Origin of the sequence: Duganella guangzhouensis (assembly GCF_009674535.1) — a bacterium.
Taxonomy (GTDB): Bacteria; Pseudomonadota; Gammaproteobacteria; order Burkholderiales; family Burkholderiaceae_D; genus Rugamonas; species Rugamonas guangzhouensis.
Map to the genome: position 1 here is coordinate 57672 of NZ_WKJK01000017.1, position 55745 is coordinate 113416.

At 64.1% G+C, this 55745-nt stretch carries 51 protein-coding genes and 3 pseudogenes (2 of these 54 cut by a window edge); 32 read left to right on the plus strand and 22 right to left on the minus strand.

Translation table 11 applies throughout. The features are described from left to right. From GJ699_RS26190 to GJ699_RS26205, 4 genes are all read left to right on the plus strand, one after another. Nucleotides 1-1370, plus strand: partial view of an efflux transporter outer membrane subunit gene (locus GJ699_RS26190; protein ID WP_154381938.1) — the 3' portion only. 55 nt of this gene lie to the left of the window's left edge; 1370 of the gene's 1425 nt are visible here — the last part of the coding sequence; its start codon lies beyond the left edge, outside the window; the stop codon is at nucleotides 1368-1370. Nucleotides 1371-1402: 32 nt separating this feature from the next. Continuing rightward, nucleotides 1403-2071 carry a TetR/AcrR family transcriptional regulator gene (locus GJ699_RS26195; RefSeq protein WP_154381940.1) on the plus strand — a complete coding sequence of 223 codons (669 nt, stop codon included), beginning with the start codon at nucleotides 1403-1405 and terminating at the stop codon, nucleotides 2069-2071. A 159-nt stretch (nucleotides 2072-2230) separates the two neighbouring features. Then, a complete protein-coding gene (locus tag GJ699_RS26200) occupies nucleotides 2231-2458 on the plus strand; it encodes a hypothetical protein (protein WP_154381942.1) in 228 nt (75 codons plus the stop codon). Nucleotides 2459-2523: 65 nt separating this feature from the next. Further along, a complete protein-coding gene (locus GJ699_RS26205; protein WP_154381944.1) occupies nucleotides 2524-3471 on the plus strand; it encodes an AEC family transporter in 948 nt (315 codons plus the stop codon). Here GJ699_RS26205 and GJ699_RS26210 read toward each other — a convergent pair. Further along, nucleotides 3442-4356, minus strand: coding sequence for a LysR family transcriptional regulator (locus tag GJ699_RS26210; protein ID WP_154381946.1), 915 nt, complete (start codon nucleotides 4354-4356; stop codon nucleotides 3442-3444). The two genes, GJ699_RS26205 and GJ699_RS26210, sit on opposite strands and share 30 nt — an antisense overlap. 90 nt (nucleotides 4357-4446) lie before the next feature. Between GJ699_RS26210 and GJ699_RS26215 the strand changes: the two genes are divergently transcribed. From GJ699_RS26215 to GJ699_RS26225, 3 genes are all read left to right on the plus strand, one after another. Then, nucleotides 4447-5385, plus strand: coding sequence for a 2-hydroxyacid dehydrogenase (locus GJ699_RS26215; RefSeq protein ID WP_154381948.1), 939 nt, complete (start codon nucleotides 4447-4449; stop codon nucleotides 5383-5385). 68 nt (nucleotides 5386-5453) lie between these two features. After that, on the plus strand, nucleotides 5454-6827 hold the full coding sequence (locus GJ699_RS26220; protein ID WP_154381950.1) for an MFS transporter: 1374 nt from the start codon (nucleotides 5454-5456) through the stop codon (nucleotides 6825-6827). After that, nucleotides 6824-7891 (plus strand): porin, encoded by a 1068-nt coding sequence (locus tag GJ699_RS26225; protein ID WP_154381952.1) that lies wholly within the window; start codon nucleotides 6824-6826, stop codon nucleotides 7889-7891. The genes GJ699_RS26220 and GJ699_RS26225 overlap by 4 nt, the downstream gene beginning before the upstream one ends. On the opposite strand, the gene GJ699_RS26230 is transcribed toward GJ699_RS26225, so the two are convergent. Continuing rightward, nucleotides 7879-8298: a DoxX family protein gene (locus GJ699_RS26230; protein ID WP_154381954.1), complete on the minus strand. Its 420-nt coding sequence runs from the start codon at nucleotides 8296-8298 to the stop codon at nucleotides 7879-7881. The two genes, GJ699_RS26225 and GJ699_RS26230, sit on opposite strands and share 13 nt — an antisense overlap. Before the next feature lie 115 nt (nucleotides 8299-8413). Between GJ699_RS26230 and GJ699_RS26235 the strand changes: the two genes are divergently transcribed. Beyond that, nucleotides 8414-9349: a LysR family transcriptional regulator gene (locus GJ699_RS26235; protein ID WP_154381956.1), complete on the plus strand. Its 936-nt coding sequence runs from the start codon at nucleotides 8414-8416 to the stop codon at nucleotides 9347-9349. Here GJ699_RS26235 and GJ699_RS26240 read toward each other — a convergent pair. After that, a complete protein-coding gene (locus tag GJ699_RS26240; RefSeq protein WP_154381958.1) occupies nucleotides 9316-12105 on the minus strand; it encodes a TonB-dependent receptor domain-containing protein in 2790 nt (929 codons plus the stop codon). The two genes, GJ699_RS26235 and GJ699_RS26240, sit on opposite strands and share 34 nt — an antisense overlap. A gap of 217 nt (nucleotides 12106-12322) precedes the next feature. Here GJ699_RS26240 and GJ699_RS34740 point away from each other — a divergent pair. Both GJ699_RS34740 and GJ699_RS26245 read left to right on the plus strand, forming a co-directional pair. After that, nucleotides 12323-12649 (plus strand): annotated as a pseudogene (locus GJ699_RS34740) (PAS domain-containing protein); the annotation flags it as partial. Nucleotides 12650-12799: 150 nt separating this feature from the next. Continuing rightward, nucleotides 12800-13897 (plus strand): methyl-accepting chemotaxis protein, encoded by a 1098-nt coding sequence (locus GJ699_RS26245; protein WP_229262310.1) that lies wholly within the window; start codon nucleotides 12800-12802, stop codon nucleotides 13895-13897. Here the strand turns inward: GJ699_RS26245 and GJ699_RS26250 are convergent. The 5 genes from GJ699_RS26250 to GJ699_RS26270 are packed head-to-tail and all read right to left on the minus strand — an operon-like array spanning nucleotide 13878 to nucleotide 17053. Then, nucleotides 13878-14102: a hypothetical protein gene (locus tag GJ699_RS26250; protein ID WP_154381961.1), complete on the minus strand. Its 225-nt coding sequence runs from the start codon at nucleotides 14100-14102 to the stop codon at nucleotides 13878-13880. The two genes, GJ699_RS26245 and GJ699_RS26250, sit on opposite strands and share 20 nt — an antisense overlap. Before the next feature lie 27 nt (nucleotides 14103-14129). Continuing rightward, a complete protein-coding gene (locus GJ699_RS26255; protein ID WP_154381963.1) occupies nucleotides 14130-15047 on the minus strand; it encodes a PaaX family transcriptional regulator C-terminal domain-containing protein in 918 nt (305 codons plus the stop codon). Next, on the minus strand, nucleotides 15040-16347 hold the full coding sequence (locus GJ699_RS26260; RefSeq protein ID WP_154381965.1) for a heme-copper oxidase family protein: 1308 nt from the start codon (nucleotides 16345-16347) through the stop codon (nucleotides 15040-15042). Before GJ699_RS26260 ends, GJ699_RS26255 begins: the two co-directional genes overlap by 8 nt. After that, complete coding sequence (locus tag GJ699_RS26265) at nucleotides 16344-16595, minus strand: DUF2249 domain-containing protein (RefSeq protein WP_154381967.1); 252 nt, start codon at nucleotides 16593-16595, stop codon at nucleotides 16344-16346. The genes GJ699_RS26260 and GJ699_RS26265 overlap by 4 nt, the downstream gene beginning before the upstream one ends. Next, nucleotides 16592-17053 (minus strand): hemerythrin domain-containing protein, encoded by a 462-nt coding sequence (locus GJ699_RS26270; protein ID WP_154381969.1) that lies wholly within the window; start codon nucleotides 17051-17053, stop codon nucleotides 16592-16594. Before GJ699_RS26270 ends, GJ699_RS26265 begins: the two co-directional genes overlap by 4 nt. Nucleotides 17054-17162: 109 nt before the next feature. Here GJ699_RS26270 and ubiU point away from each other — a divergent pair, with 109 nt between their 5' ends. From ubiU to ubiT, 3 genes are read left to right on the plus strand one after another with little or no spacing between them, the layout of a single operon-like run. Further along, the gene (gene ubiU / locus GJ699_RS26275; protein WP_154381971.1) at nucleotides 17163-18173 is read left to right on the plus strand and encodes a ubiquinone anaerobic biosynthesis protein UbiU; all 1011 of its coding nucleotides are present in this window, start codon (nucleotides 17163-17165) and stop codon (nucleotides 18171-18173) included. A 13-nt stretch (nucleotides 18174-18186) separates the two neighbouring features. Continuing rightward, nucleotides 18187-19089 (plus strand): ubiquinone anaerobic biosynthesis protein UbiV, encoded by a 903-nt coding sequence (gene ubiV / locus GJ699_RS26280; protein ID WP_154381973.1) that lies wholly within the window; start codon nucleotides 18187-18189, stop codon nucleotides 19087-19089. After that, on the plus strand, nucleotides 19086-19580 hold the full coding sequence (gene ubiT, locus GJ699_RS26285) for a ubiquinone anaerobic biosynthesis accessory factor UbiT (RefSeq protein WP_154381975.1): 495 nt from the start codon (nucleotides 19086-19088) through the stop codon (nucleotides 19578-19580). The genes ubiV and ubiT overlap by 4 nt, the downstream gene beginning before the upstream one ends. On the opposite strand, the gene GJ699_RS26290 is transcribed toward ubiT, so the two are convergent. The 7 genes from GJ699_RS26290 to GJ699_RS26320 all read right to left on the minus strand — a co-directional run bounded on the left by GJ699_RS26290 (nucleotide 19546) and on the right by GJ699_RS26320 (nucleotide 27709). Further along, entirely contained in the window at nucleotides 19546-20286 is a 741-nt protein-coding gene (locus GJ699_RS26290) for an anaerobic ribonucleoside-triphosphate reductase activating protein (protein ID WP_154381977.1), read from the minus strand. The genes ubiT and GJ699_RS26290 overlap by 35 nt on opposite strands. After that, a complete protein-coding gene (gene nrdD, locus GJ699_RS35025) occupies nucleotides 20267-20440 on the minus strand; it encodes an anaerobic ribonucleoside-triphosphate reductase (protein WP_154381979.1) in 174 nt (57 codons plus the stop codon). Before nrdD ends, GJ699_RS26290 begins: the two co-directional genes overlap by 20 nt. Continuing rightward, a complete protein-coding gene (locus tag GJ699_RS26300; RefSeq protein ID WP_154381981.1) occupies nucleotides 20428-22458 on the minus strand; it encodes a ribonucleoside triphosphate reductase in 2031 nt (676 codons plus the stop codon). Before GJ699_RS26300 ends, nrdD begins: the two co-directional genes overlap by 13 nt. 92 nt (nucleotides 22459-22550) lie before the next feature. Further along, a complete protein-coding gene (locus GJ699_RS26305; RefSeq protein ID WP_229262303.1) occupies nucleotides 22551-23147 on the minus strand; it encodes an SCO family protein in 597 nt (198 codons plus the stop codon). After that, on the minus strand, nucleotides 23144-23920 hold the full coding sequence (locus GJ699_RS26310; protein ID WP_154381983.1) for a formylglycine-generating enzyme family protein: 777 nt from the start codon (nucleotides 23918-23920) through the stop codon (nucleotides 23144-23146). The genes GJ699_RS26305 and GJ699_RS26310 overlap by 4 nt, the downstream gene beginning before the upstream one ends. Before the next feature lie 41 nt (nucleotides 23921-23961). After that, nucleotides 23962-25368 carry a copper-containing nitrite reductase gene (gene nirK, locus GJ699_RS26315; RefSeq protein WP_443093242.1) on the minus strand — a complete coding sequence of 469 codons (1407 nt, stop codon included), beginning with the start codon at nucleotides 25366-25368 and terminating at the stop codon, nucleotides 23962-23964. Nucleotides 25369-25444: 76 nt separating this feature from the next. After that, a complete protein-coding gene (locus GJ699_RS26320) occupies nucleotides 25445-27709 on the minus strand; it encodes a nitric-oxide reductase large subunit (protein ID WP_154381987.1) in 2265 nt (754 codons plus the stop codon). A gap of 195 nt (nucleotides 27710-27904) precedes the next feature. On the opposite strand from GJ699_RS26320, the gene GJ699_RS26325 reads away from it, so the two are divergent. The 5 genes and pseudogenes from GJ699_RS26325 (at nucleotide 27905) to GJ699_RS26345 (ending at nucleotide 33328) form a co-directional block, all read left to right on the plus strand. Continuing rightward, nucleotides 27905-29173, plus strand: coding sequence for an MFS transporter (locus GJ699_RS26325; RefSeq protein ID WP_154381989.1), 1269 nt, complete (start codon nucleotides 27905-27907; stop codon nucleotides 29171-29173). Nucleotides 29174-29201: 28 nt separating this feature from the next. Further along, nucleotides 29202-30587, plus strand: coding sequence for a NarK family nitrate/nitrite MFS transporter (locus GJ699_RS26330; protein ID WP_154382107.1), 1386 nt, complete (start codon nucleotides 29202-29204; stop codon nucleotides 30585-30587). Nucleotides 30588-30600: 13 nt separating this feature from the next. Beyond that, nucleotides 30601-32001, plus strand: coding sequence for an oxygen-independent coproporphyrinogen III oxidase (gene hemN / locus GJ699_RS26335; RefSeq protein WP_154381991.1), 1401 nt, complete (start codon nucleotides 30601-30603; stop codon nucleotides 31999-32001). Between the two features lie 7 nt (nucleotides 32002-32008). Next, nucleotides 32009-32692 (plus strand): Crp/Fnr family transcriptional regulator, encoded by a 684-nt coding sequence (locus tag GJ699_RS26340; protein WP_154381993.1) that lies wholly within the window; start codon nucleotides 32009-32011, stop codon nucleotides 32690-32692. Beyond that, nucleotides 32679-33328, plus strand: a pseudogene (locus tag GJ699_RS26345) (carbonic anhydrase). The gene GJ699_RS26340 and the pseudogene GJ699_RS26345 overlap by 14 nt, the downstream one beginning before the upstream one ends. A 31-nt stretch (nucleotides 33329-33359) precedes the next feature. Here GJ699_RS26345 and GJ699_RS34745 read toward each other — a convergent pair. Both GJ699_RS34745 and GJ699_RS26355 read right to left on the minus strand, forming a co-directional pair. Further along, a pseudogene (locus tag GJ699_RS34745) lies at nucleotides 33360-33497 on the minus strand (DUF3079 domain-containing protein); the annotation flags it as partial. A gap of 12 nt (nucleotides 33498-33509) precedes the next feature. Then, nucleotides 33510-33977 (minus strand): hypothetical protein, encoded by a 468-nt coding sequence (locus GJ699_RS26355; protein ID WP_229262304.1) that lies wholly within the window; start codon nucleotides 33975-33977, stop codon nucleotides 33510-33512. A gap of 89 nt (nucleotides 33978-34066) precedes the next feature. Here GJ699_RS26355 and GJ699_RS26360 point away from each other — a divergent pair, with 89 nt between their 5' ends. The 10 genes from GJ699_RS26360 to narL all read left to right on the plus strand — a co-directional run bounded on the left by GJ699_RS26360 (nucleotide 34067) and on the right by narL (nucleotide 46396). Then, nucleotides 34067-34450, plus strand: coding sequence for a hypothetical protein (locus GJ699_RS26360; protein ID WP_154381999.1), 384 nt, complete (start codon nucleotides 34067-34069; stop codon nucleotides 34448-34450). A 223-nt stretch (nucleotides 34451-34673) separates the two neighbouring features. Beyond that, complete coding sequence (locus tag GJ699_RS26365) at nucleotides 34674-35153, plus strand: hypothetical protein (protein WP_154382001.1); 480 nt, start codon at nucleotides 34674-34676, stop codon at nucleotides 35151-35153. A gap of 98 nt (nucleotides 35154-35251) precedes the next feature. Next, on the plus strand, nucleotides 35252-38950 hold the full coding sequence (locus tag GJ699_RS26370; protein WP_154382004.1) for a nitrate reductase subunit alpha: 3699 nt from the start codon (nucleotides 35252-35254) through the stop codon (nucleotides 38948-38950). After that, entirely contained in the window at nucleotides 38947-40503 is a 1557-nt protein-coding gene (narH, locus tag GJ699_RS26375) for a nitrate reductase subunit beta (RefSeq protein WP_154382006.1), read from the plus strand. The genes GJ699_RS26370 and narH overlap by 4 nt, the downstream gene beginning before the upstream one ends. After that, a complete protein-coding gene (gene narJ / locus GJ699_RS26380; protein WP_154382008.1) occupies nucleotides 40496-41179 on the plus strand; it encodes a nitrate reductase molybdenum cofactor assembly chaperone in 684 nt (227 codons plus the stop codon). The genes narH and narJ overlap by 8 nt, the downstream gene beginning before the upstream one ends. Before the next feature lie 10 nt (nucleotides 41180-41189). Then, nucleotides 41190-41873, plus strand: coding sequence for a respiratory nitrate reductase subunit gamma (narI, locus tag GJ699_RS26385; protein ID WP_154382010.1), 684 nt, complete (start codon nucleotides 41190-41192; stop codon nucleotides 41871-41873). Between the two features lie 10 nt (nucleotides 41874-41883). Then, the gene (locus GJ699_RS26390; RefSeq protein ID WP_154382012.1) at nucleotides 41884-42630 is read left to right on the plus strand and encodes a peptidylprolyl isomerase; all 747 of its coding nucleotides are present in this window, start codon (nucleotides 41884-41886) and stop codon (nucleotides 42628-42630) included. A 97-nt stretch (nucleotides 42631-42727) separates the two neighbouring features. Beyond that, the gene (gene moaA, locus GJ699_RS26395) at nucleotides 42728-43702 is read left to right on the plus strand and encodes a GTP 3',8-cyclase MoaA (protein WP_154382014.1); all 975 of its coding nucleotides are present in this window, start codon (nucleotides 42728-42730) and stop codon (nucleotides 43700-43702) included. Nucleotides 43703-43750: 48 nt separating this feature from the next. Continuing rightward, entirely contained in the window at nucleotides 43751-45727 is a 1977-nt protein-coding gene (locus GJ699_RS26400) for a type IV pili methyl-accepting chemotaxis transducer N-terminal domain-containing protein (protein ID WP_154382111.1), read from the plus strand. 12 nt (nucleotides 45728-45739) lie between these two features. Then, nucleotides 45740-46396, plus strand: a complete 657-nt coding sequence (narL, locus tag GJ699_RS26405) for a two-component system response regulator NarL (RefSeq protein ID WP_154382016.1) — start codon at nucleotides 45740-45742, stop codon at nucleotides 46394-46396. Here narL and GJ699_RS26410 read toward each other — a convergent pair whose 3' ends face one another. After that, nucleotides 46397-46660: a heavy-metal-associated domain-containing protein gene (locus GJ699_RS26410; protein WP_154382018.1), complete on the minus strand. Its 264-nt coding sequence runs from the start codon at nucleotides 46658-46660 to the stop codon at nucleotides 46397-46399. A 171-nt stretch (nucleotides 46661-46831) separates the two neighbouring features. On the opposite strand from GJ699_RS26410, the gene GJ699_RS26415 reads away from it, so the two are divergent. Next, the gene (locus tag GJ699_RS26415) at nucleotides 46832-48028 is read left to right on the plus strand and encodes an NnrS family protein (RefSeq protein WP_154382020.1); all 1197 of its coding nucleotides are present in this window, start codon (nucleotides 46832-46834) and stop codon (nucleotides 48026-48028) included. Nucleotides 48029-48053: 25 nt separating this feature from the next. Here GJ699_RS26415 and GJ699_RS26420 read toward each other — a convergent pair whose 3' ends face one another. After that, the gene (locus GJ699_RS26420) at nucleotides 48054-49226 is read right to left on the minus strand and encodes a GGDEF domain-containing protein (RefSeq protein WP_154382022.1); all 1173 of its coding nucleotides are present in this window, start codon (nucleotides 49224-49226) and stop codon (nucleotides 48054-48056) included. 94 nt (nucleotides 49227-49320) lie between these two features. Then, nucleotides 49321-50316, minus strand: coding sequence for an OmpA family protein (locus GJ699_RS26425; protein WP_229262305.1), 996 nt, complete (start codon nucleotides 50314-50316; stop codon nucleotides 49321-49323). A gap of 125 nt (nucleotides 50317-50441) precedes the next feature. Here GJ699_RS26425 and GJ699_RS26430 point away from each other — a divergent pair, with 125 nt between their 5' ends. After that, nucleotides 50442-50948, plus strand: a complete 507-nt coding sequence (locus GJ699_RS26430; RefSeq protein ID WP_154382024.1) for a hypothetical protein — start codon at nucleotides 50442-50444, stop codon at nucleotides 50946-50948. On the opposite strand, the gene GJ699_RS26435 is transcribed toward GJ699_RS26430, so the two are convergent. Further along, nucleotides 50945-52057, minus strand: a complete 1113-nt coding sequence (locus tag GJ699_RS26435) for a mechanosensitive ion channel family protein (RefSeq protein ID WP_154382026.1) — start codon at nucleotides 52055-52057, stop codon at nucleotides 50945-50947. The genes GJ699_RS26430 and GJ699_RS26435 overlap by 4 nt on opposite strands. 147 nt (nucleotides 52058-52204) lie before the next feature. Between GJ699_RS26435 and GJ699_RS26440 the strand changes: the two genes are divergently transcribed. Both GJ699_RS26440 and GJ699_RS26445 read left to right on the plus strand, forming a co-directional pair. Beyond that, on the plus strand, nucleotides 52205-52837 hold the full coding sequence (locus GJ699_RS26440) for a cation efflux transmembrane domain-containing protein (RefSeq protein WP_154382028.1): 633 nt from the start codon (nucleotides 52205-52207) through the stop codon (nucleotides 52835-52837). 105 nt (nucleotides 52838-52942) lie between these two features. Beyond that, nucleotides 52943-55261, plus strand: coding sequence for a glycoside hydrolase family 31 protein (locus GJ699_RS26445; protein WP_154382030.1), 2319 nt, complete (start codon nucleotides 52943-52945; stop codon nucleotides 55259-55261). Between the two features lies 1 nt (nucleotide 55262). Here the strand turns inward: GJ699_RS26445 and GJ699_RS26450 are convergent, their stop codons facing one another. Next, nucleotides 55263-55745 carry the 3' end of an acyltransferase family protein gene (locus tag GJ699_RS26450; protein ID WP_154382032.1) on the minus strand. 1812 nt of this gene lie beyond the right edge of the window, so 483 of the gene's 2295 nt are visible here — the last part of the coding sequence; its start codon lies off the right edge, out of view — the gene reads right to left on this strand; it ends in the stop codon at nucleotides 55263-55265.

A 55745-nucleotide genomic window follows, 5' to 3' on the forward strand; every position in this document is an offset into this window, starting at 1 on the left:
CCGTGGGCACCGACTATGCCGGTCCGCCGGCCACGCCGCAGGCAGATAAATTCGCACGCGCCGATGCGGCCAACACTCCCGCCGAGGGCAAGGCGTTGGCGCAGTGGTGGACCGCGTTCAACGATCCGCAACTGGACGCGCTGGTGCAGCGCGCGCTGGACGCCAATCCGAATCTGGCGTTGACGGCGGCGCGCTTGCGGCAGGCACGCGCTTCGTTGCACACCGAGCAGGCCAACGGCCGGCCTAAAGGTGGTGCCACCGCGCTGGCCGCGCATGCGCATCTGCCGAGTTCCGGCGGCGAGGACTCCGTGCTGCCGTCGTCGCTCAACCTGTATAGCGTGGGCTTTGACGCCACTTGGGAAGTCGATTTGTTCGGCGGCCAGCGACGTGCCACCGAAGCCGCCGGCGCGGCCGCTGAAGCGGCGGAGGCACGGCTGGCCGATGCTCAACTCAGTCTGGTGGCGGAAGTGGCGCAGGCTTACGTCAATCTGCGTTCGACGCAGGCGCAGCTGGCGTTGAGCCAAGCCGCCATTGAACGCCAGCAGCGCGCGCTGGAACTGGCACAGCGCCGCGCGCAGGCCGGCACCGCGTCCGAGCTGGATTTGGCGCGCCTGCAAGGGCAGCTGGAATCCACCCGTTCGCAGGCCGAGCCGCTGGAGGCGCAACTGGACGCGTATCGCGACGAGCTGGCGATGCTGGTCGGCCAAGCGCCGGGCGCGTTGGATGCGGAGCTGGCGCAGGCTACCAGCAGCGCCGCCACGGTGCCGTTGCCGCCGGCTGCGGTGACGGTGGGCGATCCGGCCGCGCTGCTGCGGCGCCGGCCCGACATCCGCGCCGCCGAGCGCACGCTGGCGCAGCGCCAGGCGCAAATCGGCCAGGCGCAGGCGGCACGCTTCCCCAAACTGTCGCTAATGGGCTTGATCGGCATTGGCGGCACCCGCGTCAGCGATCTGACCCACCTGGATGATTTTGCCGCCATCGCGGCACCGCAACTGAGCTGGAATTTCCTCGACTTTGGCCGCATCAGCGCCAACATCGAGCAGAGCGAGGGGGCGCGTGACGAGGCCGAGGCGCAGTACCGCGTCACCGTGCTGGGTGCGCTGCGCGATGCCGAGGATGCGCTGTCGCGCTTCCGCCAGCAGCGCACCACGGTGGCCACCATCGCCCGCGCCAAGGCTAGCGCCGACCGCGCCGCGTCGCTCACCACGGCACGCCAGCGGGCTGGTACCGCCAACATGATCGACGTGCTGGACGCCGAACGCCAGCAGCTAGGCGCCGAGCAGAATCTGGCGCAGGCGCAGGCCGCATTGACCGGCGATTTCATCGCGCTGCAGAAGGCACTGGGCCTGGGATGGAAGGGTTCTTTATAATAGCGGTTTTACTAACTGCAGATTGATGGACCATGAGTGAGGAACAAGCCGCTGCCGGCGCAGGCGCGCGCAAGCTGCGCACAGATGGCGCACAGGCGCGTGAACGGATACTGTTCGCCGCGCTGAAGCTGTTCGTCGCCAAGGGCTATCACACCACCTCGGTGCGCGACATCGCCGCCGAGGCGGGCGTTAACAGCGCCGCGATCCGCTACTACTTCGGCGACAAGGCCAGCTTGTATCGCGCCGCGTTGTATGAGCCGGTACAGGAATATCTGCTGCACGAAACCGAGCCGTTTGACGCGCCCGGCCTGCCGATCGAGGAGGCGCTACGGCGTTTCACCATCCGCCGGATGGTGCCGCTGAGCGGCGGCGAGGCGATCCGCCTCAGCGTGCGGCTGCGCATGCGCGAAAGCTTTGAGCCGACTGGCCTGCTGGAGGACGAGCGCTACAAGGCCGAGCAGGAGCAGCGACTGCTCGACGTGCTGGCGCGCGTGCTGCAGGTGCCGCACTCGGACCCGGAGCTGATCGCACTGGGCATCGCGATTCGCGCCTTGACCGCATCGCTGATCATCGGTCGCGAACATCTGTGCAAGAGCGATCCACTATTCGACACCCCGGCCGGGCTGGACGCCTGGATCGCCCGCCTGACCCGCTATGCCTGCGCCATGGTGGCGGTAGAACAGGCGCGCCGGCATGCTTGAAATCCGCCCGTTCTAATTGTTGTCGCATTTGGCCCGGATCAAACTTCTGGCATGCGCGATTGGAGCCCGATGGCACGCAACTATGGGCAGAAATTCGTGGTGAGCGGATAATTAATGGCGGGGTGAATATGCCACCGCGGATCTTTACGGAGGGCGATCATGGATGGGATAACTGAGGAACTGGCCTACAAGGCGATGTTCAGGTTTCTTGAAAAATACTATGAACTAACCGGATCCGATGATGTCGGTGCGCTGTTGGGAAGTATGGGCCATCTGTCAGATGGTCGCCCTGCGGACGCTGCCATGTTGGGTGAATGGCATGCCTGCATCCGTGAGACGGTGGCAGCAGAAAGGATGCGCTCCGCTGGTAGCCGTAGTGGTTTGTAGAATTGCAAGTAATCGCATAAGATGACGGCTCTTCACCAATTACTGCGGAGTTCAGAATCAACGGCATGCTTGAAATCTTGGCGATCACCGGCCCGATCTACCTGGTGGTGTTGGCCGGCTATGCCGCCACCCGCTTTGGCCTGTTTGCCCGCACCGATATGCAGGTGTTCGGCAAATTTGTGTTTAACCTGGCGTTGCCGGCGCTGATCTTCAATGCGCTGTCGCAGCGGCATATCAGCGACATTCTGCATCCGGCTTATCTGCTGTCCTATCTGGGCGGCTCGCTGCTGGTGCTGGCGCTGGCCTTTCAGGCCGGCCGTCGCGCGCTCGGTCTGGGCGTCACCCGCAGCACCTTCCTGGCGATGGGCATGTGCTGCTCCAACAGCAGCTTTATCGGCTTCCCGATCCTGATGTTGATGGTGGCGCCGGTGGCCGGTGTGGCGCTGGGCATGAATGTGCTGATCGAGAATCTGATCATGCTGCCGCTGCTGCTGGCGATGGCCGAACATGGCCGCGATGGCGGTGGCGGTACCTGGCCGCAGTTGCTGCGTCAATCGGCACAGCGGCTGATGCGCAATCCGCTGGTGCTGGCAGTGGTGGCCGGCATGGCGGTCAGCCTGAGCGAACTGGCGCTGCCGCAGCCGGTGCTGCGCACGGTGGACCTGTTCGCGCGTGCCAGTGGTGGCCTGTCGCTGTTTGCCATCGGCGGCATGCTGGTCGGGCTGTCTCTGAGCTCCGGCTGGCAGCGCGTGGTGCCACAGGTGGCGGGCAAGTTGATCGGCCATCCGCTGGCGGTGCTGCTGATCGCCGCGTTGCTGCCGCTGGTCGGCGTCGCGCCGATGGAACCGCAACTGCGCGCCGCCGCCTTGCTGATGGCGGCGATGCCGATGCTGAGCATCTATCCCATCATCGGCCAAGCCTACGGCGAGGCCGACCGCGCCGCCACCGCGCTGCTGATCTGCATGGTGACCTCCTTCTTCACGCTAAGCGGCTGGATGTGGTTGCTGCACTGAGCTGAAGTGACTGGACGCGAAGCCGAGCAGGGCGTCCAGCGCCGGGTTGCGGTGGTCGGGGCGCCAGGCCATGTATAACTCGGCGTAGGCGGTGGCGTCGGCCAGTTCGCGGAAGGCGACGCCTTGTACGTTGAAGTGCTGAGCGGAGGCGGGCACGATCGCGATTCCCATGCCGGCCCGCACCAGGCCGATGATGCTGTGGGTCTGGCTGATGTGCTGCACATAATTGGGTACCACGCGCGGCGCATGCAGCAGGGCGTGGATCAAATCATGGAAGTATTTGCCTTCGTCTGGCGAGTACATGATGAAGCGTTGCCGATGCAATTCGGTCAGCGCCACTTGGCTGTGCGCCAGCAGCGGATGCCGCTCCGGCATCGCCAACAGCAGCGGCTCGCGCGCGATCAACTGGAACGACAGTTCGCTGGCGGTGTTCAGCGGCCGTACGAAGCCAAGGTCGATGGTGCCCGCCTCCAGCGCGGCAAACTGGCCCACCGACACCATCTCCTTCAACAGCAGCGTAATCCCCGGCAGCTGCTCGCTGGCGCTGGCAATCAGCGACGGTATCAATTCATACCCCGAGACGGCGGTAAAGCCGATGGTGATCTTGCCGGCCGCGCCGGTGCCGAACTGGCGCGCCGATTGCGCGGCCTGCTCGGCAAACTGCAGCAGCCGGCGGGCGTCGGTCAGGAACACGCGGCCAGCGGTGGTCAGCCTCACGCTGCGGCTGGTGCGTTCGAACAGCGCCACGCCCAGCGCATGCTCCAGCAGCTGGATGTGGCGCGTCAACGGCGGTTGCGTCATGTGCAGGCGCGCGGCGGCGCGGCCGAAGTGTAATTCCTCGGCCACGGTGACGAAACAGCGCAGCTGGTTGAATTCGAGATTCATTCCGATTTTTGAATTAATCGATATTCATTATAGCTTAGAAATAAAACGATCCTCTCCCTATAATCGATTCATCGTTTTTGGAGAGATGACATGCCCCCAGCCGTATTATTGATTTCCCCCGTGCTGCCGGAGCTGGACCGCCAGCTTGCCGAGCGCTACACCGTCCATCGCCTGTATCAGCACGCCGACCAGAACGCGTATCTGAACCAGCACCAGCACAGCATCGTCGCCGTGGTCACCGGCGGCGCGCTCGGCATCAGCACCGCGCTGATGGAGCGTTTGCCGGCGCTGAAGATCGTCACCATCAACGGCATCGGCACCGATGCGGTGGATCTGGGCTATGCGCGCCGGCATGGCATCCACGTCACCACCACGCCGGACGTGCTGACCGCCGATGTGGCTGATCTGGGCATCGGCCTGGCCATCGCCACGCTGCGTGGCCTGTGCACCGGCGACCGTTACGTGCGCGCCGGTGACTGGGGCAGCAAGCCGCTGGCGCTGGCCAATAAATTCTCCGGCAAGCGGGTTGGCATCGTTGGCTTTGGCCGGGTTGGCCGGGCGATTGCGCAACGCGCCGCCGCCTTCGATTGTCCGATCTCTTATGTCGACCGGCGCGAGCATGCCGATGTGCCATACCGTTACGTGTCCGACCTGCTGCAACTGGCGCGCGACAGCGATGTGCTAGTGCTGGCCGCGTCGGCCAACGACGGCAAGGTGATCGTCACCAGCGAAGTGCTGGACGCGCTGGGACCGCAGGGGGTGTTGATCAACATCGCGCGCGGCAAGCTGGTGGACGAGCAGGCGCTGGTGCTGGCGTTGCAAGAGAAGCGTCTCGGCGGCGCCGGGCTCGATGTGTTTGTCGACGAGCCGCGCGTGCCGGCCGCGTTGTGGACGATGGAGAACGTGGTGCTGCAACCGCACCGCGCCAGCGCCACCGAGGAAACCCGGCGCGACATGGGCCAGATTGTGCTCGATAACCTGGCCGCGTACTTCGCCGGCCAGCGGCCGCCGACCAGCGTGACCATCTAAGCGTTTCAGAACGCCCGGCATAACAACATAACACCGGCCGGGCCTCATCATTCATTGGAGGAGACACCATGAGCAGATTCACCCCACCGGAAGCGGTCGCGGTCGAGCAGGCCGCCGCCGCAGCTGGAGCCGCGAGCGCCGGCCGCTTCCGCTATGTGATCCTGGCGCTGATCTTCGTCGCCACGGTAATTAACTACGCCGACCGCGCCACGCTGTCGATTGCCGGCACCGCAGTGTCGAAAGACCTGGGCCTGAGCCCGAGCCAACTGGGTATCGTGTTCTCTGCCTTCGCCTGGGCTTACGTGATTGGCCAGGTGCCGGGCGGCTGGCTGCTGGACCGCTACGGCGCCAAGCGCGTATACGGCGCCAGCATCGTGCTGTGGTCCTTGTGCACGCTGGCGCAGGGCTTTGTGCATTTCAGCGCCGGTGTCGCGATGGCGGTGGCCTCGCTGTTCCTGCTGCGTTTCATCCTCGGGCTGGTGGAGTCGCCGGCCTTCCCCGGCAATGCGCGCGTGGTGTCGACCTGGTTTCCAACCGGAGAACGTGGCCTGGCCACGGCGCTGTTCAACTCCGCGCAGTATCTGGCGGTGGTGTTGTTTACACCGCTGATGGCATGGCTGACCCACGTCTTCGGTTGGCAGCATGTGTTTGTGTTCATGGGCTGTCTGGGGCTGGCGCTGGCCGCCTGCTGGTACTGGCTGATGGGCGAACCCAAGACTCATTCGCGCATGTCGGCCGGCGAACTGCAATTCATCGAGGCTGGCGGCGCGCTGACCAATCTGGATAACGCGGTGCAGAACGCCAAGCCGAAACAGAAATGGTCGCAAGTGAAGCAGCTGTTCACCAGCCGCATGATGTGGGGCGTGTACATCGGCCAGTACTGCATTACCTCGCTGACCTACTTCTTCATCACCTGGTTCCCGATTTATCTGATCAAGGGACGTGGCATGACCGTGATGACGGTCGGCCTGGTGGCGGTGCTGCCGGCGATTTGCGGGTTCGCCGGAGGTATCATCGGCGGTGCCTTGTCGGACTACCTGATACGGCGCGGCATGTCGGCTTCCACTGCCCGCAAGATCCCTTTCATGGCGGGCATGGGCTTGTCGAGCTGTGTGGTGGCGGCCAATTTTGTCGACACCAACAGCGCGGTTGTCGCCATCATGGCGCTGGCGTTCTTTGGCAAGGGTCTGGGCGCGGTGGGCTGGGCGGTGGTGTCCGATACCGCGCCGCGTGAAATGACTGGTTTGTGTGGCGGCGTGTTTAACGGCTTGGGGAATATCGCCGGCATCGTCACGCCGATCGTGATCGGTTATGTGGTGGCCACCACCGGCTCGTTCAACAATGCGCTGTGGTTCGTTGGTGCGCACGGCTTGCTGGCCATTCTGGCATATGGCGTGCTGGCGGGACCGTTCAAACGGCTGGTCATCAAGGAGCGAGCATGAAAAAGATGCTGATGGCGGCCGCGCTGGCAGCAGTGGTGACGGCGGCCGGCGCGCAATCGAACGTGAGCTTGTATGGGATCGTCGACTTGGGCCTGGTGTCCGAACATGGCGGCGCCAATGGCGCGCTGACCAAGCTGACCAGCGGTATTGGCTCGGTGTCGCGCTTTGGCCTGCGCGGTGTGGAAGATCTGGGCGGCGGTCTGTCGGCGATCTTCACGCTGGAGTCGGGCGTGAAGGCGGACACCGGAGAACAGGACAGCGCCGGTGTGCTGTTCCAGCGCCAGGCGTGGATGGGATTGCGCAGCACCACCTGGGGCACGCTGACGCTGGGCCGGCAGTACACGCCGTTCTACAAAGTGTTTTCCGACGTGGCCGATCCCTTTGCCACCAGCTATGCTGGCACGGCGCGCAATCTGTTCCCGGTCAGCGGCGCCACCACCCGCGCCAGCAATACGGTCAAGTATGCGACGCCGAATCTGCGCGGCTGGAGCGCGGAAGCGGCTTACACCTTTGGCGAACAGGCCGGGTCCAGCACCGCTGGCCGCCAGACCGGTTTCGCGGCGGGTTACGAGCAGGGACCGCTGGTGGTGCGGCTGGGGCGTCTGGACCGCAACAGCGATGTAGCGGGCGGCGCGCAGCACGACAGCGGCAGTAACACTATCCTGGCGGCCAATTACGACTTCAAGATCGTCAAGGCGTATGCGGCGTATGAGCGGGACAAGGGATATGGCGTCGGCACGCTGGCCAACACCTCGAACCCGTATGGCGGCGTGGCGCCGACGCCGTCCACCGACGCACGCGAACTGCTGGTCGGCGTCACCATGCCACTGGGGCGGGGCAGTTTGATCGCCTCGCACATCGACAAGGATGATCGCAGCGGCTACAACCAGGATGCGCGGCAGGATGCGATCGGCTACGTCTATCCGTTGAGCGCACGCACCAGCGTCTACACCGCCTACGCCAAAATCCACAACAAGAACGGCGCCGGCTACACGGTGGGGAACAACGCCGAGGCGGGCAGCGGCGATAGCGCGGTCAACCTCGGCTTGCGTCACACATTCTGACCGCGTGGGGCGATCGGCGCTTTGCTGCCGCGGCCCCACAGGATGAAACTGACCAGTGCCAGCAGGATGAAGTTGAGCGGCAGCGCGGCGAATTCGCCACGCGAAGAGTGGAACATGATGGCCGCGAGCTGCAGCACTACGCAGCCTAGCGCGGCCAGCACGCCCAGACGTGGCTGAATGCGGGTCAGGGCCGGCAGCAGGATGCCGACACCGCCTGCCACGTCGATCGCGCCCATCAGACGCAGAAACCACTCAGGCACTTCGCCCGGCCACACCCACATGCTGGCCAGCTGCTGCACCGGCAGGAACAGCTTCATGCAGCCGAACAGGATGAAGGCGATAAAAATCAGCGTTTGCGCCACCCACAGCGCAACCCGCAGCGGTTTGGACGAGCTTTGGACAGACATGTGAATTCTCCGGTCAAGTAAGGATGTAGCGCATCGTAGCTAGCGCATCCCATCTTGACAATCGACATGTTCTCAATAAAACTTATCGATCAAATCGATAAGTTGAAGATCCCACATGCAGCCTCACCCTACACTGGATCAGCTCCAGGTCTTTCTCGCCGTGGCCGAACAGGGCAGCTTTTCCGGCGCCGCGCGCAAGCTGCACCGCACGCAGTCGGTGGTCAGCTACACCATCTCCAACCTGGAAGAACAGTTGGGCGTGGAGCTGTTCACGCGCACGGCGGCGCGGCGGCCGCAGTTGACCGATGCCGGCACCTCGGTGCTGGAAGATGCGCGCCGCATGCTGAGCAATCTGGATGTGCTACGCGCCCGCGTGCGTGCCATGAGCGAGGGGCTGGAGGCGGAGCTGTGCGTGGCGTTGAGCGGGATTGTGCCATCCGAGATTGTGGTGACGGTGCTGCAGGCGTTCCGGAGCCGCTATCCGACCGTGTCGCTGAATGTCACCGTCGGCACGCTGGGCGTGGTGGTTGATGCGCTGATGAGTGGCAAAGCGGCGCTGGGGTTCGGCGGCGCGTTGAGCACCCCCAACGACAGGCTGGCATTCGACCGCATCGGTCATACGGCGATGGTGCCGGTGGCGGCACCGGACCATCCGCTGGCGCAGCCTGCGCGCGCGTTGACGCTGGAGGATGTGCGCGACCAGACGCAGATCATCGTCTCCGATGCCTCGGGCTTGACCAAGGGGCGCGACTTCAATGTGTTTTCGCTGAAGACCTGGCGCGTTAGCGACCATGTCACCAAGCTGTTGTTCATTCGCGGTGGACTGGGATGGGGCGGACTGCCTGCCTCGCTGGTGCGCGAGGATCTGGAGCGCGGCCGGCTGCGGGTGCTGCCGTTTGCCGCGTTCGACCAGCGCGAGTTTGCGCTGTATGCGATTCATAACAGCGCGCAGCCGCCAGGACCGGCCGCGCGCTGGTTGATCGACGCCTTTCGCGCCGGATTTGCCGGGTCAGCGCATCAGAACAGCGAGCGGATGCCCAGCGTGAAGTAGCGTCCGCGCGGGTCATCGGCCAGCGCGAAGCCGTCGCGCAGGCCGGCGCGGGTGCCGTTGCCGGAGTAGGCGCCGATCGGTGGCGTGGCGTCGAACAGGTTTTCGATGTTGAAGTACACCTGCGCGTCGCCCATGCCCAGATCGACCTTGTAGGCGAAGTTGACGCCGGTGGTGGCGAACGAACGCATATGGTTGTTGACCCACACCTCGGCCGGATCGCCGCTCAGCTTCATGGCGCTGCGCCAGCGTTGATTGATGTCGACGGTGAAGTCGTTCATTGGACGGAAGCGGAAGTAGGCCGAGACCCGCACCGCCGGCGTTGAGGCCATGCCACCGGCGCCAAATGCGACGCCGCCCTGGTCCACGGTCGCCAGGCCAGGCTGGCGGTAGTAGACGTGCGGCTGCCACGCGGTCAGCAGGCGGAACGAGGCCGGACGGTCAAACAGTTTGCCCGCGTAGTTACCCTCCAAATCCAGGCCGAAGGTTTCAACCTCGGAGATGTTGACGCTGCGGTTGATCCAGGCGGTGACGGCGTTCGAGGCCGCAGTGCTGGTATAGCCGTTTGGCCGGATCTGCAGCGCGCAGTACGGCGAGGTGCCGCCGCTGGCGTAGCAGGCTTGCTGGAACGCGGTGGTGGAGCCGGACACGGTGGTGATCGCGTCCGAGATCTTGATGCGGTAGGCATCGGCCGCGAAGCTCAGTTTCGGCAGCGGTTTCCACACCGCGCCCAGCGTCATGGTGTTGCCGATTTCCGCTTTCAGGTCCGGGTTCGATTGGTCGATCTGCGGCACCGCGTTGCTGGTGCCGGTCAGCAGGTCGGTCGGACGCACCACCACTTGCGACTGCGGCGCGAACAGGTCGTACAGCGTAGGGGCGCGGATGTCGCGCGAGCGGGTGGTGCGGATGCGTAGTTTGTCGGTCACGCTCCAATCCAGGCCCACTTTCCACGTCGTGTAATTGCCGCTGGTGTTGTACGAGGTGTAACGCGCGGCGCCGTTGGCGCTCAGGCTTTTCGACAGCGGCACGTCGATCTCGCCGGCCACTTCCCACACGCGCTGGCTGACGCCTTGCGGGCTTTCGCCGAATACGTATTCGGTCAGGGTGGCGGTGGACGAGCAGTTCAGCGTCAGGCCGGTGCAGTTGACCAGGTCCGTCGGCCGCGAGCTGCTGTGCGACTTGAAGGCCACGTCGCGCCACTCGGCCGAGATGGCGCCGTTGACCGGGCCGGCCCAGTTGTCCAGCAATTTGCCGGAGAGCTGGCCGGTGATGTCGTTCATGGTGGTGAGCGAATCGAAGAACACGGTGTCGGTCACATAGTCGATGGCTTGCTGCGAGGCGGCGCTGGGGCCGAACACGTTGAGCGGCACGCAGTTGTCCATCAGGCCGGGATTGGTGACGGTGACGTTACACACGGTCTTGCCGCCGCTGCTGACGGCATCCAGCGCGGCCGACAGCTTCTGGCGGTTCAGCACATTGGCCATCGCGGTATTCAGCTTGGAACGGCCGTAGGTGTAATCGACGTCCCATTTCCAGCCGTTGGTTTTACCTTCCAGGCCGGTGACGAACACCCACTGCTTGGAATCCGAATCGGCTTGCAGGCGCGGGATGTCGCTCAAGAATTTGCTGAAGGTGAAGCTCGACTGGGTGGTCGGAATCAGCGCCTGGTATTCGGCCGGCAGGAAGGCGTTGGTGCGGCGCAGAGAGACGCCACTGAGCTGATTGGTCTCGGCGAAGTTGGTGTTGGTCTTCAGGTTGCCGGACAGCTGGGCGTAGGCGTGGATGTCGCGGTTGATGTCGTAGTCGGCGCGGCCGAACAATTGGGTCGCTTGCAGGCGCGCCAGCAGGCCGGAGTCCCAGTAGCCGCCGTCGCCGCCGACTTCAATCGCCGAGGTGCCGGTGGCGGTGCCTGCCACGAAGGGACTCAGCACGCCATTGCTCTTGAAGGTCTGGCCGGCCAGCGCGCCGCTGGTAATCAGGCCGCCGAACGGGAAGCTTTTTTGGCGCAGGTTCGATTGCAGCACATAGGGATTGGCGGCGGTGCCGGCGCCGGTGACGCCAACCTGATTCAGCCAGTCGCGATCGGAGCGGTTGTCGATGCCGCCTTCCTTGCGGTATTCAACGCCGGCTTCAACGTGCAGACCCTGGCCCAGATTGGCGCCCCAGGCCAGCGAGGCGTTGGATTTGGCGGCGTCGTTGCGCGACGATTTGCCGTAGCTGGCATCAGCCTTGATGCCGTTGAATTTGTGATCGATGATGTAATTGACCACACCGGTCATGGCGTCCGAGCCGTAGACGGCCGAGACGCCGCCGGTGACCACGTCGACGCGCTCGACGAACTGCTGCGGAATCAGGTCGACGTCGACCGCGCCGTTGTACAGCGTGGGCGGGATCCGTTTGCCGTCCATCAGCACCAGCGTGCGGGTGGCGCCGATGTTGCGCAGGTTGAGCTGATTGGCCGAGCCACTGCCGCCGGCCGCGCTGCCGGCGGTGGTGGGATTGCTGGCCGAGCCGCGCGAGCCGGCAAACACAGGCAGCGTGTTGAGCGCGTCGGCCAGTGTCGATCCGGGACGCGAGGTAAGCAGGTCGTCGGCGGTGACCACCGTGGTTGGGGAGGGATTGCTGTCGCCGTTTTTGATGACGCGGGAACCGGTGACGGTCACCGAGGTTAGTGGCGCTTCGTCGGTTTGCGCCGAGGCGTTGACGCACAACGTGAGCATGCTCACGCCGCACACCAGCATGTGCTGCGGTTTCTTCATTGTTTCATCTCCTGTATGGTGATTCAATTCACTCTGAGGCTGGAGCGTATAGAAAGATCAACCGCGTGGCTTTGGACGAAAACTAGATTTGCTTGCACGTTTGTTATGCAATGCCCAAAATCAAATATCCACGAAATAAATAATTATTTCCACTTCGTCATTTTTATTGTTTTGTGACCCATATAATTGACGGCGAATAAACTCGACGAATGCGATTATGCGGTTGAATTTTCCTGTAAGTAATATTGAATACGTGTTGGACGAAACGGAAACCATCGTCTCAAAAACCGACCTGCAAGGCAATATCTGCTACGTGAATGCCGACTTTATTCGCATCAGTGGGTATGCCGAGGATGAGTTGCTGGGCGCGCCGCAGAATATCGTGCGCCACCCGGACATGCCGGCCGCCGCCTTCGAGGATCTGTGGCGTGCACTGAGAGCGGGGCGGGCCTGGAATGGGCTGGTTAAAAACCGTTGTAAAAATGGGGATTTTTACTGGGTCGAGGCGAATGCCGCACCTTATTTTGAAAATGGCAAGCTTGCCGGTTATACCTCGGTACGGGTAAAACCATCACGCGCGCAAATCGAGGCTGCCGAGCGTTTATATACAACGGAAAATCTGCGATTTAAAGAAAAACGGCATATTTCATTATCAACGCAGTTTCATATTATATTTTTCGGGTTGACGCTATTAATGCTGGCGGCGTTGCTGCTGCCGGCTTTTAAAACCCTGATCGGCATCGATCTGATACTGGCGTTGGTGGGCATGATGGTGTTGCGTAAATCCGCCATTACGCCGCTGATCGCGATGCGCGGCGCGCTGGAACGCATGGGCGGCGGCGATTTGACCGGCCGCATCGCCACTGAAGGAGCGGCCGAGGTGGTGGCGATGCAGCATGCCTTGCGCGTGTTGCAGATCAATCTGCAATCGCTGGTGGGGCAGATCAAGGAGGCCAGCGCGGTGGTCGGGCGCGAGGCGCACGGTATCGCGCGCGGTAACGCCGATCTGTCGGCGCGCAGCGAGAGCCAGGCCAGCGCGCTCGAACAGACCGCCGCGTCGATGAGGCAGATGACCGGCACCGTGCACCAGAATGCCGACAATGCGCACGAGGCCAACGATGTGGCGCTGACCGCGGCGCGGGTGGCGGCGGATGGCGGCGCCGCCGTGGCTGCGGTGGTGCGGACGATGGAGGCAATCCGCGCCAGCTCGACGCGGATTGCGGACATTATCGATGTCATCGACGGCATCGCGTTTCAGACCAATATTCTGGCGCTGAATGCCGCCGTGGAGGCGGCACGCGCGGGCGAACAGGGACGCGGCTTTGCCGTGGTGGCGGGCGAGGTGCGGCAACTGGCACAGCGCTCGGCCAGCGCCGCGCATGAAATCACGGCGCTGATCAATAGCTCGGTCGAGCAGATCGGCAATGGCAGCCGCGAGGCGGCGGATGCGGGCCGCATCATGCGCGAAATGGTGACATCGGTGGCCGAGGTGGAGCGCTATATGGGCCAGATCAGCCAGGCCAGCAGGGAGCAAAGCAGCGGCATCGCGCAGATCGACCAGGCGGTGGGCCATATCGACAGCATCAACCAGCAGAACGCGGCGGTGGCGGAAGACGCGGCGCTGGCGGCGCAGCGCATGCAGCGGCAGGCGGTGGTACTGCAGCACCTGATCGCTCAGTTCAAGCTGGTGGCGGGCGGGCCAGCCATGGTGATGACGATGCCGGCGCGACGCCAGCACGCGTCACCAAGCGGTGGCGCGGCAGCGGGCCGGCTTAGCGTCGGCCGACCATGATCTTGCGCGCCGGCGCGGCGTTGGACGCGTGCGGCGTGGCGGCGCCGAACAGGGCTTCGACCATCGGGTCGCGGCGGATATCCATTTTCTTGGCACGGGTTGGGTAGACGGTATCGTCGACCAGGCGGTGCACACGCGCGCCTTCGCGGTTGACGGTTACGCTCAGGGTAGGACCGTCATAGCGGTCTGCAGTCAGTTGTGTCATGGTTGAATTCTCTTTTGGTGATGGTAATTAAGCTGCCATGTAGACGCTGGCGCGGCGCACGGTCTGGCGCGCTGGCGCGTCGTCATGCTCCGGCTGTTCCGGCGCCTGGGTGGCGGTGATCTTGAGAATGTGGCGGCGCGCTTGCGCGGCGCAGCCGGCGTACAGCGCGACATAGGTCTGATATGCCTCCATCGCCGGCCAGTTCTCAGGCAGCAGTTCTTGCGGCAGCAGCGGATCGCTGCGGCGGCACTGCTGGTAACCGTGGCTGACCAGTAGCCGTACCATGTACGCCTGCTCGTCGCTGAGGGCGGCGCGCCGGCCCAGCATCTGCCGCAGCGGTTGGAAGCGTTGCAGGAACTGCGCGTACAGCGCGGCCGGCGTCTCCAGATCCCATTCCATGGTGCCGAACAGTGGCTGACGCACCGCCGCCGCCAGCTGGGCGCCGTGGATTTCGAACAGCGCCATGCCATGTTCTTCGCCGCACTGCACGCCGCGCGTGTAGGCCGCCGGCCGCGCCAGCAGATTGGGCGCCAGCATGCAGTATTCCAGGTCCAGCAACTGCTTGCGGGTGCTGGCGTAGCGCGGCGCGCTGATGCCGCCGCTGTTGATCAGCAGCGTCCAGTCTTCGGCAAAGCTGCGCGCGGCCGGCATGTTGATGCGCTGGCGCGCCGCCAGAAGCGCGGCGGCGGTGGGCGCGGTCAGCATGCACAGGCTGCGCCGGCCATGGCGTTCCAGCTTGATCATCTGGTGCTCGGCCAGGCGGAACAGCGCGGTGCGGATGGTGCGCTCCTGGAAGCCCAGTGGTTCGAGTAGTGCGATGGCGCTGCCCAGCCATTGGGTTTTCTGGCCAAATGCCTGCGCTTCGCTGAACATCAGTTTCAGCAGGGTGCTCAGGCGCGGCCTGGCCTGGCGCAGGATGGCGTTGATGTGGAATTCGCTATTCATGATGGTAGTTGGACTGAGAGTAGTACAGGCGCGCGGCGCGCCACAGGTTGAGCCAGAGCGCGAGGCAGGCGGCGCACAGCAGCGCCGCGCCGGCGCGCGCCAGCATCGGTTGATAACAAGCGGCCAGCAACAACAGCACGGCGGCGGCGTGCAGGCCGTACTGCCATTGCGCGTGGCGCTCGGGGATGATCTGGTTGATATTGGGCGGCTTGCGGCCGCTGATGTCGCGCCGCTGCTGCAGGTGATACCAGGTCAGGAAGGGCACGATCTTGTACAGCATGCCGCTGATGGTCGACAGCGCAACGCCACCGATCAGCAGCACACCGATCGCCAGCGGCGCCGCGTTGGAGGGCGTGGCCGCTGGCCACAACCACAGTGCCAGCGCCGCCAGCAGGCTGGCCATGGCGGTGCGCCAGAACAGCGTGGTGGGATCGGCGCGCGGGCGCTTGCGGCGCGCCAGCAGGTAGAGCGTGACGCCGCCAAACAGCGCGTAACCGCCGGCCAGCAGCCACAGGCTGGCCTGGTGCAGCAGCGCGCCGGCGCCGTTCCAGCCGCTGGACAGCGAGGCCGCCGCCAGCAGCATGAACAGCAGCGTGCTGAATTGGCCGGTCAGCCATTTCGGATAGGGTTCGGTCAACATGAACATCGGCACCACCTGGAAGGCGATGCCGATCACCAGCAATCCGATCCAGCCGGACAGCCCCCACAGCGCATGCAGGTCGGTCAGGCGCTGCAACGACAGCTGCAGCAGGCCGGGCCAGGCGAACACGCTTGCCAGCAGCGCGCCCAGCACCATGGTGACCAGCAGCGACGCCAGCGACAGCCGGACTCCGGCCACCACCGCGCCGGCGCCGGGCAGGTGGTACTGCCACATGCCGACCGTGCAGGCGCCGACGAACAGCAGCAGTCCGGCCAGCAGCAGCGCCATGGCGAAGCGGAACAGCACCGGGTTCTCATGCCAGAAGCCGGCCGCCAGCAGCAGCGTACCGGCGCCCAGGCACAGATGGACGGCGGCGCCGACGCGGCCAGTACCGGGAACGCCGATGCCGGCCACCACCGGCAGCATTTGCAGCAGCGCGCCTATCATTGTCATGCTGACGCAGCCCAGTACCATCAGGTGGACCACGGCCAGCGTCAACGGCGACCAGCGCGTCAGCAAAGCGGCTTCGCCCTGCCAGGCCAGCAAGGCGGCGGCCAGCGTCGCAAACAGCGGGGCGCTGAGGAAGTACCGCAGCGGCAGCGACAACGGCGGATTGGCGCCGAAGGCCAGTGCACGCTGCGGGGCATCCAATGGTTTCATGCGCCGTCGGCCAGCCAGATGGTGACTTGGTAGCGCTGTTCGTCGGTGACGGCGCTGTGGTACTGGTAGCCGTTGCGCAGCAGGATGCGGTACAGCGGCACCGGCTCGCGGTCGATCAGCACGCGCAGCCGCTCTGGTGGCGCCAGCGTGTCCAGCGCTTCCAGGATGCGCACCATCGGTTCCGGCGGCTCCAGGCCGCCCACGTCCAGCAGGCGGCTGCTGGCGCCGGGGGCGAGCGCGCTGTTCATGCCGCGCTCCCGGTTTCGGCGTGGTCGAGGTTTTTCATGCTGGCGATGACGGCGTCGGCCTGCTTGATCAGCACGAAGTCGGCCTGCGGATACAGGATGCCTTCTTCTTTCAGATTATGCTGGCGCATCAGGATGCGCAGCAGGTCGGCCTGGTCGAAGTAGGCTGCGGTGTCGCGTTGGGCGATCGCGGCCCGCATCAGGGCCAGCATCTCGCGCAGCTGGCGGTGCTCGGCGCGCATCACGGTGGTGGGGCCATAGCCATTGCCCAGCGCGTGGTCCAGGCGCGGGAACAGCACCCGTTCTTCCTTGTCCAGATGGCAGTTGAACAGGGCCAGGAAGCGTTCGAACTGGCGGCCGGCGGACTCCCAGTGGCGCAGGATGACTTCCGATTCCGCCATGGTGTACTGTTCGTCGCAGCGGCGGTGGTCCTGGTCGAGATAAGTGGCGATCTTTTGCATCTTGTTTGTCCTTGATTAAAGCTGCAGCCATTGTCCCACCCGATAAAGCTCAAATTCTTTGATTCATATCAAGGATTTCAGGGTTCATGCAGCGATACAGTTCGTCCCCATGAATCCACACCCTATAGAACTGGTCTGCCCGGCGGGCAGCCTGCCGGCGCTGAAATCGGCGATCGACCTGGGCGCCGACTGCGTCTACCTCGGCTTCCGCGATGCCACCAATGCCCGTAATTTCGCCGGCCTCAATTTTGACGATGCCGCCATCGCCAGCGGCATCGCCTATGCCCACGATCGCGGCCGCAAGGTTCTGCTGGCGCTGAACACTTATCCGCAGCCGGACAATGTGCAGCTGTGGCAGAGCGCCATCGACCGCGCCGCGCGTGCCGGCGTTGACGCGGTGATCCTGGCCGACCCTGGCCTGATGCGCTATGCGGCCGACCATCATCCGAATCTGCGGCTGCACCTGTCGGTGCAGGGCTCGGCCACCAATGCGGAGGCGATTAACTTCTACCAGCATCACTTCGGCGTGCAGCGCGCGGTGCTGCCGCGCGTGCTGTCGCTGGCGCAGGTGGCGCATGTGGTGAACAACACCTCGGTCGAAATCGAGGTGTTCGGTTTTGGCAGCTTGTGCGTGATGGTGGAGGGACGCTGCCAGCTGTCGTCCTATGTGACCGGTGAATCGCCGAATACGCACGGCGTTTGCTCGCCGGCCAAGGCGGTGCGCTGGCAGCAGAATCCGCGCGGGCTGGAGTCGCGGCTCAACGGCGTGATGATAGACCGCTATACGCCGCAGGAAAACGCCAGCTATCCAACGCTGTGCAAGGGCCGTTTCGAGGTCGGTGAAGAGACTTATTACGCGATCGAGGAGCCGACCAGCCTGAATACGCTGGAGCTGCTGCCGCAACTGCTGGCGATGGGCGTGCGCGCGGTGAAGATCGAGGGCCGTCAGCGCAGTCCGGCCTATGTGGCGCAGGTGACGCGGGTGTGGCGCGCGGCGCTGGATGATTGTCTGCGCAATGCGGCGCGCTATGCGGTCAAGCCGGCCTGGATGGGCGAATTGAATACGCTGGCCGAGGGCCAGCAGCACACATTGGGCGCGTATCACCGCTCATGGAAATAAGATGGGAGAAGTCATGTTGAAGCTTGCCCTCGGGCCGCTGCTGTATTACTGGCCGCGCGCCAGGGTTATGGAATTTTACGAACAGATGGCTGACGGTCCGGTGGATATCGTCTACCTGGGCGAGACTGTGTGTTCGCGTCGCCACGAGCTGCGCGCGGCTGATTGGCTGCAGGTGGCCGAACTGCTGCAGGCGCGCGGCAAGCAGGTGGTGTTGTCGACGCTGGCCTTGATCGAGTCCAGTTCGGATCTGGGGGCGCAGCGCAAGCTGACTGCGAATGGACGTTTTCAGGTCGAGGCCAATGATATGGGGGCGGTGCACATGTTATCCGGGCAGTCGCGCTTTGTGGCCGGGCCGCATTTGAATGTCTACAATCCGCCGACGCTGGCGCTGCTGCATGGCCTGGGCGCGCAGCGCTGGGTGATGCCGCTGGAGATGGGGCGCGAGGGCTTGCGGCATATGCAGGCGACGCGGCCGCCGGGCATCGAGACCGAAGTGTTTGCGTTTGGCCGCATGCCGCTGGCGTTTTCGGCGCGCTGCTTCACGGCGCGCAACCGCAATCTGCCCAAGGATGATTGTCGTTTCAGTTGCATCGAGCATCCGGACGGGCTGCTGATGCAAACCCGCGAGCAGCAAGAGTTCCTGGTGCTGAACGGGATTCAGAGCCAGTCGGCGCTGGTGTACAACCTGGTGGCGGAGTTGGCGCAGCTGACAGAGCTGGGTGTGGACGTGCTGCGTCTCAGCCCTCAGGCCGAGCATATGGGCGAGGTGGTGCGCGCCTTCGACGCGGTGCGCAACGGCGCATTGCAGGGCCGCGCGGCGGCCGACGCGCTGGCGCCGCTGCTGCCAGCGGCGGCTTGCAATGGTTATTGGTACGGCAAACCAGGTCTGGAATATCGGATGGAGGAAGCGGCATGAATCCAGCGGCACGACATACACAAGGAGCGGTTTTGCGGCTGCCGACGGCACTGGCCGCGCTGGGGCAGCGCTTGCCGGCCTATCCTGGCTCGCTGCTGTGCGTGGCGGCGCTGAACCTGGTGCTGCGGCCGCATCTGCCGGGCGATGTGCGCGCCGGCCTGTCTGGCCGCCATCTGCGGGTGCGCGTCAGCGATGCCGGCGTCGCCTTCGATTTCACCTGGCGCGGCGATGGCTTTGCGGCACTGCGCGGCGACGGCACGCCGGATCTGGAGATCGGCGCCTGCGCGCGCGATTTCGTTGCGCTGGCGCGGCGTGAGCAGGATCCTGATACGCTGTTCTTCGCTCGCCGCCTGTCGATGGAGGGCGACACGGAACTGGGCCTGCTGGTCAAAAACACGCTGGACGCGATCGAGCTGCCAGTGACGGAACTGGGCCGGCAAGCCCTGTCCCGGCTGGTCAGCGCGCTGCCTGGCCGGCGCGGCGCACGCTGAAGCTGTCGAATAGCGGCGCGATCCCTGCCAGCATTTCCTCGGACGGATAACCGGGTAGGGCGCTGGCCGCCAGCGCGTCATCGGCGCAACCGGTGGCGCGGAAATCCTGCAGCACGTAATGGCGCACGCCCATCGCGGCCAGTGTCCGTGCCAGCGCACGCAGCGCCGGCGGCGGCAGCTGCGCTGGATGCACGGTGGTGCGGCACTCATAGGCCACACCGCTGGCCAGGATCGCGGCCACGCTTTCGCGTACCGGATCACCACTGCCGGCCACGCCGGTGATGCCGGCATAGCTTTCAAAGTTGGTCTTGACGTCGAATCCCACCCAATCCAGTAGCGGCAGCACTTGTCGCAGGCGTTGCGGGTAAATGCACGCGGTTTCCAGGCCGACCTTGAAGCCCAGCGCGCGCACCTCGGCAATCGCGTCCGCCAGCGCCGAATCCATGGTGGCTTCGCCGCCGCAGAACACCACCGCGTCCAGCAGGCCGGCGCGGCGCCTCAGCGTGGCCAGCACCTCGGACCAGGCGATCGGGCTGTCGCGCGTGCGTTCCTGCAGATGCGGGTTATGGCAGTAGCCGCAGCGCCACGGGCAGCCCTGGACGAATACCACGGCCGATAGCAAGCCGGGATATTCGGTGGCGCTGAACGGCGTGTAGCCGCCGACCCGCAGTGCGCGCCGCACGCTGTCAGCTTTCTGGCTGTGCATGCGGTTCGCGGAAGAATTTACGTTCATGGAATTCACCTTGTTTGCCGATGTTGAACGACGAAACCGGACGGTGATAGCCCATCACGCGGGTCCAGATTTCGCACGGCTGGCGTTCGCTGTCGTCGAGTTGCACGGCGGGGGTTATTGAGTGCATGGCAGTTCCTTTGCTGGTGGTTGAAGAGTGGCTTGTTTGCGCGCGATGATCTCGGCGTCGCATTTGGGGCAGTAGGCATGGCTGCCATTCAGGTAGCCGTGCTTGGGGCAGATCGAGAAGGTCGGCGTGACCGTGATGTAGGGCAGGCCGAAGCGGCTCAGCGCGCGCCGCACCAGCGTGCGGCAGGCGGCGGCGCTCGACAGCGCTTCGGTCAGGTACAGGTGCAGCACGGTGCCGCCGGTGTATTTGCGCTGCAGCTCGTCCTGCTGTTCCAGCGCCTCGAAGGGGTCGTCGGTAAAGCCGACCGGCAGTTGCGAGGAGTTGGTGTAGTAGGGCATCTGCGGCGTGCCGGCCTGCAGGATGTTGGGATAGCGCTTGCGGTCTTCCTTGGCGAAGCGGTAGGTGGTGCCTTCGGCCGGCGTGGCTTCCAGGTTGTACATATGGCCGGTCTGTTCCTGGAATTCGACCATGCGGGCGCGCACGTGGTCCAGCAGGCGCAGCGCGAAGGCGCGGCCCCACGGTGTGGTGATGTCCTGGCGGCCGCTCGGATCGAAGTTGCGCACCATTTCGTTGATGCCGTTGACGCCCAGCGTGGAGAAGTGGTTGCGCAGTGTGCCGAGGTAGCGTTTGGTGTAGGGGAACAGGCCATTGTCCATGTGGCGCTGAATGACTTTGCGCTTGATCTCAAGGCTGTCGCGGCCCAGTTCCAGCAGCCGGTCCAGCGCGGCCATCAGGCCGGCTTCGTCGTTGCGGTGCACATAGCCGAGGCGCGCGCAGTTGATGGTGACCACGCCCAGCGAGCCGGTTTGCTCGGCCGAGCCAAACAGGCCGTTGCCGCGCTTGAGCAGTTCGCGCAGGTCCAGCTGCAGCCGGCAGCACATCGAGCGGATCATGTTGGGCTTCAGTTCGGAGTTGATGAAATTCTGGAAGTAGGGCAGGCCGTAGCGCGCGGTCATCTCGAACAGCAGTTCGGCGTTGGGGCTGTCCCACGCGAAGTCCTCGGTGATGTTGTAGGTCGGGATCGGGAAGGTGAAGGCGCGGCCCTTGGCATCGCCGGCCATCATGATCTCGATGTAGGCGCGGTTGATCATGTCCATCTCGGCTTGCAGCGCGCCGTAGGTGAACGGCATTGCTTCGCCGGCGATGTGGGGAATTTGCTCGCGCAGGTCTTCCGGGCAGACCCAATCGAAGGTGAGGTTGGTGAACGGGGTTTGCGTGCCCCAGCGCGATGGCACGTTGAGGTTGTAGATCAGCTCCTGCATATATTGTTTGACGTCGTCGTAGCGCAGTTGGTCCTTGCGGATGAAGGGCGCCATGTAGGTGTCGAAGGAGCTGAAGGCTTGGGCGCCGGCCCATTCGTTTTGCAGCGTGCCGAGGAAGTTGACGATCTGGCCGATGGCGCTGGACAGATGGCGAGGCGGGCTGGATTCGACTTTGCCGGGCACGCCGTTCAAGCCTTCGTTGAGCAGGGTGCGCAGCGACCAGCCGGCGCAATACCCGGACAGCATGTCGAGGTCGTGGATGTGCAGGTCGGCTTCGCGGTGGGCGCGGCCGATCGCGGGCGGGTAGACGTGATTGAGCCAGTAGTTGGCGATGACTTTGCCGGAGACGTTGAGTATCAGGCCGCCCAGCGAGTAGCCCTGATTGGCGTTGGCATTGACGCGCCAGTCCTGGCGGTCGAGGTATTCGTTGATGGAGCTGGCGACGTCCACCAGCGCGTGTTTGTCCTGGCGCAGTGTGGCGTGTTGTTCGCGGTAGACGATGTAGCGACGCAGCGTGTGGCGGTGGTCGGCGTCGTACAGGATGGTTTCGACGGTGTCCTGTACCAGTTCGACGCTGAGGGGGGCGTGGCGCGGCAGGGTGGATAGCTGCAGCAGTACCGCTTCGGTGAGTTGGGCGGCTTTGTGGGTGTCGAATTCGCCGCTGGCGCGGCCGGCGCGCAGCAGGGCGCTTTCGATTTTGTGCAGGTTGAATGGCTGCTCGCCGCCGTCGCGCTTGACGATCATGGTGTGGTGCATATGACCCCGTATCTAGTTGGTTTGGTGTTGCGATCACTATATATGGTGGTTTTGTGGGTGGTTAGTGCTATCTAGGGTTTTCTTGATCTGGCTTATCTTTTGACGATGGCGGCGATCTGTTTGACGAAGGCGGGATCGGGTTCGACCTCGAGGCGTGTGCTGTCGGCTTGCACGCTGCCGTTGTGGTCCAGCAGAACGATGCGGGTGGTGTGGTTGATTTCGCCGTTGTCCAGCGCGCGGTAGCGGATGTTGAGGGCGGCGGCCAGCAGGCGGGTGTCGTTGTCGTTGGCGGCGACGGCGAGGCGGTATTGGCTGGCGTCGAGCTGCTGCATGTGGGCCAGCATGGCCAGCGATTTTGGGTTGTCGCGTTGTGGATCGAGGCTGATCAGTAGTACGCGTAGATGCTTGCCGTTGGCGCCGAGCGCGCCGACGGTGCGCTTCAGCGTTTCGATAACGATCGGGCAGGCCGAGTGGCAGTTCCCGTAAAACATGGTGACCAGCAGCGGTGCGCCGGCCATGTCGCGCAGTGTGAAGTGCTGGCCGGCGGCGTCGGTGAGCGGGGTGGTGAGCTGGTAGAGCGAGTCGATCGCCGTCGCCGCCGCGCCCACCGGTGCGGCTGGCCCGGCATGCGCTGCGCCGGCGAGTGCGATTGTGCTGGCGATCATGATCGCGCTGATGGCTGTTTTCATGGTGTGGCTCCTGGTTCGTGATTGGCTGGATCGCGCACGCAGCGGAATCCGAGATTGGCGCCATCCTGCCGGGCTTCCATGGCGGACAGCAGGGCAAGGCGCATGAGGATGGCGTAGTTGCGGCGGTCGGACAGGTTGACGGCGGCGCCGCCACAGTAATCGAGCTGCTTTTGTTCACCCTTGGCGCGGCTGTCGGCGTTGACGAATAGACCGCTGTAGTCTTCGACCCATTCCCACACCAGGCCGTGCAGGTCGTGGATGTTGTAGTAGTTGGCTGGCGTGCTGGCTACCGCGCCGGGTGGGGCTTTGCCAGCGTCGGCGTACCAGCGCAGGATAGTGGATAGCCATTCGTCGTCATCGCGGGCGTCGGCGCGTGTGGTGTCGGCAGCGGCGGCGAATTCCCATTCGTGCCAGCGTGGCAAACGGGCTTGCTCGGCGGCGCAATAGGCTTGCGCCGCGTACCAGCTGACGTTAACCACCGGCGCGTCGGACGCGGCTTGCGCGAAATGCGCCAGATAGGTCGGCGCAGTGAACAGGTTTGGCGCCTGGCCGCGCTGCCAGGAAGGCGAGGCTTGCAGGAAGGTCGCGAACTCGCGATTGGTCACAAGGCGGCTGCGCATCAGGAACGGCGCCACCCGCGCTTCCGCCGTCACGCCATCCGCCGGCAGCACACTGCGCAGCGCGCCGCCAGCGATGGCGCGATACTCCGGCCCCGCCGCTGCCGCGCCCCACGACAGCGCCGCCGCCGCCATCGCGGCTGCGGCGAATGCCATCGGGTGGCGGCGTGAGGCCCGGTGCGGTTGGGCCAACGCGTTCATGGCTGACGGTTTTTACGCATGTCGCGTACATGCGCCGGTGTCAGCACTGGCTTGCCGCCGTTGAGATCCACGCTGACGTAGTTGATAACCGCCGCGATATCCTCATCGCTGAGATCCTGCGCCGGCATCACGCCGTTGTAATGATCGCCGTTGACGACAATCTCGCCGTTACGCCCATTCAGCACGATGTGCGCCATCTCATACGGCCGCTCCTTGAAAAAGTCCGAATTGGCCAGGGGAGGGAACACGCCCGCCACGCCTTCGCCCTTGGATTGATGGCACGCCGTGCAGCTGCTGTCATACACCGCCTTGCCACGCGCCAGCTGGCCCTTGTCCAGCGCCACCGCCACATGCGTCGCCGCAGGCGTGGCCCCAGACGCGGTGGCCGTGGCAGCGCCCGCAGCGGCAACCTTTACCACGCTGTTGGCGCTCGCCTTGGCCGCCACCAATGGCGTCTTGACCCCTTTACCGTAGATCTCCGGCCGCTCCGGCCCACTCACCGCCAGCAGCCCGATCGCGCCCTTGTTGAAAGCGCGCGTCAGCGAATGATCGACCAGCGTCAGATTACCCGGCACCTTAGGCGTGAATTCGACGATTGCCGAGCCACCGGCCGGCACCATGGTGGTCTGCACCTGCTCCTGATAGCGCAAGCCACCCTCGGTGTACACCTTGTCGAAAATCGCGCCAATCACGTGGAAGCTGGACGTGATATTCGGCCCGCCGACGCCAAAGAACAGCCGCACCTTGTCATTGGCCTTGGCGGTCAGCGCATTGGCCCCGGTCAGCGCGCCGTCGGCACCGTTGAACAGCACATAGGTCGGCTTCTCGTCGATCGCCTTCTGCTGATCGAACGCCTGCGCGCCGGGTGCGCGGTAGGCACCGCTGGTGTAGAAATCGCCCTGCATCACGTAGTACTCTTTGTCGACCTTGGACATGCCTTCCTTCGGCTCGACCAGAATCATGCCGTACATGCCGTTCGCCACATGCATGCCGACTGGCGCGGTGGCGCAGTGATACACATACAGGCCGGGATTGAGCGCCTTGAAGCTGAATGTGGCCTCATTGCCCGGCGCGATCAGCGTTTGCGCGGCGCCGCCACCGGGACCGGTCACCGCGTGCAGATCGATATTGTGCGGCAGCTTGTTGTCCGGCAGATTTTGCAGATGCAGCTCCACCGTGTCGCCCTCGCGCACCCGTATCATCTTGCCTGGCACCGTGCCGCCAAAAGTCCAGAAGGTGTACAGCGTGTCCGGCGCGATCTCGCGCTGAACTTCCTCCACCGTCAGGTGCACCACCACCCGCGCCGGCGTCTTGCGGGTGATCTGCGGTGGCAGCAGCGGTGGCGCTACCAGTTCCTGCGTGATGACCGGCAGCGCCGGTTCGGCAAAACTTTGTGACATCATCAGCAGCGCCGCAGTGACGGCCGCTGTGGCAAGCTTGAATTGCGTTTTCATTGGATACTCCTCGTGGTAGTGAAGGTCAGGCGTGATCGGCGATGGCGGCGCTGCTTTGCTTGCGTGCCACCAGCAGGCGCCACGCGAATAGCGCCAGGAACAGCGTGCCGATGGCGAACACCACATCGCCCGGCACCCGCAGCCACACCAGCGTTTCCATGAATGGCGAGTGAATCAGCTCGGGCGAGCGGGCGTACCACATGCCCGTGCTGATGCTGGCCCAGGCCTGGTAGACGCCGGCCGGCACCAGCGAGATAAACACCATCATCGCCAGGCCGATGTTCAGGCACCAGAACATCGGCCGCAGCAGCGCGTCCGACCACGCCAGCCGGCTGCTCATGCCGCGCAGGCAGAACAGCAGCAGGCCGATGCCCAGCATGCCGTACACGCCAAACAGCGCGGCGTGGCCGTGGGCGGCGGTCATGTTCAAGCCCTGCATGTAGTACAGCGCGAGCGGGGTGTTGATCGAGAAGCCGAGCAGGCCGGCGCCGACCGTGTTCCAGAAGCCGACCGCGATGAAGCACAGGATCGACCAGCGGTAGCTGCCGACCCATGGCGCGGCCTTGGAGCGCTGGTAGTTGCGCCAGGCTTCGATGCCGATCAGCGACAGCGGCACCACTTCCAGCGCCGAAAACATGGCGCCGATCGCGATCACAAAGGTGGGGGTGCCGGTGAAGTACAGGTGGTGCAGCGTGCCGAGGATGCCGCCGAACAGGAACACGATGGTCTCCAGCACGATGGCGTTGTTGGCGCTGGCGGCGCGGATCAGGCCCAGACGGGTGAACAGCAGCGCGATGACGGCGGTGGCAAACACTTCGAAGAAGCCTTCCACCCACAGGTGCACCAGCCACCAGCGCCAGTATTCGATCATCGAGTAGTGACTGTGCCGGCCCCAGGTCAGCGAGGTGGCGTAGAAGCCGCCGATGCACAGCGCCGACAGGAACACCATGACGATCAGGCCACGGCTGTCGGAAGGCTTGCGCAGCGCCGGCCACAGCGCGCGGCCCAGCAGCGTGACCCAGAACAGCAGGCCGACAAACAGCAGGATTTGCCACACCCGGCCCATGCTGGTGAATTCCAGCCCCTGGTTGCCGAGCCAGAAGGCGAATGCCGTGCCTTTGTGCTGCAGCGATCCGAGCCAGCCCATGGCGGTGGAGCCGGCCACGATGAACAGCAGCGCGTAGAACAGCAGGTTGACGCCCAGCTTCTGGAAGCGCGGCTCGTGGCCGGAGATGGCGGGCGCGATATACAGGCCGGTGGCCAGCCAGGCGGTGGCGATCCATAGCACCGCGAACTGGGTGTGGATGGTGCGACTGACCACGAATGGCAGCACGTCGGCCAGCGGGAAGCCGAAGAAGCTGTGGCCTTCGACCGCGTAGTGGGCGGTGATGACGCCCATACCGACTTGCGCCAGGATCAGCGCGATCACCACGAAGAAGTATTTGCGGGTGGCCAGCATCGATGGTGTTGGCTTCAGGTTGAACAGCGGGTCGGCCTTGGGTGGCGCCGGATCTTGCTCTTCCTTGGCGGCCGAGTGGGCCATGACCATGGCGGCGATCGCGCCTATCATCAGGATTACGCTGGCGATCGACCAGATGCCCGCTTCGGCGCTGGGCCGGTTGTCGATCAGCGGTTCGTGCGGCCAGTTGCTGGTGTAGCTGAGGCCTGTGGCGCCGGGACGGTCGGTGGCGGCGGCCCAGGCTGACCAGAACACGAATGCCGGCAGCGCGCGCAGGTCGTCGGCGTCGACCACCGAATTGGCGTTCATCGCATATTGTTCGCGCAGCTTGTCGAGGCTACGGGCGTCGCCAAACAGGTCGATGTAGTGCTGTGCGACCTCGCGCACGGCGGCGGCGCGGTCGGCCGACAGCACGATGGTGGCGCGCGTGGCGTCATAGCTGTTGCGGCGCATTTCCTCCTTCAGGCGGGCGTTGAGCGCGGCCTGGGTGGCCTTGTTCAAGTCGTCGAAGTTGGCGCCGTAGTCGCGCCGGGCCCAGATCTGGCGCAGCGCCAGCGCTTCGCGGTGCAGCCAGTCGGCCGACCAGTCGGGGGCGACGTAGCTGCCGTGGCCCCAGACGGTGCCGAGCTGCTGGCCGCCGGCCGATAGCCACGCCTGCTGGCCGCGATCGACCTGGCCGGGGCCGAACAGCGCTTCGCCGTCGGCGCTGATGATGTGTTGGGGGATGGGTGGCGCCGCCAGGTAGATTTGCGCGCCCACCCAGCCGAGCACGGCGAAGGAGAGGGCGCAGATGACGGCCAGCCAGGTCCAGAGCTTGCGTGTGGCGTGCATGACGTGGTTCCTTATGAAGGCTTGTCGGATCGACGCCGCCGATTCTAGGCTGCGGCCCGTGGCGCGCCTAACCGGCTTGGGGTTTTCTTGATTTGGCCGGCTTTTTGGCGTGCCTCTAGTCCTTTCGGGCTAGGCGGGCTAGCCGTGATGCCGATGGTCGGCGCGGGCGCCGCCGCGTACCCTGATGCCATCCCTATGTGTATCAGGAGAGTTGACGTGTCTAAGCAAAACAAGGCGGTGCGGGTGCTGGCCAGCAGCACGCTGTCGTTCACGATCTGCTTCGCGATCTGGATGATGTTCGCGGTGCTGGGCATCCCGATCAAGAAGATGTTGGGCCTGAACGAGACCGAGTTCGGCCTGCTGGCGGCGATGCCGGTGTTGAGCGGTTCGCTGGTGCGGGTGCCGCTCGGTATCTGGTGCGACAAGTACGGTGGCCGCATTGTGTTCTTCCTGCTGATGCTGGCCACGGTGCCGGCGATTTATCTGATTGGTCTGGCCACCGCCTATTGGCAGTTCCTGGCCCTGGGCCTGTTCGTCGGCCTGGCCGGCGGCTCGTTCTCGGTTGGCACGCCGTATGTGGCGCGCTGGTTCGCCAAAGAGCGGCGCGGACTGGCGATGGGCATTTTCGGCGCCGGCAATTCCGGTTCGGCGCTGACCAAGTTTGTGGCGCCGGCCATCATCGCTGCCTGGGGCTGGCAGGCGCTGCCCACCGTGTATGCGCTGACCATGCTGGTGACGGCGCTGCTGTTCTGGGTGTTCAGCGCAACCGATCCATCGCACCAGAGCGGCGCCAGCGTGTCGTTCGCGGACCAGGTCAAAGTGCTGAAGGATCGCCGTGTGTGGCGCTACTGCCAGTACTACTCGGTGGTGTTTGGCGGCTATGTGGCGTTGGCGCTGTGGATGACCAAGTACTACGTCGGCGAATACGGCTTTGATCTGAAACTGGCGGCGCTGCTGGCGGCCTGCTTCTCGCTGCCGGGCGGCGTGCTGCGCGCGCTGGGCGGCTGGATCGCCGACCGCCACGGCGCTTACAAGGTCACGTGGTGGGTGATGTGGGTGTGCTGGGTGTGTTTCTTCCTGCTGTCCTATCCGCCGACCGCGATGCTGATCCAGACCACGCGCGGTCCGGTGCAGGTCAACCTGGCGCTGTCGCCGTGGCTCTTCACCGGCTTGTTGTTCATCGTTGGCACCGCGATGGCGGTCGGCAAAGCCTCGGTGTTCAAATTTATTGCCGACGATTTCAGCGACAACATCGGCGCCGTCTCCGGTGTGGTCGGCCTGGCCGGCGGCCTCGGTGGCTTCATCCTGCCGATCATGTTCGGCGCGCTACTGGACCTGACCGGCGTGCGCTCCAGCGCCTTCATGCTGTTGTACGGCGCGGTGTGCGTGTCGCTGGTGTGGATGCATTATTCGTTCCGCCCGGCGGTCGCCAGCACTGCCGCGCCGGCGCTGCAACCCGCTTAACTCAAGGAATAAACTCAAGGAGTATATGATGAGCAAATACATGATTAACAGCTGGGAACCGGAGAGCGCCGCTTTCTGGCGCGGTGGCGGCAGCAGTACCGCCAACCGCAATCTGTGGATCTCGATTCCGGCGCTGGCGCTGGCGTTCGCGATCTGGATGGTGTGGAGCGTGGTGGTGGTCAACCTGCCTACCATCGGCTTCAAATACAGCACCAATCAGCTGTTCTGGCTGACCGCGCTGCCCGGCCTGTCCGGCGCCACGCTGCGCATTTTTTATTCGTTCATGGTGCCGATTTTCGGCGGCCGCAAATGGACCACGATTTCAACCGCCTCGCTGCTGATCCCGGCGATCGGCATCGGCTACGCGGTGCAGGACCTGAACACCGGCTATCCGACCATGTTGATCCTGGCGCTGCTGTGCGGTTTCGGCGGCGGTAACTTCGCCTCATCGATGGCCAACATCAGCTTCTTCTTCCCGAAAGCGCAAAAGGGTTATGCGCTCGGCATGAACGCCGGCCTGGGCAACCTGGGGGTGTCGGCGGTGCAGTTCGTGGTGCCGCTGGTGATCACCGCCGGCGTGTTTGGCGCCATCGGTGGCGAACCGCAAAGCGCCGTCAAGGCCGGCGTCAGCACCACGCTGTGGTTGCAGAACGCGGGCTTCATCTGGGTGCCGTTCATCATTGTCAGCAGCCTGCTGGCGTGGTTTGGCATGAACGATCTGGCCTCGGCCAAGGCGTCGTTTGCCGAGCAGGCGGTGATCTTCAAGCGCAAGCATAATTGGCTGATGTGCTGGCTGTACACCGGTACCTTTGGCTCGTTCATCGGTTATTCGGCGGCGTTCCCGCTGCTGATCAAAACCCAGTTCCCGGACGTGAATCCGCTGCAGTTTGCCTTTCTTGGCCCGCTGGTGGGGGCGCTGTTCCGCGTCGCCGGTGGCGTCATCGCCGACAAGCTGGGTGGCGCCCGCGTCACGCTGTGGACTTTCGCCGCCATGATCGCGGCGGTGTATGGCGTGATCGTGTTCCTGCCGCACGGTGAGGCGGCCGGCAGCTTCCAGGGCTTCTTCTGGATGTTCATGGTGCTGTTTGCCGGCACCGGCGTTGGCAACGCGTCGACCTTCCGTATGATCCCGGTGATTTTTCTGACCGAGCGTCAGCGCGCGGTGCGCGGTCAGCCGGAGGCGATGCAGCAGCAGGCGGTGGTGGACGCCAACAAGGAAAGTGCGGCGGTGCTGGGCTTTACCTCGGCGGTGGCGGCCTATGGCGCTTTCTTCATCCCGAAAAGCTATGGCACCTCGATCGCGCTGACCGGCAGTGCCGACGCCGCGCTGTGGTGCTTCATCGCGTTCTATGTCAGCTGCATCGCCATCACCTGGTGGTGCTACGCGCGCAGGAACGCGGCCATGCCTTGCTGAGTGGAGCACGATCATGATACCGCTGACGCCATCGGTCGAATTCGACGCCGCGCTGGTGCGCAAGCTGAACCAGATGGGACCGCGCTACACCTCGTATCCGACCGCCGACCGTTTCAGCGCCGACTTCGGCGCGGCGGATTACCGCGCCGCCGTGGCCCGGCTGGACGCGGCTGGCGATCGGGTGCCGTTGTCGCTGTACGTGCATATCCCGTTTTGCGAGTCGCTGTGCTACTACTGCGGCTGCAACAAGATCATTACCCAGGACCGGCGCAAGGCGGTCGAGTATCTGGATTATCTGGGGTGCGAGATCGCGCTGCAGGCCGGCGTGTTGGGCGCGCGCCGGCAGGTGGAGCAGCTGCACTTTGGCGGCGGCACGCCGACCTATCTGAGCGACGCGCAAATGGATGGCTTGCTGGACCGGTTGCGCGCGCATTTCGACTTTGCGCCCGATGCGCAGGGCGAGTTTTCGATCGAGGTCGATCCGCGCACGGTGACGCCGGCGCGCATCGCCACCTTGCGGCGTCAGGGCTTCAACCGCATCAGCCTGGGCATCCAGGATTTCGATCCGGTGGTGCAGCGGGCGGTCAACCGCGTGCAATCGTATGAACAAACCTTGGCGGTACTGCACGCGGCGCGTGACTGCGGCTTCCGTTCAATCAGCGTCGATCTGATTTACGGTCTGCCGCTGCAAAGCGTAGCCAGTTTCGCGCCGACGCTGGATAAAGTGATCGCGACGCGGCCGGACCGCGTGGCCATCTACAACTATGCCCACATGCCGCAGCTGTTCAAGTCGCAGCGCCTGATTCGCGCCGAGGATTTGCCGGACCCGGACAGCAAGCTGGCCATGCTGGGTCTGTGCATCGACAAGCTGACGGCGGCGGGCTACGTCTACATCGGCATGGACCATTTCGCGTTGCCGGACGACGATCTGGCGCGCAGCCAGCGCGAAGGGCGCTTGCAGCGCAATTTCCAGGGTTATTCAACCCACGCCGATGCGCCGATGGTGGCGCTGGGTGTGTCGGCCATCAGCGCGCTTGGCGACTGTTATAGCCAGAACGAGAAGACGCTCAGTGCCTATTATGAACGGCTGGATCATGGCGAGCTGCCGGTGGCGCGCGGCATTGTGCTCTCCGAGGACGACCAGTTGCGGCGTGCCGTGATCAGTCGCTTGATGTGTGACTTCATCCTCGATTATGACCGGCTGCCACTGCCGGCCGGGGTGGCGGCGCGCGACTATTTCGCGGCCGACCTGGCGCGCCTGCGGCCGCTGGAGGACGATGGCTTGCTGTGCATGGGCAGCCGTGGCGTGCGCGTGAAGATGCGCGGCCGTCTGCTGATCCGCAATATCTGCATGGCCTTCGATCGCTATCTGCAGCAGGGGCCGCAGCCGGTGCGCTATTCACGTACCATTTGAGGCCGACATGGACAAGACCAAGATCAAGGTACAGGAATTTCTGGCGCGGGTACCGCTGTTTAATTCGATGGGGCCGGAGGAGTTGAACCGCATCGCGCTTGGCACCACGGAGGTGCGGGCCGAGCGCGGTCAGCAGATTTTCCAGCGCGGCGATCCCTGCGTCGGCTTTCATCAGGTGCTGTATGGGCAGGTCAAGCTGTCGTTCACGTCGGTCACCGGGGTTGAGAAAGTAATCGAATTGATTGGGCCTGGCCACAGCTTTGGCGAGGCGCTGATGTTTATGGGTAGCCCGTACATCGTGTCGGCCCAGGCCACCGAGGACACGCTGCTGCTGCACGTGTCGAAGCCGGTGATCTATCGCGAGATTCATCACGACGCGGAATTCGCCTGCAAGATGCTGGCGGGGCTGAGTCAGCGCATGCACTCGCTGATGTGCGATATGGAGTCGTATGCGCTGCGCAGCGGCACCCAGCGCGTGGCCGGCTATCTGCTGAAGGAGTTGCGCGATCCGCAGGCGACGCAATTGACGCTGCCGGCCACCAAGGCGGTGCTGGCGTCGCGCCTGAATCTGACGCCGGAGCACTTCTCGCGCATCCTGGCGGACTTGAGTCTGCAAAACCTGATTGCCTTCAAGGGCCGCAAGATCACTATATTGAATCCGGAGGGCTTGCGTCATCATGCAGGACATTGAAAAATTCATCAGCGGCTTTAGCCGCTTCCAGCAGCAGTATTTCAGCGAGCAGCCGAATTTGTACGGCAGTTTGCGCACCGGCCAGCATCCGCACACGTTGCTGATCGGCTGTTGCGATTCGCGTGTCGATCCGCTGCTGCTGACCGGCAGCCATCCGGGCGACATCTTCATCGTGCGTAATATCGCCAATCTGGTGCCGCCATGTACCCCCAGCGCGCCGCCCGGCGTCAGTTCGGCGATCGAGTTCGCGGTGTGCGATTTGGAGGTGGAGCGCATTATCGTGTTGGGCCACGCCCGCTGCGGCGGTATTCGCGCGCTGATGGCGCCGCAGCCGCGCGCGGTGTCGCGCGAGACTGACTTCGTTAATCAGTGGATGCGGATTGCGGAGCCGGTGGCGGCGCGTGTCAAGCGCGAGCTGGCGCATCACGACGGCGCTGAACAGATCCACGCCTGCGAGTTGGCCAGCATTTTGCAGTCACTCGACAATCTGCTGACCTATCCGTGGCTGAAGCGGCGCGTCGACGCCGGCCAGCTCAAACTTCATGGTTGGTATTTTGATCTGGAGCGGGGGCGTTGATGGCGTATTCGGCGCGGCAGCAGCAGTTCCTGCCGCTGGTGTGTCCACTGCCGGACTAGCCGGTGCGTTCAGGCCGAAGGTGTCCCAGCCCTCGCCGAAGGTTTCGATCGGGTGCTGGGTGCGGTCGGCGCCGTTCCCGCAGATCATGGCGTTGTGGGCGCAATAGCGGTCGCACCCCCAGCAGATTAGCTCCGGCCGCGCCGGGCGGATCGGGAAGGTCTTGGCCATGGCGGCGCGCGCTTACGCGTAGTGCAGCAGGTCGCCGCTGCGGTCGAAGGCTAGCAGGCGTTCCAGCTGGCCGTGACGGATCGCCTTGATCATCTTGCGCAGCGCGGCGTCGGTCTGTTCGTTGTCGGGCAGTTGGCTGGCGGTGCCGGATAGTGTGGTCACCAGCAGCACGTCCCAGTCCTGGCCCATGCGCCGGGCTTCGTCGGCCAGGTTGGCGAAGGTATCCAGTTCCGCTACTTGTTTGTCGACGCACATTACCGGCACCAGGGTGCTGCGGGCTTGTGGACCGGGCGCGCCGTCCGGTTCCGGCTCGGCGACCGCGAAGGTCAGCAGCAGGCGTTGTTGCTGCGGCTGGACGGAGGCGGCGATCAGCAGTTCTTCGAAGGTGGCGATGTTCATGGTGGCTCCTTTAGTAGCGCCGCGCGGGGTGGCGGCACAGCCGTATGTATAGCGCGCTTCGGCGCCGCTGCCCATGCTCATGAATGACTAGTCCTTTCGGCCAAACCTGATGTGGATCATGGATTCGGCGCTGGCGACGCGTGCAGAATGCGCTTGCAATGAAAGGAACCATGATGCGCAATCCATCTCTACGCCGCCGCACCGCCTGGACGCTGGCGATCCTCGCGCTGGCGGTTTTGCTCCATGAGCGTTACGGCACCGCCAACGCCAGCATCAACGCTGCCAGCGGGATGCGCTTGCAGAACCCATCCAGCGCCACGCGAACGTCGGCGGCTGGTTGCGCCGCGACGGCGCGGGCGCTGATTCGCTATGACAGCGGGTACACGCTGTGTTATGCGACGCCGGCAGCGATGTTCGCGCAGTTGGCGGCGCAGGAGCAGCCAGGTATGGTGCGCGCCGTGCTGGTGCAGACTGAGGATGGTCGCTGGCTTGATGGCCGGCAGGTGGATAACTACCACGACCAATTGGCCGTTATCGCGCGGAGCATACACTAGCCCCCTCTTTTTTTTCGGTGGGCCGGTCTACAAAGTTCATAACGGGCTAGATTGAACTATACCGGGCTAGAACGGTCTATAAATAAGGGGATCGCGGAATAGTCATAGAATTTATAGACCGTTCTAGACTTTTTCTCTTCCCTGCGGCAACGGTTACAGACCGATCTAGACCTTTCTAGCCCGATCAAGCCCGTTCTGGACTTTCTAGACCGAGGAGAAAAAAATGGACTACCAACTACCTGTAGGGCTGCGCGCCAGTGTGTTCCATGCCTTGTGCGATGCCGTGGGCGATTTTGGCTTTTCAGACCGGACCCACGAAGCGATGTGCGAAGCGATCAACGAGTGGCTCGAACGTAAGCAAGCAACCGCCAGCGCTCCGACTCCATCGCATAAACAGCTACAGCCAGATGTGGTGCCGGCCGAGTCAGCGCAGCACGCGCGGCCCGGCTACCAATGGAAGCAGCTTTTCCTCCCTGAAGGCACAGAGCTGCGCGTCGCCACGCGCGGCAGGGTGCGTTATGCTGTGGTCGAAGGTCACCACATCATCCACAACGACAAGCCGGTGTCGCCATCGCAGTTTGCCAATAGCGGCGATGTGGTGCGCAACGCCTGGCGCGTGGTGTGGCTCAAACTGCCGGGCGAAGCATGGATACGCGCCGAGCAGCGCCGCAACGCGGCCGGTGATCTAGTCACAAAGGACTAGAACACCTAGTCCCTCTCACCACGCCGCGCCCACTTCTTGCCGATTCCAAGCTGAACGCGTCCTCCGTAGACTGATCTCATTGTCGTTTAGGAGGTAGCATGAGTCATTTTCTGGATCGCCTGAAGTTCTTCAACAAGACCACGTCCACATTCTCCGACGGCCATGGCGCCGTGGTGCAGGAAGACCGCACGTGGGAGAACGCCTACCGCCAGCGCTGGCAGCATGACAAAATCGTGCGCTCCACGCACGGTGTCAACTGCACCGGCTCCTGCAGCTGGAAGGTGTACGTGAAGAACGGCCTGATTACCTGGGAAACCCAGCAAACGGACTATCCGCGCACCCGCCCGGACCTGCCCAATCACGAACCGCGCGGCTGCCCGCGTGGCGCCAGCTATTCCTGGTACGTCTACTCGGCGCAGCGCGTCAAATACCCGATGGTGCGTGGCCGCCTGATGGAAATGTGGCGCGAAGCGCGCCAAACCATGGACCCGGTCACGGCCTGGGATTACGTCAGCCAGGACCCCGAGCGCGCCAAACAATACAAATCGGTGCGCGGCTTGGGCGGCTTTGTGCGCGCCAGCTGGGACGAGGCCAACGAGATGATCGCCGCCGCCAACGCGCTGACCATCAAAAAATATGGGCCGGACCGCATCGTTGGCTTCTCACCGATTCCCGCCATGTCGATGGTCAGTTACGCCGCCGGCACGCGCTACCTGTCGCTGATCGGTGGCGTGGCGCTGAGCTTTTACGACTGGTACTGCGACCTGCCGCCGGCCAGCCCGCAAGTGTGGGGCGAGCAGACCGACGTGCCGGAATCGGCCGACTGGTACAACTCGACCTATCTGATGGTGTGGGGCTCGAACGTGCCGATGACGCGCACCCCGGATGCCCACTTCTACACCGAGGTGCGCTACAAGGGCACCAAGACGGTCGCGGTATCGTCCGACTTTGGCGAGATGGCCAAATTCGGCGACATCTGGCTGGCGCCGAAGCAGGGCACCGACGCCGCGTTGGCGATGGCGATGGGGCACGTCATCCTCAACGAATACCACAGCAACGGCCAGTCAGCCTATTTCAAGGAATACGCCAAGCAGTACACCGACTTCCCGATGCTGGTGCTGCTGAAAGAGCACAACGGCACGCTGGCGCCGGACTACTTCCTGCGCGCCTCGCACCTGGCCAACAACCTCGATGAAACCAACAACCCGGAATGGAAAACCCTGGTCATCGACGAGCCGTCCGGCCGCATCGTCGCGCCGGCCGGCTCGATCGGCTTCCGCTGGGGCGAAAGCGGCAAGTGGAATCTGGAGATGAAGGAGGGCGGCAACGGCGCGCCGGTTGATCCGCAACTGTCGCTGCTGGGCCGCAGCGACGAGGTGGTGGCGGTTGGCTTCCCTTACTTTGGCGGCAAAGACGCCAGCGATCTGCTGCTGCGCAACGTACCGGTCAAGCGTTTGACGTTGGCCGACGGCAGCAGCGTACTGGTGGCCACCGTGTTCGATCTGACGCTGGCCAACTACGGCATCGAGCGTGGCCTGGGCGGCGGCAACGTCGCCACCAGCTACGACGACGATGTGCCCTACACGCCGGCCTGGCAACAGAAGCACACCGGCGTCAAGGCCGCCGACGTCATCACCGTGGCGCGCCAGTTCGCGCAAAACGCCGACCAGACGCGCGGCAAGAGCATGGTGATCGTCGGCGCCGCGCTGAATCACTGGTATCACATGGACATGACCTACCGTGGCATCATCAATATGCTGATGATGTGCGGCTGCATCGGCCAATCGGGCGGCGGCTGGGCGCACTACGTGGGACAGGAAAAGCTGCGGCCGCAAACCGGCTGGACCCCGCTGGCGTTCGCGCAGGACTGGAACCGGCCGATGCGGCAGATGAACGGCACCTCGTTCTTCTATAACCATACCAGCCAATGGCGCCACGAAAAGCTGCACACCGAGGAAATCGCATCTCCATTGGCCGGGGACGACGTGGCGCCGATGTCGCTGCTGGACTATAACGCCAAGGCCGAGCGCCTCGGCTGGCTGCCATCGGCGCCGCAGCTGCAAACCAATCCGCTGGAGGTGACACGCGCCGCCGCTGCTGCCGGCGTGAAGCCGGTCGACTACGCAGTCGAGCAGATCAAGCAGGGCAAACTTGAATTCTCGTGCGACGATCCGGATAATCCGGCCAACTTCCCGCGCAATATGTTCGTCTGGCGCTCGAATATTCTGGGTAGCTCGGGCAAGGGCCACGAGTACTTCCTCAAATACCTGCTGGGTACCCAGAACGCGCTGATGAGCGACGAAAGCGATTGCATCAAGCCGCGCGACGTCAAGGTGCGCCCGGCCGCCGAGGGCAAGCTGGATCTGCTGGTGGTGCTGGACTTCCGCATGTCGACCACCTGTCTGTACGGCGACATCGTGCTGCCGACCGCCACCTGGTATGAGAAGGATGACCTCAACACCTCGGACATGCACCCCTTCATCCACCCGCTGTCGGAAGCCGTCAATCCGCTGTGGCAATCGCGCTCGGACTGGGAAATCTACAAGGGCATCGCCAAAAAGTTCGAACAGATCGGCGGCGCTTACCTCGGCACCCAGCAAGACATCGTTCTCACCCCGCTGATGCATGACACGCCGGGTGAACTAGGCCAGCCGTTCGATCCGAAAGACTGGCGCGCCGGCGAGTGCGAGCCTGTCCCCGGCAAGACCATGCCCAACTTCACCGTGATTGAGCGCGATTACAGCAAGATCTATCAGAAGTACACTTCGATCGGCCCGCTGCTGGAATCGATAGGCAACGGCGGAAAGGGCATCAGCTGGAAGACTGCGCACGAAGTCGAAACGCTGCGCGGCATCAACCGCACCGTCACCGCGCCCGGCGTAGGCCATGGCCAGCCGCGCCTCGACACCGCGATCGACGCCGCCGAAATGATCTTGTCGCTGGCGCCGGAGACCAATGGCCACGTCGCCGTCAAGGCGTGGGAGGCGCTGTCCAAGATCACCGGCCGCGATCACACCCATTTGGCGCTGCCGCGCGAGCATGACAGCATCCGCTTCCGCGACGTGCAGGCGCAGCCGCGCAAAATCATCTCGTCCCCGACGTGGTCCGGGCTGGAGTCGGAAGAAGTCAGCTACAACGCCTGCTACACCAATGTGCATGAGCTGATCCCATGGCGCACCATCACCGGCCGCCAGCAGTTCTACCAGGACCACCGCTGGATGCGCGATTTCGGCGAAGGGCTGTGCGTGTACAAACCGGCGATCAACACCAAGACCACCACCGCCATGCTGGGCGCCAAACCGAATGGGAATAAAGAAATCGCGCTGAACTTCATCACGCCGCACCAGAAGTGGGGCATCCACTCGACCTACTCGGACAATCTGCGCATGCTGACCCTGTCGCGCGGCGGTCCGCACGTGTGGCTGTCGGAGGTGGACGCCAAGGCGGCCGGCATCGTCGACAACGACTGGATCGAAGTCTTCAACGTCAACGGCACGCTGACCGCGCGCGCCATCGTCAGCCAGCGGGTGCCGGAAGGGATGACGCTGATGTACCACGCACAGGAAAAAATCATCAACGTGCCCGGCTCCGAACAATCCGGCAAGCGTGGCGGCATTCATAACTCGGTGACGCGCGCCGTCACCAAGCCAACCCACATGATCGGCGGCTATGCCCAGCTGTCGTGGGGCTTCAATTACTACGGCACGGTGGGATCGAACCGCGATGAATTCGTGCTGGTGCGGAAAATGAACAAGATCGACTGGCTGGAAGGCCCACTGCAAGGAGCAAATGAATGAAGATCAGAGCGCAAATCGGCATGGTGCTGAACCTGGACAAATGCATCGGTTGCCATACCTGTTCGGTCACCTGCAAGAACGTCTGGACCAGCCGTGATGGCGTTGAATACGCATGGTTCAACAACGTCGAGACCAAGCCCGGCATCGGCTATCCGAAGCACTGGGAAGATCAGAATAAATGGAACGGCGGCTGGCGCCGCACCGACAGCGGCAAGATCGAGCCGCGCCAGGGCAGCCGGCTCAAGATCCTGGCGCAGATCTTCGCCAATCCGAACCTGCCCAACATCGACGAATACTACGAACCGTTCACCTACGACTACGAGCGCCTGCAAAACGCGCCGCTGTCGCAAACGCCGCCCACCGCGCGCCCGATCTCTGTCCTCACCGGCAAAAAGATGGACAAGATCGAGTGGGGGCCGAATTGGGAGGATGACCTGGGCGGCGAATTTGCCCAGCGCAGCCAGGACACGCTGTTCGAAAACGTGCAGAAGGAGATGTACGGCACCTTTGAAAACACCTTCATGATGTATCTGCCGCGTCTTTGCGAGCATTGCCTGAATCCCGCGTGCGTGGCATCTTGCCCATCCGGCTCGGTGTACAAGCGCGAGGACGATGGCATTGTGCTGATCGATCAGGACAAGTGCCGTGGCTGGCGCATGTGCATCTCCGGCTGCCCGTACAAAAAGATTTACTACAATTGGTCGTCCGGCAAAGCCGAGAAGTGCACCTTCTGCTACCCGCGCATCGAAGCCGGCCAGCCGACCGTGTGCTCCGAGACTTGCGTGGGCCGCATCCGCTACCTCGGCGTGCTGCTGTACGACGCCGACAAGATCGAAGCCGCCGCCTCGGTGGCCGATCCGCGCGACCTGTACCCGTCGCAACTGGAGCTGTTCCTCGATCCGCACGATCCCGAGGTGATCGCCGAAGCGCGCCGCCAGGGCATCCCCGATTCGTGGCTGGAGTCGGCCCAGCGTTCGCCGGTGTACAAGATGGCGGTCGAGTGGAAGGTGGCATTCCCGCTGCATCCCGAATACCGCACCTTGCCGATGGTGTGGTACATCCCGCCGCTGTCGCCGATCCAGGCCGCCGCCGAAGCGGGCCACATGGGCAAGAACGGCATCCTGCCCGACACGCAAAGCCTGCGCATTCCGCTGCAATACCTGGCCAACCTGCTGACCGCCGGTGACCAGCCGCCCGTGATCAAGGCACTGGACCGCATGCTGGCGATGCGCGCCTACATGCGCAGCAAGAGCGTGGCCGGCCAGCCGGATCTGGAGGTGCTGCGCCAGGTCGGCCTCGACGCCGCCACGGTGGAAGACATGTACCACATCATGGCGATCGCCAATTACGAAGACCGCTTCGTCATCCCGAGCAGCCACAAGGAGATGGCCGAGGACAGCTTCAACGACAAGGGCAGCTGCGGTTTTAGCTTCGGCAACGGCTGCTCGGATGGCGTCAGCGACGCCAGCCTGTTCGGCAAGCGCAAGCACGGCTCGGAGATCTTCATGATGATGCCGAAGTCGCGTAAAAAGAAGGAGAACGCAGATGCCTAACCCCGCCTACCAAGTCTTGTCGGCGTTGTTGCAGTACCCGGAGCCCGAGCTGGTGGCCGCGCAGGCCGAATTGAGCGCGCTGCTGGCCGGGCAGCAGCCCGCGTGGCACGCTGCGCTGGCCGATTTGCTGGCCCACTTCGCCACCAAGCCGCTGATCGAACTTCAGCAGGAATACGTGCTGACCTTTGACCGCAATCCGTCGCACTCGCTGCACCTGTTCGAGCATATCTACGGCGAGTCGCGCGATCGCGGCCAGGCCATGGTCGACCTGATGGAAGAATATCGTCGGCATGGCCTGCAAATGGTCGGCGACGACCTGCCGGACTATGTGCCGCTGTTCCTCGAATTCCTGTCGCAGCAGACCACCGCCGACGCCGAACGGCTGCTGGGCGACGCGATCCACGTGCTGGCCCACATCGGCCGCAAGCTGCGCGCCAACGGCAGCCCGTACGCCGCCGTGTTCGACGTGCTGCAAACCGAAACCAGCGTGCAGGCCGAGGAACTGAGCGGACCGCCGGTGCGCGACATGGACGAGGCGCTGGAAACCTTCGGCCCCGGCGCCGACGGCATCGAACCGCTGCTGAAGCCCGGCGGCATGCCCGGCACCGGCCCGCTGCCCGGTGGCGCGCACCCGATCAACTTCTACCCCAAGGCGACGGCGCCGCAGCGTCATTAAGGAGACTGCCATGAACTATCTGCACCAATTCCTGTTCGGGATCTATCCCTACATCGCGCTGGCGATCTTCCTGCTCGGCAGCCTGATACGCTTCGACCGCGAACAGTACACCTGGAAATCCGAATCCAGCCAGACCCTGAACACCGGCATGCTGCGCCTCGGCAGCCCGCTGTTCCACGTCGGCGTACTGGGGCTGTTGTTCGGCCACGCCGCCGGCCTGCTGACCCCCGTATGGGTGTGGGACACGCTGGGCGTCAGCCACAGCACCAAGCAACTGGTGGCGATGATCGCCGGTGGCCTGATGGGGTCCATGTGCCTGCTGGGCCTCCTGATGCTGCTGGCGCGCCGCTTCAGCAACGATAGGGTACGCGCCCGCAGCACCTTCAAGGACAAGCTGGTGCTGCTTTGGCTGCTGGCCACGCTGCTGCTTGGACTGTCGTCGATCTTTGTCTCGGCCGGCCACCTGGATGGCCACATGATGGTGCTGCTGATGACCTGGGCCCAGCACATCGTCACCCTGCGTGGCGACGCCGCCGGCTTCATCGAAAGCGCGCCGCTGATCTTCAAGCTGCACCTGTTCATGGGCATGTCGCTGTTCGTGATCTTCCCGTTCACCCGGCTGGTGCATGTGTGGAGCGGCTTCGGCGCCGTCGCTTATCTGAATCGCGCCTATCAACTGGTGCGCCCACGCTAAGGAGAACGTCATGGGAATCGCAGTCAACGGCATCGACATCGACGACCGCGTCATCGACGCTGAAATCGGCCACCATCAACAGGCCGACAATCCGCTGATGCAGGCGGTGCACGAAGTGGTGCTGCGCCAGGTGCTGCTGGACGAGGCGCGCCGGCTCGGCATCACCGAAGGCAGCGACGACGACCGCATCGAAGCGCTGTTCGCGCGCGAGGTCACGGTGCCGGAGGCCGACGAGGAAAGCTGCTTGCGCTACTACCTGGCGCACGCCGAGCGCTTTCGCAGCGGCGACCTGGTGGAAGCGCGTCACATCCTGTTTCAGGTGACGCCATCGGCGCCGCTGGAACTGCTGCGCCAAACCGCCGACGCCATCCTGGCCGCGCTGCAGGCGCAGCCCGAGCGCTTTGCCGAACTGGCGGCGCAGTATTCGAACTGCCCGTCCGGCGCCATCGGCGGCAGCCTGGGACAGCTGGCGCGCGGCCAATGTGTGCCGGAGTTCGACGAATTGCTGTTCCGCCTGCAGCCGGGCGAACTGGCCGGGCGCCTGCTGGAAACCCGCTTCGGCCTGCACATCGTGCAGGCGCAACGCCGCGTCGACGGCGAGGTGATCCCGTTCGCCACCGTGCGGACCCAGATCGCCGACCAACTGCGGCGGCAGGCGTGGCAGCGCGCGCTGCACCAGTACCTTCACCTGCTGGTCGGCCGCGCCGACATCGCAGGCGTGGCGCTGGAAGGCACAAGCTCGCCGCTGGTGCAATAGGCATAAAGAACTAGGCCGGCTCGGTCGTCCTGCGCAGTGGCAGACGTCGGGCTGGCCGCTACAATGGTGATACACCATACAAGACAGGAGAGCGACGATGTTAAGCGACCGTTTTGGTCGATCGATCGACTATCTGCGGGTGTCGGTGACGGATCGCTGCGATCTGCGCTGCACTTACTGCATGCCCAAGGATTACAAGGGCTACGAAGATCCGCCGGACTGGCTGACCTTTAGCGAAATCGAGCGCGTGGTGGCGGCCTTCGCCCGACTCGGCACCGCGCGCGTGCGGCTGACCGGCGGCGAGCCGCTGACCCGGCGCCACATTCCCCAACTGGCCTCGCGCCTATCCTCGCTGCCCGGCATCCGCGACCTGTCGCTGTCCACCAATGGCACCCGGCTGGCACGCTATGCCGAAGCGTTGAAGGCGGCCGGCGTCCATCGCGTCAACGTCAGCCTGGACACGCTGGACCGCGACTGCATGGCCAGCATCACCGGGCGTGACTGCCTGCCGCTGGTGCTGCAAGGACTGCAGGCCGCCAAGGCGGCCGGGCTGGCGCCGATCAAGATCAATATGGTGGCCATGCGCGGCGTTAATGACGCCGACATCGACGCCATGGCCGCGTTCTGCATCGAACAGCGGTTCATGCTGCGGCTGATCGAAGTGATGCCGATGGGGGCGACCGGCCAGAATGCGGCTTACCTGAACCTGGCGCCGGTGCAGGCGCGGCTGGCCGCCAAATTCGGCCTCAAGCCGCAGGCGCTGGAACTGGGGGGCGGGCCGGCGCGCTACTGGGCCACGGCCGACGGCCAGGCCAGCATCGGCTACATCACACCGCTGTCGCAGCACTTCTGCGCCAGCTGCAACCGGGTGCGCTTGTCGGTCGACGGCACGCTGTATTTGTGTCTGGGCCAGGAGCAGCAGTATCCGTTGCGGCCACTGCTGCGCGGCGGCGCCAGTGACGCCGAGCTGGAACAGGCGATCCGGGACGCGATCGAATTGAAGCCGCGCGAGCACGATTTCCATCGTCAGCCGGACAAGATCGTCCGCTTCATGTCGCAGACCGGCGGCTGACGGCGCCGTGTATACTGCCCGCACCTACACGGAGAGTCCATGAAACCGATGTTATTCGCCAGCTGGCAAAAACTGTCGACCCGCATCGTCGGGCTGCTGCTCAGTTTTCTGGCGGTGGCGCTGCTGGTGATCGGTTCGACGCTGCTGCTGTCATGGCAGCTGGAAGGCAGCGCCGCCGCCATCAACGTCGCCGGCAGCCTGCGCATGGAAAGCTACAAGCTGGCGATGCTGGCCGGCCGCCTGCGCGGCGATGATGCCGCTGGCCGCAACGATGCCGCGCCGCGCCTGCGCGCGCAGCTGCAGCGTATCGACGGCACGCTCGACCTGCTGCGCCAGGGCGACCCGCAACGGCCACTGTTCCTGCCGCCGACCGCCGCCATCCGCGACGTCTACGCCGAGGTCGAACGCGAATGGCGCGCCGAGCTGGCGCCGCAAGTGCAAGCGCTGCTGGCGGCGGACGGCATGGCAGCTTCCGCCGCCGCCCCCACAGCGGCCGGCATCCATGCCGCAACCGTCTCGCCGTACGCGGTGCAGCAGCGCGCCGAGCGCTTCGTGCTGAGCGTCGACGTGCTGGTACAGCGCATCGAACGTGACAGCGAAAGCCGCACCTTCTGGCTGCGCGCCTCGCAATTGCTGTTGCTCGCGTTGGCGATGATCGGCACCGTCAGCATCATCTACCTGCTGTTCGACATGATCGTGGCGCCGATCACACGCCTGCAAAACGGCCTGGAACGCATGCGCGAAAAAGACTTCAGCGTCCGCCTGCCAGTCGACAGCAACGACGAATTCGGCACGCTGGCGCGCGGCTTCAATCAAATGGCCGACAAGCTGCAAGACTCCTACGCCCACCTGGAACACCGAGTCCAGACCAAAACCGCCGAACTGGAACTGCAAAACAAGGAACTGGCGCTGCTCTACGACGCCGCCGCCTTCCTGCAGCAACCACAATCGGCGGAAACCATGTGCGACGGCTTCCTGGCCCGCATCAGCGACTACTTCGGCGCCGACGGCGGCTCGGTACGGGTGCTGGACCCCAACCGCAACAACATCCACATGCTGGTCCACCGTGGCATCTCCGACAAACTGGTGGAGGACGAGCGCTGCCTGAAAGTGGGCGACTGCCTGTGCGGCGAAGCCGTCGAGAGCAAGCTGGCGGTGATCCACGACCTGCGCCGACGCAAGGATAGCCATAACCTGCAATGCCACCGCGAAGGCTTCGCCACCATCTCGATCTTCCACATCTTCGCGCAGCGCCAGTACCTCGGCTTCTTCAACCTGCACTTCCGCCAGACCATCGAATTCACGGCGGCGCAGACCGCGCTGCTGGAGACGCTGGGCCAGCTGCTCGGCACCGCGATCGAAAACCAGCGATTGCAGGCGCGCGAGCGCGAGCTGGCGATCTCCGAAGAGCGCAACCTGGTGGCGCAAGGTCTGCACGACAGCATCGCCCAAGGGCTCAACTTCCTCAACCTGCAAGTGCAGATGCTGGAACAATCGCTCAAGCAGCAGCGCCTCGACGAAGTGGAAAGCATCGTGCCGATGCTGCGCGCCGGCGTCGACGAAAGCTACCAGGACGTGCGCGAACTGCTGCACAACTTCCGCACCCGGCTGCAGGAAGGCACGCTGGTGTCGTCGCTGGAAACCGTGGTCGACAAATTCCGCCGCCAGAGCGGCATCGCGGTCGACGTCGACGCCGATAGCGACGGCGCGCCATTCCCGCGCGAGCACCAGCTGCAACTGCTGTTCATCGTGCAGGAAGCGTTGTCCAATGTACGCAAGCACGCCTCCGCCAGCCAGGTGTGGCTGCGGCTGCGCGACGCGCAGGACTTCACGCTCAGCATCCGCGACAACGGCCATGGCTTCGACACCCACAAACTGGAGACGCTGGGCGAGGCCCACGTCGGCATCAACATCATGCGCGAGCGCGCGCAACGCATCGACGCCCAATTGCAGCTGCAATCGACGCCGGGGCAGGGCACCGAAGTGGTGTTGCACCTGCCACGCGCACAGCGGCGCGCCGCTTAAGAAAGGAAAACCATGGACCACCCCATCAGCGTCTTGCTGGTCGACGATCACACCCTGTTCCGCAGCGGCATTCGCTCGCTGCTGCAACGCCATCCCGAATTTGCCGTGGTGGGCGAGGCGGCCGACGGTTTCGAGGGCGTCAAACGCGCGCAGCAGCTCAAGCCGCAGGTGATTCTGCTCGACCTGAACATGCCCGGCATGTCCGGCGTCGAAACGCTGCAGCTGCTCCGCCAGGACAGTCCGGACAGCGCGATCGTGATGCTGACCGTGTCCGAGGATGCCGAAGACCTCAGCACCGCGCTCAAGGCCGGCGCCAGCGGCTACCTGCTGAAGAATATCGACACCGACTACCTGACGCGCGCGATCCGCCGCGCCGCCGCCGGCGAAACCGTGGTGGCGGAGGCGATGACCGCCAAGCTGGTGGCGCAGCTGCAAAGCGGCGCGGCGCCGCCGGCCGCGTCGGAGCTGGACAAGCTGACCCCGCGCGAACGCGAAATCCTCGATTGCCTGGCGCGCGGCGAAAGCAACAAGGGCATCGCGCGCCTGCTCGATCTGGCCGAAAGCACGGTCAAGATCCACGTCCAGAGCGTGTTGAAGAAACTGAAGCTGAGTAGCAGGGTGCAGGCGGCGGTGTACGCGGTGGAGCATCGCCGCCAGCACGGCAGCTGATTAGCCGCCGCAGCAGCCACCGCAGCAAGCGCCGGTCTTGGCGGCGACCTCGCCGGCCGGCACCGATGGATAACCTGCCGCCGTCAGGCCGCGCGTCAGCATGCGCGGCGACACCAGCGCCTCGTCCAGCCGCACGCTGGCCAGGCCGTCGCGCAGCGACACCCGCACATCGCTGACGCCCGCGATGTTGGCCAGCAGTTCAGTGATCTTGTCGGCGCAGTCTTCGCCGTTCATGCCATCGATATTGAGTACAGCGGTTTGCATAACAGTCCTTTCATCATGAGTATCGCAACAGCCATAGCCTAGCGCAGCGCGCGCGCAAGGGCCGCAGCCAAGTGCGGGTTTCTTGATCCAGGTTATGAATTTCCGGCGTGCCGCTTCACTGCGGCGCGCGCGGCGCGGAAAATAAGGATGTACAGATAAAGGAAACGTATCATGACACTGCTCCGCATCGACGAACCCACCCGCGCCCAGGCCGGCCATCCCTTATGGCGCCTGGGCTTCCGCCCGTTCTACCTGGTGGCCGCCAGCTTCGCCGCGCTGGCGATTCCGCTGTGGATCGCCCAGTACTTCGGCTGGCTGGCGCCGGTCTCCGGTCTGGGCCTCCACATCGGCTACAGCTGGCATATCCACGAAATGGTGTTCGGCATGGCCGCCGCCGTGGTGGTCGGCTTTCTGTACACCGCCGGCTACAACTGGACCGGCCTGTGGACGCCACGGCGCGGCAAGCTGGCCGCGCTGGTGGCTTTGTGGCTGGCCGGCCGCATCGCGATGCTGGTGGCGCCGCCGCTGGCCGCCGCCATCGTCGACTGGCTGTTCCTGCCGGCCGCCGCCTGGCCGCTGTTCCGCGTCATGCGGCAGGCGAACAACCAGCGCAACTACTTCCTGGTCGGCCTGCTGGTCCTGATGGCGCTGGCCAACGCCGTGTTCCACGCCATCGCACTGGGCTGGTTGGCGCTGGCGCCGAGCGCGCCGGTGGAAGCCGCGATCCTGGTGATCGTCATGATGGAAGCGGCGATCGGTACCCGCGTCATCCCCATGTTCACCCGTAACGGCGCGCCCGGCACGCAGCCGCTGGTGCAGCCCAAGCTGGATCGGGTGTCGCTTGGCTTGCTGGCGGCATCCGCCGTGGGCTGGGTGGCACAGGCACCGGTGTGGCTGTTCGCGCCGATCGCCTTGAGCGCCGCCGCGCTGGTGCTGCTGCGGCTGTGGCGCTGGCAGGCATTGCGCACGCTGGCGGTGCCGCTGCTGTGGATTATGCACCTGTCATACGCGTGGATCGCGGCCGGCCTGGTGCTGCTGGCGCTGGCGCGGCTGCAACTGACCACCGCCAGCGCCGGCTTCCACGCGCTGACCGTGGGCTCGATGGCGGGCCTGATCATGGGCATGATCACCCGCACCACGCTGGGCCACACCGGCCGGCCGCTGAAGGCCGGACGCGCCGAGCGCTGGATGTTCGTGCTGATCCAACTGAGCGCCTTGGCCCGCGTCGCCTCGGCGCTGGGTTACGACACGTCGCATGGCGCGGTGCTGATTGTCAGCGCCGTCTGCTGGGCCGCCGCCTTCCTGGCTTACGTCATGGTCTATGCGCCTTACCTGGCCAGTGCCCGCGTCGACGGCAAACCCGGTTGAGCGGGCAGTGCGTGCCGCGCCAGAACTAGGCGGCATCGGCGCCCGGCGCGCGGGTGTCGTAGATGACGTAGCCGCCCTTGCCGTTGCGCTTGACCTGATACATGGCGCGGTCGGCGCGCTCGATCAACTCGGTCAGGCTGGTGCCGTGCTTGGGATACAGGCTGATGCCAATGCTGGCGCCCAGCGCATAACTGGCGCCGCTGACCGGGATCTGCGTGGTCAGTTGGCCCAGCAGCTTGCGCGCGATGTCGTACGCCTGCTCGGCGTCCTCCAGCTGGGTGCCGATGACGATGAACTCATCGCCGCCGACGCGGGCGCAGATATCGGTGCTGCGGGTGTGCGACTGTAAGCGCGTCGCCACCGTCTTCAGCACCTCGTCGCCGACCGCGTGGCCGGCGTTGTCGTTGATCGGCTTGAAGTTATCCAGATCGATGTAGAACACCGCCACCAGTTGATGCGGCCGGGTGGCCAGCAGCAGCGCGTGGTCGAACAGCGTTTCCATGTAGCGCTTGTTTTTTAGGCCGGTCAGCGGATCGAGGAAGGCCATGCCCATCGCCTTGGCCTCGGCGTCCACCAGGCGCTGCTGAAAGCGCAGCAGCAGCGCCGCCAGCAGCGACGAATATTTGATCAGCACCAGCATGCTGCCCAGCACAAAGCCATTGCGGAACCAGGCCGGTTCCAGCGCGATGATATACGGCGCCAGCAGCCAGTGCAGGCCTAGCGCCAGGCTGGCGGCCGCGGTCAGCATCAACACGCCGCCCGGCACCTCGCGGCGGTGGCGCCAGGCCAACCAGGCGATATAGAACTGGAAGCCGGCGTTGACGATGGTGTAGCCGATACTGCGCAGCAGCGGCGGCGCATCGGTGCTCCAGGCCAGTATGATCCACAGCTCGGCGACGGCGGCCGCCAGCCAGAACCAGCGCTCGCGGATCTGCAAGCGCAGAAAGCGCGCCAGCCCGGTCAGCAGAAACGGCTTCTCCAGCACAATGAAGAAGGCATACGCAAACGTGGCCGGATGGGTATTATTGGACGGCAGTATCAGGAATAGCAGCAGACGCGCCAATAGCGCAAAGCAAATCGCCAGCGCCCACCATCCCGCGCCGGGACTGGTTTTTTCAAACCGGCTGACCCAGACGAAGAACAGCAGGAACACGAAATACACGGTGAACCCGAAGGTATGCACGATTTCGAACGACATGAAGGCTCCCAGATTGCAGCCATTATGCCGTGCTTAGCGGGAATTTATTGTGTCATATTTGCAACGGTGATGAATTTGGTTGCATGCCGACGGGCTATTGCTGGACCAGTTCCACCCGCCGGTTCTTCTCGCGGCCGGCCTCGGCCTCGTTGGACGCCACCGGCGCATACGAGGCCACGCCCTTGGCGGCCAGGCGTTTGGGGTCGACTTTGTAGTCAGCGCCGAGTGCCTTGACCACCGCATCGGCGCGCTTTTGCGACAGCTCGACGTTGGTGGCGATCGCGCCCTGGTTGTCGGTGTGGCCGACGATGTACACCTTCAGTTGCGGGTTTTGCTGCAGCAGCTTGGCCATCTCGGCCAGCGCCGGCCTGGAGTCCGGCTTCAGCTCGGCCTTGCCGGTGTCGAAGTAGACGCCGTACACCGCCACCTTGCCGTCGGCGGCGATGCCCTTGGCCATGTCGGCCGCATTCAGGTTGGCGCTGACCTTGTCGGTCTCCATCGGCTTGCCTTCGACCACTTGCAGATAGACCGCGCCGTTGCGGCCGTCGACCGGCTCGACCGTGTACACCGCCACGTGCAACACCATGCCGTTGGCGGTGGCGCCCTGAGCCAGCAGATAGCGGCCGGTCTGGCGGCCGTGGTTGAATGGTTCCCAGTATTCGGTGGTGTCCTTGATGAAGTTATTGCCGACGTGCTTCTTCAGCCAGTATTCGCCGAACTGATCGCCGCAATCGTTCTTGGCGCAGGCGAACACGGTTTTCAGGCCGGCCTTGTCGAGCGCCGCCTGATAGTTGCGCATCACCTCCAGCCCCGAGCGGTCCTTCGGATAGTTATAGGCGATGCGGGTGTACTTGCCTTCCAGCGGGACGGTTTTGGCGAACGTGATGTCATCACCGCGCGACGCCACTCGCTTGCCAGCCGGCAAGACCACCTCATCGAACTCCTTGACCTCGTAGCCGACCAGTTTGGAGCCGGCAAAGCGCGACAGCAGCGGATGATCCTGGGCGCCCTTGATGGTGTCTTTGGGCGGCATATCGGCATACGCCAGTGGCGACAGGGCGGCACACAGCAGCAGGAGATGGATACGCATAAACATGATTCCATTGCAAAGTTAACAATGATTGGCATTATAAAAACATTTTGCGTGTCTTAGCGCACGATAGGTGCGCCCACCGCGACCTAGAATCAGCCGATATCAAATCGGAGGATGCAATCATGAAACACCTGATGCTGGCGTTTGGCGTGGTACACGCCGCGATCGCGCTGCTGTTCACGGCCGGGGCGCTGTTGCTGATCGCGCTGGGCGCGCAACTGGGCTGGCAGGCGCTGCATGCCGACGGCGGGCTGGCGGCGGCCGAGCAGGTGATCGAAGCGATCGGCATCCTGGCCGCCGCCGTGGTGGCGTTGCAAATCGCCGAAACCATCATCGAAGAAGAAGTGGTGCGCGACGCCGACATCAGCGCGCCGACGCGGGTGCGGCGTTTCCTGTCGCGCTTTTTCGTCGTGGTAGTAGTGGCGCTGGCGATCGAAGGATTAGTCGCCACCTTCCGCGCCGTGCACGACGACACCAGCGAGCTGCTGTACGTGGCTGCGCTGATCAGCGGTGTCGGCATCCTGCTGGCGGCGTGGGGCATATTCATCCACCTCAACCGCTCGGCCGAAGAACTGGAGCCGGACGCCATGCAAGAAGCCCAGGCCGAAGACGCCAAACTCAAACCCTAATGCGGACGGGTTTGTTGGCGGGGGGCTGCTGCGGCGACTTCGTTGGCGGCTTGTTCGAATAGCAGGCGGCGGGTGGGGGCGTTGGCGTCGACGCCGAGCTCGCTGAAGACTTCCAGTGCGCCCAGTAGTATCGCTTGCTGGGCGTTCATGTAGTCCAGGTAGGACGAGTTGAGCACGTAGAACACCAGTTCGAATTCCAGCGCGTCCTGAGTTACCGCTTTCAGGTGCACACGGTCGGCGCGGACGTCGGGCTGGCGGTCGATGATGGCTTTCAGCGCGTCCGGCACCTTTGCTGCCAAGGCTGCCGGCGTGGCGGGGTTGATGCGCAAGGAGAATTGCACGCGCCGCGTTTGCATCCGTTTATAGTTGCGCACGGTGTTCTTCAACAGCTCGGCGTTGCCGATGACGATTTGCTCGCCGCTGTCGGAGCGGATGCGGGTGGTCTTCAGTCCCACGTGTTCGACTGTGCCGGAGGCGTTGGTGATGGCGATCGCGTCGCCCACTTCAAACGGTTTGTCGACCGCGATCGATAGCGAGGCAAACAGGTCGCCCAGCACGTTCTGCACCGCCAGCGCGACCGCGATGCCGCCGATGCCCAGGCTGGCCACCAGCGCCGATACGTTGATGCCGAGGTTGGACAGCGCCGCCAGCAGGAAGATCACCCAGAAGGTGGTTTTCATCGCCCACACCATCAAGGTGTTGGCGACGGTGGTGGGCGAGTCGGGATTTTCGGCGTGGTTGCGGAAGTAGCGGCGCGCGCCCAGCGTGGCGGCGCGGTCCAGGTACAGCACTAGCTGGAGGCCGAGCACGATGAACCACAGGTGGCCCAGTCGCTCTTCCCACAGTGGCGGCAGTTCCAGCATCTTTAGGCCAACCAGCAACGACACCGCCAGCACCGCCAGCATGCTGGTGCGGTTCAGGGTTTCTTTCAGTAGCTGGGCCATGGGCCGGTCGGTGTGGCCGTCGGTGTCGTGGCGGCACAGGCGCTTGCGCAACAGCCGCAGCAGGGCGTAGATGGCGAGGAAGGTGACGAGGGCGGCGCCGCCGGCCAGCAGCAGTTCTTCGCCGTCGACGTTGCTAAAGGGGGCCAGATAGCGTTGGATATTCAAACCGGACTCCTGTTCGGGGATCGAAAACTGCCCCATGCTAGGCCCGCTACCGGCGCGCTTCTGTTCGTTGCATCACATGGCGGCGGCTTTTGCCGCGCTGGCGCGGAAATCGCCCATAATGGTGCTAGTTCACGAAAGGAAACCATCATGTCTGCTTGCTGCCAGGGCGGTTGCTCGTCCGCAAAACCTGTGGTCGATCCGCGTTATCGCCGTGTACTGTGGATTGCGCTGGTGTTGAATGCGCTGATGTTTGTGGTCGAACTGGCCGGCGGGCTGGGTGGTGATTCGGCCGCGCTGCTGGCCGATGCGGTGGATTTTCTTGGTGACGCCGGCAACTACGGCCTGTCACTGCTGGTGCTGGGTGCCGCCGTCGCCGCTCGGGCGCGCGCGGCGCTGTTCAAGGGTTGGACCATGGCGGCCTATGGCTGCTTTGTGCTGGCCAAGGTGGCGTGGGATGTCAGCACCGGCAGCGCGCCGCAGCCGCTCGTCATGGGGGCGATCGGCCTGGCGGCCTTGCTGGTGAACGTCAGCGTGGCATTGATGCTGTACGCCTGGCGCGATGGCGACGCCAATATGCGTTCGGTGTGGATTTGCTCGCGCAATGACCCCATCGGCAATCTGGCGGTGATGCTGGCCGCGTGGGCGGTGTCGGCGACCGCCAGCGCCTGGCCGGACTTGCTGGTGGCGCTGGTGATGGCGGGGCTGGCGCTGAGCGGCGGCCGTAGTGTGATCGCGCAGGCCAGGAGCGAAATGCGCACGTTGGGCGCGACAGAAACATAGTCGGATTTGGTGATTTTCGTAATTGCCATGTTGAAAATGAAGACGCACAATGCTGGCACATCTCCGTGCGAGCGTCCGTCGCTCGCCTTCACTCAAGAGAGGCATATGAGACTGTTAGCCCACACGCCGGTGTTCACCGCGCTCGCATCGATTTTTGCATTTTCCACTTCCGCGCTGGCCGCGCCTATCGCTACCCTGGACCGTGACGGCGCTTTCGTCTCGGTCGAGGCTTACGGCCCGAACGTGGTGCACGTCACCATCGCCGTCGACAAGGACGAGGTGCTGAAAGGCCCCGGCTACGGCGTGCTGGCCAAGAACGCCGACAACAGCGCCTTCCGCCACAATGGCGGCAAGGATGGCGATGTGTTCACCTCGGCGGCGATGACCGTGCGCGTGAACGCCGCGCCGCCGCCGCATGTGCCTAGCCAGGGCGAGAAGTATTTCGCGCCGGCGCTGGCGCCGGTCGGCCTGCAGGTGTTGAACGCCAAGGGCGAGCAGGTGGTCAGCCTGAATGGCTGGGAAATGTCGCCGCATACCGTCAATACCGAAAAGACCTTCCAGGTTGGCGCCACCTTCTCGGTGTCGCCGGGCGAGCATTACTACGGCATGGGCCAGAATCAGGAGTCGTTGGGCGCGCTGGATCTGCGCGGCCGCGTGCTCGATTGCCAGCACTGGTATGACGCGCCGGCCGGCGAGAGCGTGTGCGTGCCGTTCATGGTGTCGTCCAAGGGCTATGGCATTGTGTGGGATAACCCGTCGGCGACGCGCTTTGTGGCCGGCGTCAATGGCCGCACCGCGTTCCAGTCGAATGTGGGCGAGCGGGTGAGCTTCTTCGTCATCACCGGTTCGACGCCGGAAGAGATTTATTCGGGCTATGCGCGCGTGACCGGCAAGACGCCGATTCCGCCCAAGTCGGCGTTTGGCCTGATTCAGTCGAAGGCGCGCTACGACAGTCAGCAAGAAGTGCTGCGTGTGGCGAACACCTATCGCCAGAAGAAGTATCCGCTGGATGTGATGGTGGTGGACTGGTTCTACTGGACCCGAATGGGCCAGATGGATATCGATCCGTCGCAGTTCCCCGATCCGAAGGCGATGAACAAGCAGCTGCACGAGATGGGCATGGATTCGATTATTTCGATCTGGCCGCGCTACGAGACTTCGGGCCGCTATTTCAATGAGCTGGACGCCAAGGGCTATCTGCTGAAGGATAAGGATGGCAAGACGGTGGACGGCCTGCCGTTCCGCTCCGACCGCACCGGTGGTCTGATCGATCCGACCAATCCGGCCGCGCGCAAGTGGTTCTGGGAAAAGGCGCGCGACAATATCCTGTCGCAGGGCTTCGACTATCCGTGGCTCGACGAGACCGAGCCGGATCTGGTGCCGGATGGTTTCTTCTATTCGATCGGCTCGGGCGACCGTTATCACAATCTGTTCCCGTTGCTGCACGTGGAGGGCGTGGCCGACAATATGCGCGCGTGGAAGCCGAACAAGCGGGTGCTGATTCTGTCGCGTGCCGCGTATCTGGGTTCGCAGCGCACCGGCGCGCTGTTCTGGTCTTCGGATATTCAGCCGACCTGGGAGGCGCTGGCGCGCCAGGTGCCGACTGGCTTGAACATGACGGCGTCCGGCATCGCTTACTGGGGCAACGATATCGGCGGCTGGCAGAAGCTGTCGCCGGCGTTCGCGTCGACCAAGGCGCCGCTGATCGATCCGTCCGATGCGCGCGAGGTGGTGGGCAATTATCACGACTATCCGGAGCTGCTGGTGCGCTGGTTCCAGTACGGGACCTTCCTGCCGACGCTGCGTTTGCACGGCGATCGCAAGGATGCGGATATCTGGTCGTTCGGCAAACAGGCGGAGGCGGTGATGGCGCGCTTCGATACGCTGCGCTATCAGCTGATCCCTTACATCTATTCGCAGGCCAAGTACACGCACGATACCGGCGCGCCGTTCATGCGTCCGTTGTGGATGGACTTTGCATCGGACCCGAATGTGGCCAATATCGGCACCCAGTATATGTTCGGGCCGGCCTTCCTGGTGGCGCCGGTGACGGAGCAGGGGCAGACGCAGAAGGATGTGTATCTGCCGTCCGGCACGGACTGGTATAACTTCTGGACCAACGAGAAGCTGTCCGGCGGACGCTGGGTGAAAGTGGCGGCGCCGATTGATCAGATTCCGCTGTTCGTGCGCGCGGGCTCGATTGTGCCGATCGGCGCCGAGGTGCAGTCGACGGCGAGCAAGCAGGCGATTGCCGAATTCAAGGTTTATCCTGGCAAGAGCGGCGAGTTCCGGCTGTATGACGACGATGGCGTCAGCTATGACTACGAGAAGGGCAAGTCGAGCGTCACGCAGTTGAAGTGGGATGACGCGGCTGGCAAGCTGACCGGCGGCGGCAACGCCCGCGTGACGGTGATCGGCAAGTAAGTCACTTGGCCTTGTGCCGATAGCGCGGCTGGCGTAGTCGCGCGAAGACGCTGTGGCGCAGGTCGCGCCACAGCGGCAGCGGATCGCGCCAGTCGTGCACGAAGTAGCCCGAGCGTGGATGCAGGAATTCCAGCAGATATGCCGACAGTTCGCGCCAGCGCGCAACGGTTGTGTGGCCGGGCGGGGCGGCGGTCACGCCGTCGGCTGCGGCACGGGCCAGCAGGTGTAACAGGCGGCGGGTTTCGGCCGTCATGTAGCGGCAGCGGGTGCCAGCGCGGTAGGGGCGGGCATCGATCTGCCGGCCGAGCGCAAGCGCCTGATAGCAGTGCCACGGAAAGCTGGCCCCGGCCTGACATGCCAGCGGCAGGCTACCCCAGAAGCGGCCATTCACCTCCATCAGTGCCGCCTGTCCGGTGGCTGGGTCGTAGCGGTATTCGACCATGGCCACGCCTTCCCATTGCAAAGCCTTCAGCAGCGCCACCGA

Bases quoted from the DNA above. Each gene is read 5' to 3' on its own strand.
- GJ699_RS26440 (WP_154382028.1), top strand. From the start codon at position 52,205: ATGTCTGCTTGCTGCCAGGGCGGTTGCTCGTCCGCAAAACCTGTGGTC.
- narI (WP_154382010.1), top strand. From the start codon at position 41,190: ATGAACTATCTGCACCAATTCCTGTTCGGGATCTATCCCTACATCGCG.
- GJ699_RS26365 (WP_154382001.1), top strand. From the start codon at position 34,674: ATGGACTACCAACTACCTGTAGGGCTGCGCGCCAGTGTGTTCCATGCC.
- GJ699_RS26210 (WP_154381946.1), bottom strand. From the start codon at position 4,356: ATGAATCTCGAATTCAACCAGCTGCGCTGTTTCGTCACCGTGGCCGAG.
- GJ699_RS26255 (WP_154381963.1), bottom strand. From the start codon at position 15,047: ATGAATAGCGAATTCCACATCAACGCCATCCTGCGCCAGGCCAGGCCG.
- GJ699_RS26320 (WP_154381987.1), bottom strand. From the start codon at position 27,709: ATGCACGCCACACGCAAGCTCTGGACCTGGCTGGCCGTCATCTGCGCC.
- GJ699_RS26325 (WP_154381989.1), top strand. From the start codon at position 27,905: ATGTGTATCAGGAGAGTTGACGTGTCTAAGCAAAACAAGGCGGTGCGG.
- GJ699_RS26410 (WP_154382018.1), bottom strand. From the start codon at position 46,660: ATGCAAACCGCTGTACTCAATATCGATGGCATGAACGGCGAAGACTGC.
- ubiT (WP_154381975.1), top strand. From the start codon at position 19,086: ATGAATCCAGCGGCACGACATACACAAGGAGCGGTTTTGCGGCTGCCG.
- GJ699_RS26390 (WP_154382012.1), top strand. From the start codon at position 41,884: ATGGGAATCGCAGTCAACGGCATCGACATCGACGACCGCGTCATCGAC.
- GJ699_RS26270 (WP_154381969.1), bottom strand. From the start codon at position 17,053: ATGCAAAAGATCGCCACTTATCTCGACCAGGACCACCGCCGCTGCGAC.
- GJ699_RS26370 (WP_154382004.1), top strand. From the start codon at position 35,252: ATGAGTCATTTTCTGGATCGCCTGAAGTTCTTCAACAAGACCACGTCC.
- GJ699_RS26355 (WP_229262304.1), bottom strand. From the start codon at position 33,977: ATGAGCATGGGCAGCGGCGCCGAAGCGCGCTATACATACGGCTGTGCC.
- GJ699_RS26195 (WP_154381940.1), top strand. From the start codon at position 1,403: ATGAGTGAGGAACAAGCCGCTGCCGGCGCAGGCGCGCGCAAGCTGCGC.
- ubiV (WP_154381973.1), top strand. From the start codon at position 18,187: ATGTTGAAGCTTGCCCTCGGGCCGCTGCTGTATTACTGGCCGCGCGCC.
- GJ699_RS26305 (WP_229262303.1), bottom strand. From the start codon at position 23,147: ATGAAAACAGCCATCAGCGCGATCATGATCGCCAGCACAATCGCACTC.
- narH (WP_154382006.1), top strand. From the start codon at position 38,947: ATGAAGATCAGAGCGCAAATCGGCATGGTGCTGAACCTGGACAAATGC.
- hemN (WP_154381991.1), top strand. From the start codon at position 30,601: ATGATACCGCTGACGCCATCGGTCGAATTCGACGCCGCGCTGGTGCGC.
- GJ699_RS26330 (WP_154382107.1), top strand. From the start codon at position 29,202: ATGAGCAAATACATGATTAACAGCTGGGAACCGGAGAGCGCCGCTTTC.
- GJ699_RS26430 (WP_154382024.1), top strand. From the start codon at position 50,442: ATGAAACACCTGATGCTGGCGTTTGGCGTGGTACACGCCGCGATCGCG.
- GJ699_RS26215 (WP_154381948.1), top strand. From the start codon at position 4,447: ATGCCCCCAGCCGTATTATTGATTTCCCCCGTGCTGCCGGAGCTGGAC.
- GJ699_RS26340 (WP_154381993.1), top strand. From the start codon at position 32,009: ATGGACAAGACCAAGATCAAGGTACAGGAATTTCTGGCGCGGGTACCG.
- GJ699_RS26245 (WP_229262310.1), top strand. From the start codon at position 12,800: ATGCTGGCGGCGTTGCTGCTGCCGGCTTTTAAAACCCTGATCGGCATC.
- nirK (WP_443093242.1), bottom strand. From the start codon at position 25,368: ATGATGTCACAAAGTTTTGCCGAACCGGCGCTGCCGGTCATCACGCAG.
- nrdD (WP_154381979.1), bottom strand. From the start codon at position 20,440: ATGCACTCAATAACCCCCGCCGTGCAACTCGACGACAGCGAACGCCAG.
- GJ699_RS26290 (WP_154381977.1), bottom strand. From the start codon at position 20,286: ATGCACAGCCAGAAAGCTGACAGCGTGCGGCGCGCACTGCGGGTCGGC.
- GJ699_RS26250 (WP_154381961.1), bottom strand. From the start codon at position 14,102: ATGACACAACTGACTGCAGACCGCTATGACGGTCCTACCCTGAGCGTA.
- GJ699_RS26260 (WP_154381965.1), bottom strand. From the start codon at position 16,347: ATGAAACCATTGGATGCCCCGCAGCGTGCACTGGCCTTCGGCGCCAAT.
- GJ699_RS26225 (WP_154381952.1), top strand. From the start codon at position 6,824: ATGAAAAAGATGCTGATGGCGGCCGCGCTGGCAGCAGTGGTGACGGCG.
- ubiU (WP_154381971.1), top strand. From the start codon at position 17,163: ATGAATCCACACCCTATAGAACTGGTCTGCCCGGCGGGCAGCCTGCCG.
- GJ699_RS26200 (WP_154381942.1), top strand. From the start codon at position 2,231: ATGGATGGGATAACTGAGGAACTGGCCTACAAGGCGATGTTCAGGTTT.
- GJ699_RS26240 (WP_154381958.1), bottom strand. From the start codon at position 12,105: ATGAAGAAACCGCAGCACATGCTGGTGTGCGGCGTGAGCATGCTCACG.
- moaA (WP_154382014.1), top strand. From the start codon at position 42,728: ATGTTAAGCGACCGTTTTGGTCGATCGATCGACTATCTGCGGGTGTCG.
- GJ699_RS26420 (WP_154382022.1), bottom strand. From the start codon at position 49,226: ATGTCGTTCGAAATCGTGCATACCTTCGGGTTCACCGTGTATTTCGTG.
- GJ699_RS26425 (WP_229262305.1), bottom strand. From the start codon at position 50,316: ATGCGTATCCATCTCCTGCTGCTGTGTGCCGCCCTGTCGCCACTGGCG.
- GJ699_RS26360 (WP_154381999.1), top strand. From the start codon at position 34,067: ATGATGCGCAATCCATCTCTACGCCGCCGCACCGCCTGGACGCTGGCG.
- GJ699_RS26415 (WP_154382020.1), top strand. From the start codon at position 46,832: ATGACACTGCTCCGCATCGACGAACCCACCCGCGCCCAGGCCGGCCAT.
- GJ699_RS26445 (WP_154382030.1), top strand. From the start codon at position 52,943: ATGAGACTGTTAGCCCACACGCCGGTGTTCACCGCGCTCGCATCGATT.
- GJ699_RS26235 (WP_154381956.1), top strand. From the start codon at position 8,414: ATGCAGCCTCACCCTACACTGGATCAGCTCCAGGTCTTTCTCGCCGTG.
- narL (WP_154382016.1), top strand. From the start codon at position 45,740: ATGGACCACCCCATCAGCGTCTTGCTGGTCGACGATCACACCCTGTTC.
- GJ699_RS26205 (WP_154381944.1), top strand. From the start codon at position 2,524: ATGCTTGAAATCTTGGCGATCACCGGCCCGATCTACCTGGTGGTGTTG.
- GJ699_RS26230 (WP_154381954.1), bottom strand. From the start codon at position 8,298: ATGTCTGTCCAAAGCTCGTCCAAACCGCTGCGGGTTGCGCTGTGGGTG.
- GJ699_RS26310 (WP_154381983.1), bottom strand. From the start codon at position 23,920: ATGGCATTCGCCGCAGCCGCGATGGCGGCGGCGGCGCTGTCGTGGGGC.
- narJ (WP_154382008.1), top strand. From the start codon at position 40,496: ATGCCTAACCCCGCCTACCAAGTCTTGTCGGCGTTGTTGCAGTACCCG.
- GJ699_RS26300 (WP_154381981.1), bottom strand. From the start codon at position 22,458: ATGCACCACACCATGATCGTCAAGCGCGACGGCGGCGAGCAGCCATTC.
- GJ699_RS26265 (WP_154381967.1), bottom strand. From the start codon at position 16,595: ATGAACAGCGCGCTCGCCCCCGGCGCCAGCAGCCGCCTGCTGGACGTG.
- GJ699_RS26400 (WP_154382111.1), top strand. From the start codon at position 43,751: ATGTTATTCGCCAGCTGGCAAAAACTGTCGACCCGCATCGTCGGGCTG.
- GJ699_RS26220 (WP_154381950.1), top strand. From the start codon at position 5,454: ATGAGCAGATTCACCCCACCGGAAGCGGTCGCGGTCGAGCAGGCCGCC.